59 protein-coding genes, 6 tRNA genes, 1 pseudogene and 1 riboswitch (2 of these 67 only partly in view) are annotated in these 55,228 nt (G+C 67.1%); of the genes and pseudogenes, 26 read left to right on the forward strand and 40 right to left on the reverse strand.

Going from position 1 to position 55,228, the window contains the following annotated elements; translation table 11 throughout:
* From gltB to hisI, 9 genes are all read right to left on the reverse strand, one after another.
* Positions 1-1,296: the 5' portion of a glutamate synthase large subunit gene (gene gltB / locus AC5RTY_RS07150; RefSeq protein ID WP_494139289.1), read on the reverse strand. It extends 3,336 nt beyond the left edge of the window; 1,296 of the gene's 4,632 nt are visible here — the first part of the coding sequence; the start codon lies at positions 1,294-1,296; its stop codon lies beyond the left edge, outside the window.
* A gap of 493 nt (positions 1,297-1,789) precedes the next feature.
* On the reverse strand, positions 1,790-3,058 hold the full coding sequence (gene lgt, locus AC5RTY_RS07155; protein ID WP_494139290.1) for a prolipoprotein diacylglyceryl transferase: 1,269 nt from the start codon (positions 3,056-3,058) through the stop codon (positions 1,790-1,792).
* A gap of 74 nt (positions 3,059-3,132) precedes the next feature.
* Positions 3,133-3,936, reverse strand: a complete 804-nt coding sequence (trpA, locus tag AC5RTY_RS07160; protein WP_494025854.1) for a tryptophan synthase subunit alpha — start codon at positions 3,934-3,936, stop codon at positions 3,133-3,135.
* Positions 3,933-5,261 (reverse strand): tryptophan synthase subunit beta, encoded by a 1,329-nt coding sequence (trpB, locus tag AC5RTY_RS07165; protein WP_494139291.1) that lies wholly within the window; start codon positions 5,259-5,261, stop codon positions 3,933-3,935. Before trpB ends, trpA begins: the two co-directional genes overlap by 4 nt.
* 90 nt (positions 5,262-5,351) lie before the next feature.
* On the reverse strand, positions 5,352-6,170 hold the full coding sequence (gene trpC / locus AC5RTY_RS07170; RefSeq protein ID WP_494139292.1) for an indole-3-glycerol phosphate synthase TrpC: 819 nt from the start codon (positions 6,168-6,170) through the stop codon (positions 5,352-5,354).
* 2 nt (positions 6,171-6,172) lie between these two features.
* Complete coding sequence (locus AC5RTY_RS07175; RefSeq protein ID WP_493999592.1) at positions 6,173-6,454, reverse strand: HGxxPAAW family protein; 282 nt, start codon at positions 6,452-6,454, stop codon at positions 6,173-6,175.
* Positions 6,455-6,573: 119 nt separating this feature from the next.
* Complete coding sequence (locus AC5RTY_RS07180; RefSeq protein ID WP_494139293.1) at positions 6,574-7,218, reverse strand: Trp biosynthesis-associated membrane protein; 645 nt, start codon at positions 7,216-7,218, stop codon at positions 6,574-6,576.
* Complete coding sequence (locus AC5RTY_RS07185) at positions 7,215-8,786, reverse strand: anthranilate synthase component I (RefSeq protein WP_494023172.1); 1,572 nt, start codon at positions 8,784-8,786, stop codon at positions 7,215-7,217. Before AC5RTY_RS07185 ends, AC5RTY_RS07180 begins: the two co-directional genes overlap by 4 nt.
* Positions 8,787-8,839: 53 nt before the next feature.
* A complete protein-coding gene (gene hisI / locus AC5RTY_RS07190) occupies positions 8,840-9,280 on the reverse strand; it encodes a phosphoribosyl-AMP cyclohydrolase (protein ID WP_494139294.1) in 441 nt (146 codons plus the stop codon).
* Positions 9,281-9,387: 107 nt separating this feature from the next.
* Between hisI and AC5RTY_RS07195 the strand changes: the two genes are divergently transcribed.
* Positions 9,388-10,032: a TIGR03085 family metal-binding protein gene (locus tag AC5RTY_RS07195; RefSeq protein ID WP_494023314.1), complete on the forward strand. Its 645-nt coding sequence runs from the start codon at positions 9,388-9,390 to the stop codon at positions 10,030-10,032.
* Positions 10,033-10,052: 20 nt separating this feature from the next.
* On the opposite strand, the gene hisF is transcribed toward AC5RTY_RS07195, so the two are convergent.
* The 15 genes from hisF to AC5RTY_RS07270 all read right to left on the reverse strand — a co-directional run bounded on the left by hisF (position 10,053) and on the right by AC5RTY_RS07270 (position 21,767).
* Positions 10,053-10,823, reverse strand: a complete 771-nt coding sequence (gene hisF / locus AC5RTY_RS07200; RefSeq protein ID WP_493999587.1) for an imidazole glycerol phosphate synthase subunit HisF — start codon at positions 10,821-10,823, stop codon at positions 10,053-10,055.
* Positions 10,824-10,840: 17 nt separating this feature from the next.
* Positions 10,841-11,686, reverse strand: coding sequence for an ATP phosphoribosyltransferase (gene hisG / locus AC5RTY_RS07205; protein WP_493999586.1), 846 nt, complete (start codon positions 11,684-11,686; stop codon positions 10,841-10,843).
* Between the two features lie 98 nt (positions 11,687-11,784).
* On the reverse strand, positions 11,785-12,048 hold the full coding sequence (locus AC5RTY_RS07210) for a phosphoribosyl-ATP diphosphatase (protein WP_493977843.1): 264 nt from the start codon (positions 12,046-12,048) through the stop codon (positions 11,785-11,787).
* 147 nt (positions 12,049-12,195) lie between these two features.
* Entirely contained in the window at positions 12,196-12,681 is a 486-nt protein-coding gene (ribH, locus tag AC5RTY_RS07215; RefSeq protein ID WP_493999585.1) for a 6,7-dimethyl-8-ribityllumazine synthase, read from the reverse strand.
* Between the two features lie 61 nt (positions 12,682-12,742).
* Positions 12,743-13,393 (reverse strand): GTP cyclohydrolase II, encoded by a 651-nt coding sequence (ribA, locus tag AC5RTY_RS07220; protein WP_493999584.1) that lies wholly within the window; start codon positions 13,391-13,393, stop codon positions 12,743-12,745.
* Positions 13,383-14,057 carry a 3,4-dihydroxy-2-butanone-4-phosphate synthase gene (gene ribB, locus AC5RTY_RS07225; RefSeq protein ID WP_493999583.1) on the reverse strand — a complete coding sequence of 225 codons (675 nt, stop codon included), beginning with the start codon at positions 14,055-14,057 and terminating at the stop codon, positions 13,383-13,385. The genes ribA and ribB overlap by 11 nt, the downstream gene beginning before the upstream one ends.
* A complete protein-coding gene (locus AC5RTY_RS07230; protein WP_493999582.1) occupies positions 14,054-14,680 on the reverse strand; it encodes a riboflavin synthase in 627 nt (208 codons plus the stop codon). The genes ribB and AC5RTY_RS07230 overlap by 4 nt, the downstream gene beginning before the upstream one ends.
* Positions 14,681-15,769 (reverse strand): bifunctional diaminohydroxyphosphoribosylaminopyrimidine deaminase/5-amino-6-(5-phosphoribosylamino)uracil reductase RibD, encoded by a 1,089-nt coding sequence (ribD, locus tag AC5RTY_RS07235; RefSeq protein WP_494013879.1) that lies wholly within the window; start codon positions 15,767-15,769, stop codon positions 14,681-14,683.
* Positions 15,769-16,479 (reverse strand): nicotinamide riboside transporter PnuC, encoded by a 711-nt coding sequence (gene pnuC, locus AC5RTY_RS07240; protein ID WP_494013878.1) that lies wholly within the window; start codon positions 16,477-16,479, stop codon positions 15,769-15,771. The genes ribD and pnuC overlap by 1 nt, the downstream gene beginning before the upstream one ends.
* Before the next feature lie 107 nt (positions 16,480-16,586).
* A riboswitch (FMN riboswitch) is annotated at positions 16,587-16,733 on the reverse strand.
* An 82-nt stretch (positions 16,734-16,815) separates the two neighbouring features.
* Positions 16,816-17,484, reverse strand: a complete 669-nt coding sequence (rpe, locus tag AC5RTY_RS07245) for a ribulose-phosphate 3-epimerase (RefSeq protein ID WP_494013877.1) — start codon at positions 17,482-17,484, stop codon at positions 16,816-16,818.
* 53 nt (positions 17,485-17,537) lie between these two features.
* Positions 17,538-19,088 (reverse strand): RsmB/NOP family class I SAM-dependent RNA methyltransferase, encoded by a 1,551-nt coding sequence (locus AC5RTY_RS07250; RefSeq protein WP_494013876.1) that lies wholly within the window; start codon positions 19,086-19,088, stop codon positions 17,538-17,540.
* The gene (locus tag AC5RTY_RS07255; RefSeq protein WP_494139349.1) at positions 19,085-20,014 is read right to left on the reverse strand and encodes a methionyl-tRNA formyltransferase; all 930 of its coding nucleotides are present in this window, start codon (positions 20,012-20,014) and stop codon (positions 19,085-19,087) included. Before AC5RTY_RS07255 ends, AC5RTY_RS07250 begins: the two co-directional genes overlap by 4 nt.
* Before the next feature lie 17 nt (positions 20,015-20,031).
* Positions 20,032-20,628 (reverse strand): peptide deformylase, encoded by a 597-nt coding sequence (gene def, locus AC5RTY_RS07260; protein ID WP_494013875.1) that lies wholly within the window; start codon positions 20,626-20,628, stop codon positions 20,032-20,034.
* Positions 20,629-20,685: 57 nt separating this feature from the next.
* Positions 20,686-21,558 (reverse strand): cytochrome, encoded by an 873-nt coding sequence (locus AC5RTY_RS07265; RefSeq protein ID WP_494013874.1) that lies wholly within the window; start codon positions 21,556-21,558, stop codon positions 20,686-20,688.
* A 134-nt stretch (positions 21,559-21,692) separates the two neighbouring features.
* Positions 21,693-21,767, reverse strand: a tRNA-Val gene (locus tag AC5RTY_RS07270).
* A gap of 342 nt (positions 21,768-22,109) precedes the next feature.
* Here AC5RTY_RS07270 and AC5RTY_RS07275 point away from each other — a divergent pair.
* The 6 genes from AC5RTY_RS07275 to AC5RTY_RS07300 all read left to right on the forward strand — a co-directional run bounded on the left by AC5RTY_RS07275 (position 22,110) and on the right by AC5RTY_RS07300 (position 23,029).
* Positions 22,110-22,183, forward strand: a tRNA-Gly gene (locus tag AC5RTY_RS07275).
* Positions 22,184-22,244: 61 nt separating this feature from the next.
* Positions 22,245-22,315 (forward strand) — tRNA-Cys (locus tag AC5RTY_RS07280).
* Between the two features lie 39 nt (positions 22,316-22,354).
* Positions 22,355-22,426, forward strand: a tRNA-Val gene (locus AC5RTY_RS07285).
* Positions 22,427-22,464: 38 nt separating this feature from the next.
* A tRNA-Gly gene (locus tag AC5RTY_RS07290) sits at positions 22,465-22,538 on the forward strand.
* A gap of 44 nt (positions 22,539-22,582) precedes the next feature.
* Positions 22,583-22,657 (forward strand) — tRNA-Val (locus AC5RTY_RS07295).
* Between the two features lie 123 nt (positions 22,658-22,780).
* Complete coding sequence (locus AC5RTY_RS07300) at positions 22,781-23,029, forward strand: antitoxin (protein WP_494013873.1); 249 nt, start codon at positions 22,781-22,783, stop codon at positions 23,027-23,029.
* 148 nt (positions 23,030-23,177) lie between these two features.
* Here the strand turns inward: AC5RTY_RS07300 and AC5RTY_RS07305 are convergent, their stop codons facing one another.
* Positions 23,178-23,795, reverse strand: a complete 618-nt coding sequence (locus tag AC5RTY_RS07305; RefSeq protein WP_494013872.1) for a hypothetical protein — start codon at positions 23,793-23,795, stop codon at positions 23,178-23,180.
* A gap of 286 nt (positions 23,796-24,081) precedes the next feature.
* On the opposite strand from AC5RTY_RS07305, the gene AC5RTY_RS07310 reads away from it, so the two are divergent.
* Positions 24,082-24,573, forward strand: coding sequence for a hypothetical protein (locus tag AC5RTY_RS07310; RefSeq protein WP_494013871.1), 492 nt, complete (start codon positions 24,082-24,084; stop codon positions 24,571-24,573).
* Positions 24,574-24,712: 139 nt separating this feature from the next.
* Here AC5RTY_RS07310 and zapE read toward each other — a convergent pair whose 3' ends face one another.
* Positions 24,713-25,750, reverse strand: a complete 1,038-nt coding sequence (zapE, locus tag AC5RTY_RS07315; RefSeq protein ID WP_493999572.1) for a cell division protein ZapE — start codon at positions 25,748-25,750, stop codon at positions 24,713-24,715.
* A 324-nt stretch (positions 25,751-26,074) separates the two neighbouring features.
* Between zapE and AC5RTY_RS07320 the strand changes: the two genes are divergently transcribed.
* From AC5RTY_RS07320 to ybaK, 3 genes are all read left to right on the forward strand, one after another.
* Positions 26,075-26,980 (forward strand): sulfurtransferase, encoded by a 906-nt coding sequence (locus AC5RTY_RS07320; protein WP_494139295.1) that lies wholly within the window; start codon positions 26,075-26,077, stop codon positions 26,978-26,980.
* A gap of 64 nt (positions 26,981-27,044) precedes the next feature.
* Positions 27,045-27,512 (forward strand): SufE family protein, encoded by a 468-nt coding sequence (locus AC5RTY_RS07325; RefSeq protein WP_494075090.1) that lies wholly within the window; start codon positions 27,045-27,047, stop codon positions 27,510-27,512.
* 2 nt (positions 27,513-27,514) lie between these two features.
* Positions 27,515-28,051, forward strand: a complete 537-nt coding sequence (gene ybaK / locus AC5RTY_RS07330) for a Cys-tRNA(Pro) deacylase (RefSeq protein WP_494139296.1) — start codon at positions 27,515-27,517, stop codon at positions 28,049-28,051.
* On the opposite strand, the gene AC5RTY_RS07335 is transcribed toward ybaK, so the two are convergent.
* Positions 28,011-29,249, reverse strand: coding sequence for an alpha/beta hydrolase family protein (locus AC5RTY_RS07335; RefSeq protein WP_494139297.1), 1,239 nt, complete (start codon positions 29,247-29,249; stop codon positions 28,011-28,013). The two genes, ybaK and AC5RTY_RS07335, sit on opposite strands and share 41 nt — an antisense overlap.
* A gap of 100 nt (positions 29,250-29,349) precedes the next feature.
* Between AC5RTY_RS07335 and AC5RTY_RS07340 the strand changes: the two genes are divergently transcribed.
* The 6 genes from AC5RTY_RS07340 (at position 29,350) to AC5RTY_RS07365 (ending at position 34,525) form a co-directional block, all read left to right on the forward strand.
* On the forward strand, positions 29,350-29,853 hold the full coding sequence (locus tag AC5RTY_RS07340) for a hypothetical protein (RefSeq protein ID WP_494013866.1): 504 nt from the start codon (positions 29,350-29,352) through the stop codon (positions 29,851-29,853).
* A 14-nt stretch (positions 29,854-29,867) separates the two neighbouring features.
* Positions 29,868-30,290, forward strand: coding sequence for a peptide-methionine (R)-S-oxide reductase MsrB (gene msrB / locus AC5RTY_RS07345; protein WP_493999566.1), 423 nt, complete (start codon positions 29,868-29,870; stop codon positions 30,288-30,290).
* Positions 30,291-30,519: 229 nt separating this feature from the next.
* Positions 30,520-31,899 (forward strand): DUF6421 family protein, encoded by a 1,380-nt coding sequence (locus AC5RTY_RS07350; protein WP_494139298.1) that lies wholly within the window; start codon positions 30,520-30,522, stop codon positions 31,897-31,899.
* Between the two features lies 1 nt (position 31,900).
* A complete protein-coding gene (locus tag AC5RTY_RS07355) occupies positions 31,901-32,704 on the forward strand; it encodes an SDR family NAD(P)-dependent oxidoreductase (protein ID WP_494139299.1) in 804 nt (267 codons plus the stop codon).
* A 49-nt stretch (positions 32,705-32,753) separates the two neighbouring features.
* Entirely contained in the window at positions 32,754-33,821 is a 1,068-nt protein-coding gene (locus AC5RTY_RS07360) for a threonine aldolase family protein (protein WP_494139300.1), read from the forward strand.
* A gap of 113 nt (positions 33,822-33,934) precedes the next feature.
* Positions 33,935-34,525: a DUF3000 domain-containing protein gene (locus AC5RTY_RS07365; protein WP_494093273.1), complete on the forward strand. Its 591-nt coding sequence runs from the start codon at positions 33,935-33,937 to the stop codon at positions 34,523-34,525.
* Between the two features lie 208 nt (positions 34,526-34,733).
* On the opposite strand, the gene AC5RTY_RS07370 is transcribed toward AC5RTY_RS07365, so the two are convergent.
* From AC5RTY_RS07370 to AC5RTY_RS07385, 4 genes are all read right to left on the reverse strand, one after another.
* Positions 34,734-35,255, reverse strand: a complete 522-nt coding sequence (locus tag AC5RTY_RS07370) for a class I SAM-dependent methyltransferase (RefSeq protein ID WP_493999562.1) — start codon at positions 35,253-35,255, stop codon at positions 34,734-34,736.
* 263 nt (positions 35,256-35,518) lie between these two features.
* Positions 35,519-35,962, reverse strand: coding sequence for an AAA family ATPase (locus AC5RTY_RS07375; RefSeq protein ID WP_494025833.1), 444 nt, complete (start codon positions 35,960-35,962; stop codon positions 35,519-35,521).
* A gap of 107 nt (positions 35,963-36,069) precedes the next feature.
* A complete protein-coding gene (locus AC5RTY_RS07380) occupies positions 36,070-36,726 on the reverse strand; it encodes a response regulator (protein ID WP_493999560.1) in 657 nt (218 codons plus the stop codon).
* 19 nt (positions 36,727-36,745) lie between these two features.
* Positions 36,746-38,173 (reverse strand): sensor histidine kinase, encoded by a 1,428-nt coding sequence (locus AC5RTY_RS07385; protein WP_494025832.1) that lies wholly within the window; start codon positions 38,171-38,173, stop codon positions 36,746-36,748.
* A 360-nt stretch (positions 38,174-38,533) separates the two neighbouring features.
* On the opposite strand from AC5RTY_RS07385, the gene AC5RTY_RS07390 reads away from it, so the two are divergent.
* The 3 genes from AC5RTY_RS07390 to AC5RTY_RS07400 all read left to right on the forward strand — a co-directional run bounded on the left by AC5RTY_RS07390 (position 38,534) and on the right by AC5RTY_RS07400 (position 41,452).
* Entirely contained in the window at positions 38,534-38,989 is a 456-nt protein-coding gene (locus AC5RTY_RS07390) for a hypothetical protein (protein ID WP_493999558.1), read from the forward strand.
* A gap of 272 nt (positions 38,990-39,261) precedes the next feature.
* Positions 39,262-39,615, forward strand: coding sequence for a hypothetical protein (locus AC5RTY_RS07395; protein ID WP_493999557.1), 354 nt, complete (start codon positions 39,262-39,264; stop codon positions 39,613-39,615).
* Positions 39,616-39,997: 382 nt separating this feature from the next.
* Entirely contained in the window at positions 39,998-41,452 is a 1,455-nt protein-coding gene (locus AC5RTY_RS07400; protein ID WP_494013861.1) for an HRDC domain-containing protein, read from the forward strand.
* Here the strand turns inward: AC5RTY_RS07400 and AC5RTY_RS07405 are convergent.
* A complete protein-coding gene (locus tag AC5RTY_RS07405; protein ID WP_494013860.1) occupies positions 41,390-42,418 on the reverse strand; it encodes a DMT family transporter in 1,029 nt (342 codons plus the stop codon). The genes AC5RTY_RS07400 and AC5RTY_RS07405 overlap by 63 nt on opposite strands.
* A gap of 151 nt (positions 42,419-42,569) precedes the next feature.
* Between AC5RTY_RS07405 and AC5RTY_RS07410 the strand changes: the two genes are divergently transcribed.
* Together AC5RTY_RS07410 and AC5RTY_RS07415 are read left to right on the forward strand one after the other, a co-directional pair.
* Complete coding sequence (locus tag AC5RTY_RS07410) at positions 42,570-43,865, forward strand: thiolase family protein (protein WP_494013859.1); 1,296 nt, start codon at positions 42,570-42,572, stop codon at positions 43,863-43,865.
* Complete coding sequence (locus tag AC5RTY_RS07415) at positions 43,862-45,985, forward strand: 3-hydroxyacyl-CoA dehydrogenase NAD-binding domain-containing protein (RefSeq protein ID WP_494023185.1); 2,124 nt, start codon at positions 43,862-43,864, stop codon at positions 45,983-45,985. Before AC5RTY_RS07410 ends, AC5RTY_RS07415 begins: the two co-directional genes overlap by 4 nt.
* A gap of 116 nt (positions 45,986-46,101) precedes the next feature.
* Here AC5RTY_RS07415 and AC5RTY_RS07420 read toward each other — a convergent pair whose 3' ends face one another.
* Complete coding sequence (locus AC5RTY_RS07420; protein WP_494023186.1) at positions 46,102-46,572, reverse strand: DUF2975 domain-containing protein; 471 nt, start codon at positions 46,570-46,572, stop codon at positions 46,102-46,104.
* Positions 46,573-46,644: 72 nt separating this feature from the next.
* Here AC5RTY_RS07420 and AC5RTY_RS07425 point away from each other — a divergent pair, with 72 nt between their 5' ends.
* The gene (locus AC5RTY_RS07425) at positions 46,645-46,911 is read left to right on the forward strand and encodes a hypothetical protein (protein WP_494013856.1); all 267 of its coding nucleotides are present in this window, start codon (positions 46,645-46,647) and stop codon (positions 46,909-46,911) included.
* 155 nt (positions 46,912-47,066) lie between these two features.
* Here AC5RTY_RS07425 and AC5RTY_RS07430 read toward each other — a convergent pair whose 3' ends face one another.
* The 3 genes and pseudogenes from AC5RTY_RS07430 to AC5RTY_RS07440 form a co-directional block, all read right to left on the reverse strand.
* Positions 47,067-47,534, reverse strand: a complete 468-nt coding sequence (locus AC5RTY_RS07430; RefSeq protein ID WP_494013855.1) for a DUF2867 domain-containing protein — start codon at positions 47,532-47,534, stop codon at positions 47,067-47,069.
* 300 nt (positions 47,535-47,834) lie between these two features.
* A pseudogene (locus AC5RTY_RS07435) lies at positions 47,835-48,300 on the reverse strand (ASCH domain-containing protein).
* Between the two features lie 481 nt (positions 48,301-48,781).
* Positions 48,782-50,014, reverse strand: a complete 1,233-nt coding sequence (locus tag AC5RTY_RS07440) for a saccharopine dehydrogenase family protein (protein ID WP_494023189.1) — start codon at positions 50,012-50,014, stop codon at positions 48,782-48,784.
* A gap of 215 nt (positions 50,015-50,229) precedes the next feature.
* Between AC5RTY_RS07440 and AC5RTY_RS07445 the strand changes: the two genes are divergently transcribed.
* Positions 50,230-50,880, forward strand: a complete 651-nt coding sequence (locus tag AC5RTY_RS07445) for a hypothetical protein (RefSeq protein ID WP_493999549.1) — start codon at positions 50,230-50,232, stop codon at positions 50,878-50,880.
* Positions 50,881-51,093: 213 nt separating this feature from the next.
* Here the strand turns inward: AC5RTY_RS07445 and AC5RTY_RS07450 are convergent, their stop codons facing one another.
* Positions 51,094-51,375 (reverse strand): hypothetical protein, encoded by a 282-nt coding sequence (locus tag AC5RTY_RS07450; protein ID WP_494013853.1) that lies wholly within the window; start codon positions 51,373-51,375, stop codon positions 51,094-51,096.
* A gap of 157 nt (positions 51,376-51,532) precedes the next feature.
* Positions 51,533-52,285, reverse strand: coding sequence for an MBL fold metallo-hydrolase (locus tag AC5RTY_RS07455; protein WP_494013852.1), 753 nt, complete (start codon positions 52,283-52,285; stop codon positions 51,533-51,535).
* Between the two features lie 215 nt (positions 52,286-52,500).
* Between AC5RTY_RS07455 and AC5RTY_RS07460 the strand changes: the two genes are divergently transcribed.
* Entirely contained in the window at positions 52,501-53,031 is a 531-nt protein-coding gene (locus AC5RTY_RS07460; RefSeq protein WP_494013851.1) for a TetR/AcrR family transcriptional regulator, read from the forward strand.
* Positions 53,032-53,229: 198 nt separating this feature from the next.
* Positions 53,230-53,406 (forward strand): VOC family protein, encoded by a 177-nt coding sequence (locus tag AC5RTY_RS07465; protein WP_494013850.1) that lies wholly within the window; start codon positions 53,230-53,232, stop codon positions 53,404-53,406.
* Between the two features lie 206 nt (positions 53,407-53,612).
* Here AC5RTY_RS07465 and AC5RTY_RS07470 read toward each other — a convergent pair whose 3' ends face one another.
* Positions 53,613-54,299, reverse strand: coding sequence for a response regulator (locus AC5RTY_RS07470; RefSeq protein WP_493999544.1), 687 nt, complete (start codon positions 54,297-54,299; stop codon positions 53,613-53,615).
* Between the two features lie 371 nt (positions 54,300-54,670).
* A protein-coding gene (locus tag AC5RTY_RS07475; RefSeq protein ID WP_494013849.1) for an ATP-binding protein crosses the window boundary here: on the reverse strand, positions 54,671-55,228 show its final stretch. Its footprint extends 1,941 nt past the window's final position; 558 of the gene's 2,499 nt are visible here — the last part of the coding sequence; its start codon lies off the right edge, out of view; its stop codon occupies positions 54,671-54,673.

Genomic DNA, 55,228 nt, shown 5'->3' on the forward strand with positions numbered 1-55,228 from the left:
CATCTTCCCCGGTGAGACCCGGCCCTTCCTGACCACCGTGGCGGGATCGATGTTGACGACCCCGACCTCCGAGGCCAGCACGACCAACCCGTCGTCGGTAACCCAGTAGCGGGCCGGGCGCAGGCCGTTGCGGTCGAGCACGGCTCCAACGAGCCGGCCGTCGGTGAAGGAAACGGCCGCGGGGCCGTCCCACGGCTCCATCAGCATCGAGTGGTACTGGTAGAAGGCACGGCGCTCAGGGTCCATCGTGGCGTGGTTCTCCCACGCCTCCGGAATCATCATCATGATCGCCTGCGTAATCGGGCGGCCCGCGAGCATCAGCAATTCGGCGACTTCGTCAAAGGAGGCGGAGTCGGAGGCGCCGGGCGTGCAAATGGGGAACAGCTCTTCCGGCGTGTCGCCCAGCAGGGGGCCCTTCAGCTGCGACTGGCGGGCCCGCATCCAGTTGCGGTTGCCCTTGACCGTATTGATCTCGCCGTTGTGCGCGATGGTGCGGAACGGCTGGGCCAGCGGCCACGAGGGGAACGTGTTGGTGGAGAAGCGGGAGTGGACGATACCCAGTTTCGTCTTGAAGCGAGGGTCGGAGAGGTCCGGGTAGAAGGGTTCCAGTTGCGCGGTGGTCAGCATTCCCTTGTAGACGATGGTCTTGGACGACAGCGACGGGAAATACACGCCGAACTTGTTTTGGGCGCGCTTGCGGACGCGGAAAACGCGGGCATCCACATCGCTGCTGCCGGCAGCGGCCGGGTCGAGGCCCAGGAACACCTGGGCAAAGTGGGGCATGCAGGACCGCGCCATGGCGCCGACCAGTTCGGCCACCACCGGGACGTCGCGCCAGCCGAGGACTGTGAGGCCTTCGGAGGCGGCGATGGCCTCCACGCCGTCCCGCGCTACCGCCGCCTCAGACTCGTCGCTGGGCAGGAACGCGGTTCCGGCGGCATACCGGCCCGCCGCCGGCAGTTCGAAGCCCACCACCGCGCGGAAGAATTCATCGGGGATCTGGGTGAGCAACCCGGCGCCGTCGCCGGTTCCTTCGTCGGCGCCGACCGCGCCGCGGTGTTCCAGATTGCGCAGCGCCGTCAGCGCCGCGTCGACGATGTGGTGGCCCGGCCCGCCCCGCAGGGTGGCAATCACCGCCAGGCCGCAGGCGTCCTTTTCGTGGGCGGGGTCGTACAGCCCGGTTTTTTCCGGGTAGGCGGCGAAACGACTGAACGGCGAGGGCACCGTGGTGTGCCGGCGTTCGTGTCCGCCGCCGAGGCTGCGCGGGGTACTCGACCCCTTGAACGGAGGAGTCATCTGAACTTCCTTCTCCTGGATGTAGGTGAGAAGGGGACGGCGCTGGCCCCGCCCGGGCCCGCTCGAGCAAGCAGGCCCGTGATCCATGGATTCTGTGGCCAGCTCACCCCGCACAGCGCATTCGGTGTCCAGGGGTCGGATGGGGGCCGCCAGGATGAACTGTGCGGTCGATCGGCCACGGCCGCCGGGACCGCACTGGGTGGTGCGCCTGTCCGGCGGAGAATCCACGTCAGTGTGGTCGGTACGCCGCATGCCTGCGCCCGGTTGGTGGTCCGGGAGGTGCGTACTGATGGTTCGGACCGACGGTGAGGGCGGACCGGCCGCGGAGCGAGTCTGTTCTGCGGTAGAGCGACGATAGCACGGCGGGGACCCCGCAACACAGGCTTTTCCGGTTTTTTACCGACCGCTTTTCGGATTGCCGGCGGCAGTCCGGAGCGCACGAAGCCGCCGGAACGTCAGATTGCTGCGTTCCGGCGGCTGCGCGGGGAAGAAACTAGTTCTGGCTGCGGTTGTTGTCCGCCCTGAGCGGGTCGTTCCCGGCCGCGGCATCGGCGGCTTTGGGGGCATTGGCCGCATCGGCGGGCTTGGCAGCATCCGCGGGGTTGGCAGCATCCGCGGGGTTGGCAGCATTCGCGGGCTTGGCGGCGGTCTCGGCTGCGGGCTTGGCCGCATCCGCGGGCTTGACGGCGGCCTCGGCTGAAGGACCTTCGTCCGCGGCAGGCTCCCCGGCCTTCGCGTCGGGCCTCCCGGCAGCGGTTTCGGCCTTCTCCCCCGCGATCACGGAGGATCCTGCCCCGCCGGCGCGGGGTCCGCCGTCGTGCTTGGCTGCGTTCTCCTGCCGAGCCGCGGCCTGCCCGGATTCGGCCCCTTCCGCGACTGCCGAGGGCTCGCGGCCCGGCAGGTACAGGGAGTCGGTCTCCGCGGTCCGCGGACGGCGCGCCAGCACGATGAAGATCACGACGGCGGCGACCAGCAGCAGCAGCGACGTCCAGACGTTCAGCCGCTGGGTGATGCCGAAGATCGTGATCATTTCGGCATCGTCGATGCGCAGCATTTCGATCCAGACCCGACCGAGGGTATAGAACGCGACGTACAGCCAGAACAGCATTCCGCGGCGGAACTTGAAGCGCCGGTCCAGGAGCAGCAGCAGCGCCACGCCCGCCAGGTTCCACAGGGACTCATAGAGGAAGGTGGGGTGGAACAGCGTGCCCGGTTCCGCGTCGGCCGGGAAGTTGGGGTTGTCGGCGTCGATCTCCAGGCCCCAGGGCAGCGTGGTGGGGGCGCCGAAGAGTTCCTGGTTAAACCAGTTGCCCCAGCGGCCGATCGCCTGTGCCAGCAGCACGCCGGGTGCGGCGGCGTCCATGAAGGCCGGCAGCTTGAAGCCGGCCCGGCGACACCCGATCCAGGCACCGACCAGGCCCAGTGCCACCGCTCCCCAGATTCCGAGCCCGCCGCGCCAAATCTGCGGGATCAGGCCGAGGTCGCCGTTCGGCCCGAAGTAGGCGTCGGGCGAGGAGAACACGTGGTAGAGACGGCCGCCGACAATGCCGAACGGGATGGCCCAGATGGCCACGTCCCAGATGAATTCTTCCGGCCCGCCGCGGGCCTTCCAGCGGCGGTGGGTGAGCCAGATGGCCGCGACGATGCCCAGCAGGATGCACAGCGCGTACGCGTGGATGGTGAGCGGGCCGATGCTGAATCCGGACCAGCCGGGGCTGGGGATGGAGGCCGGTACGGCCGTTGCAATAGTCGTGCTGTACACCAGGTGAGTCCTCTTGGCCGAAAGTTGCGGGTCGGGCGCGGCCCGCGGCAAACCGCTGGCCACCGGTTATTCTGTCAGGCCCGGGCTGTGCCTTCGCTTAGCCGCGCCGCGAGCTTGCCCAGTGCCGGCACGCCGGCGTTGCCGAGTTCGGCCACCAGCGCGGTGCCCACGATGGCGCCTTCGGCATACGCGCCGATCTCGCGTACGTGCTCGGGACTGGAGACGCCCAGGCCAACGCAGACCCGTTCGGCTCCGGCCTCATGCGCCGACCGCACCACGCGCTCGGCGGCGCCGGAAACGCTCTCGCGGGCGCCGGTGACGCCCATGATCGACACCGCGTAGACAAACCCGCGGCTGGCCTTGACCGTCATCGCCATCCGCTCCGGGGAGGACGACGGGGCGACCAGGAACACGCGGTCCAGCCCGTACTTGTCCGAAGCCTCGAACCATTCGGCCGCCTCGTCCGGAATCAGGTCCGGGGTGATCAGCCCGGCGCCGCCGGCCTCGGCCAGCCGGCGGGAGAACTCGTCGACGCCCATCCGCAGGACCGGATTCCAGTACGTCATCACCAGCACGGCGGCGTCGCAGCGGGCGGTGATGCCGGCGACGATGTCGAACACCTGGCTGACCCGGAAGCCGTCCTTCAGCGCCTGCACGGTGGCGGCCTGGATGACGGCGCCGTCCATCACCGGGTCGGAGTACGGGATGCCGATCTCAATGACGTCGACGCCGTTCTCCGCCAGCGCGACGGCGGCGTCGATGGTGGTCTGGACGTCGGGGTAGCCGGCGGGCAGATAGCCGATCAGGGCGGTCCGGCCGTCGGCCAGGGCACGGTCGATGGCCGCGGCGGATTTGCTGGCGGTGGCGGTATTGTTCACAGCTGCTCTCCTTCGGAGCCGATTTCGGCCTCGGGCGATTCGTCCGGCAGCAGGCCGAACCATTCCGCCGCGGTGGCGACGTCCTTGTCGCCCCGGCCGGAAAGATTCACGACGATGATGACGTCCTGCGGATGATCCTTGCCCTCGGTCAGGCGCTTGCCCACCCGCAGCGCCCCGGCCAGGGCGTGCGACGACTCGATGGCCGGGATGATGCCCTCGGTGCGGCAGAGCAGCCGGAAAGCGTCCATCGCCTCGCTGTCGGTGACCGGCTCGTAGCTGGCCCGGCCGATGTCCGACAGGTAGGAGTGCTCGGGCCCGACACCGGGATAGTCCAGCCCGGCCGAGATCGAATGCGACTCTATGGTCTGGCCGTCTTCATCCTGCATGAGGTAGGAGCGCGCGCCGTGCAGCACGCCGGGCCGGCCCAGCGTGATGGTTGCGGCATGGCGGCCGGTGTCGACGCCGTCGCCGCCGGCCTCAAAGCCGTACAGCGCGACGTTCCGGTCGTCGAGGAAGCCGTGGAAGATGCCGATGGCGTTCGAACCGCCCCCGATGCAGGCGCAGACGGCGTCCGGCAGCCGGCCGGTCTGGTCCAAAATCTGCGCCCGGGCTTCCTCGCCGATGACTTCGTGGAAATAGCGGACGAGCGCCGGGAAGGGGTGGGCGCCGGCGGCGGTGCCCAGCAGGTAGTGGGTGTCGTGCACATTGGCCACCCAGTCGCGCAGGGCCTCGTTGATGGCGTCCTTGAGCGTCTGCGACCCGGCGGTGACGGGCACGACGGTGGCTCCGAGGAGCTCCATCCGGGCCACGTTCAGGGCCTGCCGGCGCGTGTCCTCGGCGCCCATGTAGACCACGCACTCCAGGCCGAGCAGCGCGGCGGCGGTGGCGCTGGCGACGCCGTGCTGGCCGGCACCGGTCTCCGCAATAATCCGGGTCTTGCCCATCCGCTGGGCCAGCAGGGCCTGGCCCAGCACGTTGTTGATCTTGTGGGAGCCGGTATGGTTCAGGTCCTCGCGCTTGAGGAAGATCCGGGCGCCGCCGGCATGCCGGGAAAAGCGCTTGGCTTCGGTCAGCAGCGATGGCCGGCCCGAATAGTTCTTGTTCAGCTCGGCGACCTGGGCGATGAACTCCGGGTCCGCCTTGGCCTTGTCGAACGTGTCTTCCAGTTCGTCCAGCGCAGCAATCAGGGATTCCGGCATCCAGCGCCCGCCGAAGGCACCGAAATACGGGCCGGGGGCATGGCGGAGGCTGCCGCCGGCCAGGAAGGCATCGGCCGGTTCCTGGGAGTTTCCGGGCTCCGCCGGGGTATCGGGGCTCTGCGTCATGGCCGTCCTGTCTGTTACTGGAGGCAGGACGGCCAGCCGCAACCGGCCCTGCCTGCCCCTGGGGATTCTTAAGTTGTGTGGCGCGTTGGTTCAGCCGCGCGCGGCAATGGCCTCGGCGCCCGCCGCTCCGAATTCGGCCACGGCGGCTTCCGGGTCGCCCGTGATGACCAGCGCCTCGCCCACCAGGACGGCGTCGGCGCCCTGCGTGGCGTAGTCGCGCACGTCGTCCACTCCGCGGACTCCGGATTCGGCCACCACCACGGCGCCGGCGGGGATCCGGCCCGCCAATCCGGCGAACACCGAGCGGTCCACGTCCAGGGTCTTCAGGTTGCGGACGTTCACGCCGATGATGCGTGCGTCCACGGCGACGGCGCGGTCGATTTCTTCGGCGGTATGCGTCTCGACCAAGGCCTCCATGCCCAGTTCGTGCGTCAGCCCCAGCAAGGCCTTCAGCCGCTCGTCGTCCAGTGCGGCGACGATCAGCAGCACCAGGTCGGCGCCGTGGGCGCGTGCCTCGAAGATCTGGTATTCGTCGACGTTGAAGTCCTTGCGCAGCAGCGGAACGTCCACCGCGGCGCGCACCGCGTCGAAGTCGGCGAGCGAGCCGTTGAACCGGCGCTGCTCCGTCAACACGCTGATCACGGCGGCACCGCCGCGTTCGTAACCGGCGGCCAGTTCGGCGGGATCGGCGATGGACGCCAGGTCGCCTTTGGAGGGGCTCTTGCGCTTGACCTCGGCGATCACCTTGAGAGCGGTTCGCGGCGAATCGTTGCCGCCCAGAGCCGCGTAAGCATCACGCGGAGCCGGCGCGGCCGCGGCCAGCCGCTGGATCTGCGCCAACGGAACCTGGGCGCGCCGGGACTCGAGGTCTTCGCGGACTCCAACGATGATGTCGTCGAGAACGGTCACGTTCAGTGTCCGCTGCCCTGGATCTTGCTGCCGTCCACGCCGTAGCCGACCTTCTTCATGATCCAGCCGACGATCAGGCCAATGAACATGATTGCCACGCCGGCCCAGAAGACCGGGGACGAGGCCATGGCGAAGCCGATGCCTCCCACGATGGAGCCCAAGATCATGATGAGCACGCAGGTCCAGGCGGCGGGGCTGTTGCCGTGGCCGATGACCTCGTCGTGGATGCTGCCTGCCGGATCCGTCTTCATCGCGGTTTCGGTGGCGGTGGCCTGGTTGCCCATGGTGTATCTCCCTCTAAAAACGGTTCTGCTACTTCATTCTGCCATTGTTTGCGGGCCCGGCAGGCCAGTGTGACACGGCCGCCGGCGGCCCCGCTGCCCGGTGCCGGGCGGCCGGCGGTTCAGTCGGTCGGGTCGTTGCCCCGGCTGAGCTGGTCCCAGCTGTCGATTTCATCCACGCTGCCGGCCCGGTCGGACGGCATGCCGTCGGCCTGCCGCTCGGTTGCCGGCACGTACTTCTTCGACGCGGCCCAGGAACGCCCGGCCGCCAGCAGCCAGACGGCCGTCAGCAACAGCAGGACACCGGCGGCGGCGCCCAGGTACGGGAAGACCGTAATGCCGACGGCGGCCTCTCCCCCGATCTGCCCGGTCGCCTCCCCGATGGCCGCCGAAGCGGCCCCGGCCGGGTTGGCGATCACCGTAAGACTGGCGGCCGAGATGCCGATGCCGGCCGCGGCCAGCAGCACGGCGATCACGATGCGGGCGATCCGGCCGGCGATGGAAGCGGCCAAGGCGGCGGCCAGTGCCACCAGCGCAAGGGCCGTCACCGCGGTAGCGGCGTCGCTGCCGGGCACGCTCACGTCGGGGGTCTGCACCCGGGTCCCCGGGAACCGGGCCGTGAGCCAGGTTTGCGTCGTGGTGCCAAAGGCGGCCAGCGACATCACGACGGCGGCGAGCACCACGGTGCCCTTGCGCCGCCAACGCGCGGCGGCAGGCCGTGGCGCCGGTGCCGCGTCCGGGGCCGGGGAGGTGTTCTCTTCGCTCATTGCTGCCCCTTGACCGGTACGTGTGCCGGGTTGGCCGGGTGGAGCCGCGATGCCAGGGTCACTGCCCGCAGCGGCGCCGCCGCCTTGTTCACGGTCTCCAGCGCCTCGGCCTCCGGCTGGGAGTCGGCCACGATCCCGCCGCCGGACTGGACGTAGGCGACGCCGCCGCGCAGCAGCGCCGAGCGGATGGCGATGGCCATGTCCATGTCCCCGGCAAAGTCCAGGTAGCCCACAACGCCGCCGTAGATGCCGCGGCGGTGCGGTTCCAGTTCGTCCAACAGCCTCAGGGCGCGGGGTTTGGGCGCACCGGAGAGCGTGCCCGCCGGGAACGTCGCGGCCAGCACGTCGTAGGCGCTCTTGTCCGGCGACAGACGGCCGACCACGGTGGAGACCAGATGCATGATGTGGCTGAATTTCTCCACCTCCATGAACTGCGTGACGTCGACGCTGCCGGGCGTGCAGACCTTGGAGATGTCGTTGCGGGCCAGGTCCACGAGCATCAGGTGCTCCGCGCGTTCCTTTTGGTCGGCCAGCAGTTCCTCGGCCAGTTCCTTGTCATGCTCCACGCTGTGCCCGCGTGGCCTGGATCCGGCGATCGGGTGGGTGATGACCTCGTCGCCGGTCAGGGTGACCAGTGCCTCCGGGGAGGACCCCACGATCGAGTAGCCCACGCCGTCGGCGTCTTCCAGGCTGAACAGGTACATGTAGGGGCTGGGGTTCAGGTTCCGCAACACGCGGTAGACGTCGAGGGCCTCGGCCGAACATTCGGCCTCGAACCGGCGGGAGATCACCACCTGGAACACTTCGCCGTCGACGATTGCTTCCTTGCCGCGGTCCACGGCCGCCAAATACTTCTCCCGGGCCCAGCGGTGGGTCACGCTGTTCATCAGGTCGGCGGTTTCCAGGGCGGCGTCTTCCAGCACCGACACCTGCTGCGCGAGCGGTTCAGCGAGCTGCGCCAGCAGGTGTTTGGCGCGTTTCACGGCGTCCAGCCATGCCTCGTCGACGCGCTCGTCGCGGTTGTCGAAGTTGATGGCGTTGGCGATCAGCGTGACCGTGCCTTCGGCGTTGTCGTGCACGGCGAGGTCGGTAACAAGGTTCATGGCCAGTTCCGGCAGGTTCAGGTCGTCTTCCGGCGGGGACGTCAGCTTCTCCCAGTGCCGCACGGCCTCCCAGCCGACGAATCCCACCAGCCCGGACGTCAGCGGCGGGAGCGAGTCGAACCGTTCGGTCCGCAGCGCCTCCACCGTGCCGCGCAGGGCCTCCACCGGGTTGCCGGTGCGCGGCACGCCCACCGGCGGCTCCCCCAGCCAGTGCGCCTGCCCGTCCCTGGTCGTGAGCGTGGCCCGCGAGTTGGCACCGATGAAGGAATAGCGGGACCAGACTCCGCCGACGGCGGCCGACTCCAACAGGAAGGTTCCCGGCCGGGAATCGGCCAGCCTGCGGTAGATGGAAATGGGAGTCTGGTCATCGGCGAGCACCTTGATGGAGACCGGGATGACCCTGCGGTCGCGGGCCAGCGCGCGGAATTCCTCCAGGCTGGGGCTGATGACGCCAAGGTCCTGCATGCGTTATCTGTCTTTCGCTTCAGTGGCTGATACTGCGGTGGTCAGAGGCCCGTTCAGGCGCCGGATGCTCCTTGGTTGCCGTCCGGTTCGGCGCTGTGGCCGGCGACGGCGTCGAGGCCCCGGCCGTCAAAGCAGGTGCGGGTGCCGGTGTGGCAGGCGGCGCCGACCTGGTCTACCCGGACCAACAGGGCGTCGCCGTCGCAGTCCAGGGCCACCGACTTGACGAACTGCACGTGGCCGGAGGTGTCGCCCTTGCGCCAGTACTCCCGGCGCGAGCGCGAGTAGAAGGTCACGCGGCCGCTGGTCAAGGTGCGGTGCAGCGCCTCGTCATCCATCCAGCCCAGCATCAGCACCTCACCGGAATCGAACTGCTGGACGATCGCGGCGACCAGGCCGGCGGAATCGCGCTTGAGCCGGCCGGCGACGGCTGGGTCGAGGGCCGTTGCGCCGGCCCCGGACGGCACTGTTGTGGGGAAATCAGACTCGGAAGGCATCCCTACAAGTCTAGTGCCAAGTCCCGGAGGCTCCCGCCCGCGCCGGCACGGGCGCACGTACACATTTATCGGCCCGCAAGCGCCCCCTTCGTGCTAGGTTCAGAGTGATGCATTACGTAAATCCGTCCCGTGAAGTCCTGGCCGAGACCTTGCTGGCTGCCGGGCCGGATTCACCCACCCTGTGCGAGGGGTGGAAGACCGCAGAACTGGCCGCCCATCTGTACATCCGTGAACACCGTGTGGGTGCCGCCCTCGGCCTGGCCTTTAAGCCGCTGGCCAGGGTTTCGGACGACGCCACCCGCAAGGTGGCGGACACTGCCCGGGAACCGGCCGGCTACGCCAAGCTGGTGGAAGCCTTCCGCGCGGGCCCGCCGGCCTGGTCCCCGTTCAGGGTGCGGGCCGTGGACACGGTGGCCAACCTGGTGGAATTCTTCGTCCACACCGAAGACATCCGCCGGGCCACCGACCGCTGGGCGCCGCGGGCGCTGGACGAGGACTATTCGGCGGCACTGTGGGACGAACTGGTTAAGCGGGCGGCCTTGCTGTACCGGGGAGTGGACCTGGGCATCGTGCTCGTGCGTCCGGACGGCCCGCGGCACGTGGCCAAGCGGGCACCCGTCTCGGTGGCCATCGGCGGAGAACCGGGCGAACTGCTGATGCATGCGTCCGGCCGGACCAGGCATGCGCTGGTCACCTTCGAGGGCCAGGCCGATGCCGTGGCCCTGCTGGACAGCGCCGAAATCGGCCTCTGACCCTTCCCCGGCTCCGGGACTCACCGGACCGGGTAGCCCGCGTCCCGGATCGCCTGCTTGACCTGCGCGATGGCGTCGTCGGGCCCGAAATGGAAGACCGAGGCTGCCAGCACCGCGTCCGCCCCGGCGGCGACGGCCGGCGGGAAATGCGCGGGCTTGCCGGCGCCGCCGGAAGCAATCAGCGGGACCTTCACCGCCGCCCGTACCGCCCGGATCATCTCCAGGTCGAACCCGTCCTTCGTTCCGTCGGCATCGATGGAGTTGAGCAACAACTCCCCCACTCCCCGGTCGGCCGCCTCGCGGGCCCACTGCACCGCGTCGATCCCCGTGCCCTTGCGGCCGCCGTGCGTGGTGACTTCGAATCCGGAGGCCACCGAGGGGTCATCGGTCCGGCGGGCATCCAGCGAGAGCACCAGCACCTGGGAACCGAAATGGCGGGTGATTTCGTCGATCACATCGGGCCGGGCGACCGCGGCGGTGTTGATGGCGGCCTTGTCCGCCCCGAAGCGCAGCAGTTTGTCGACGTCGGCGACCTCGCGCACGCCGCCGCCCACGGTCAGCGGGATGAAGACTTCCTCCGCGGTGCGGGCCACGACGTCGAACGTCGTCTCGCGGTTGCCGGAGGAGGCGGTGACGTCCAGAAAGGTCAACTCGTCGGCTCCGGCACGGTCGTACCGGTGCGCCAGTTCCACCGGGTCACCGGCGTCGCGCAGGCCTTCGAAATTAATTCCCTTGACCACGCGTCCGGCGTCGACGTCCAGGCAGGGGATCACACGGATGGCAACAGTCATGGCTTACTCCGGGGCAGTCAGATGCGGCAGGCGTGGATGGTGCTGACCAGGATGGCCCGGGCACCGAGATCGTAGAGCTCGTCCATGATGCGGTTGGTCTGGGTGCGACGGACCATCGAGCGCACGGCCACCCAGCCGGTATCGCGCAGCGGCGAGATGGTCGGTGACTCCAGCCCCGGGGTCAGCGCCGCGGCGGCGTCCACGAGGTCCTTGCGGATGTCGTAGTCCATCATGACGTACTCGCGGGCAACAATCACGCCGCGCAGCCGGCGCATCAGCACGTCCAGCCCGTTGGCCGGGGTCTCCCCCGCGCGGCCGATCAGCACGGCCTCGGACTTCAGGATGGGGTCCCCGAAGATTTCCATCCCGGCGGCCCGGAGCGTGTTGCCGGTCTCCACGACGTCTGCAATCGCGTCGGCAACGCCGAGGCGCACGGAGGACTCCACCGCGCCGTCCAGCCGGACGACGGAGGCGTCGATCCCGTGCTCGGCCAGGTAGCTGCGCAGCAGCCCGTCATAGCTGGTGGCCAGGCGCTTGCCGTTCAGTTGCGCGGCACTGGTGAACTCGCCGAGCGGACCGGCGAACCGGAACGTGGACGCCGCGAAGCCGAGGTTCATCAGCTCGACGGCGTCCACCTGTGCGTCCAAAAACAGGTCACGTCCGGTGATCCCGACGTCAAGGGTGCCGGAGCCTACGTAGACGGCGATGTCGCGCGGGCGGAGGAAGAAAAACTCAATGTCGTTGTCGGCATCGGTCATGACCAGTTCGCGGCTGTCGCGGCGCTGGAGGTAGCCGGCCTCGCCCAGCATGGCGGAGGCGGCTTCGGACAGGGAACCTTTGTTGGGAACAGCTACACGCAGCATGTGGGGGTCTTTCTGGGATCGTCTCGGCCGCAGCAGGGCCTCGCAAGTGTGGAATAGGCCTGGGTCTGGGCGGGGCGCCGCGCAGGGGCGGCGTCCCGCTACAGATGCTTGTAGACGTCTTCCAGCCGCAGGCCCTTGGCGATCATCAGGACCTGCAGGTGGTAGAGGAGCTGGGAGATTTCCTCGGCGGCGGCTTCGTCGGATTCGTGTTCGGCTGCCATCCAGACTTCGGCGGCCTCTTCGACGACCTTCTTCCCGATTCCGTGGATGCCGGAATCCAGCTCGGCTACCGTACGGGAGCCCTCCGGGCGCTGCTGCGCCTTTTCGCTCAGTTCCGCAAACAGGGATTCGAAGGATTTCACGCCCTTTAGACTACGTCAGGAGCGCGTGGGGGCGGCAAACCGCCGTTCCCATTGTGACGAATGCCTCCGGCGCCGCGCGGCGATCCGTTTCAGATGCGGCGCCGCGCGACGGTCCGCTTCGGACGCCGCGCCGCGCCGCGGCCCGCCTTAGACGCCGAGGCCTCGGAGCGTGGCCGCGGTCGCCAGTGCGGCGGTCACCGCTTCGTGGCCCTTGTCCTCGCTGGAGCCCGCCAGGCCGGCGCGGTCCAGGCCTTGCTGCTCGGTGTCGCAGGTAAGCACCCCGAATCCCACCGGGGTGCCGGTCTGCACGCTGACGCTGGTCAGGCCCTCGGTGGCGGCCTGGCAGACGTACTCGAAGTGCGGCGTCCCGCCGCGAATCACGACGCCGAGCGCCACCACGGCGTCATAGTGGGGCGCCAGCCGGGCGGCGGCGACGGGCAGCTCGAAAGCCCCGGGCACCCGGACCAGGGCCGGTTCCCCGATGCCCGCCTCGGTTGCCGCCCGCAGCGCGCCGTCGACCAGCCCGTCCATGATCTCGGTGTGCCAACTGGCGGCGACTATGGCGAGCTTTAGCGCGCCGGTCTCCGCCTGCAGGCCGGTGATGTCGATGGTGGGTGCTCCGTGTCCGCTCATGTTCTTCCTTCGTGAAACTCTCGTCGGTGGTTAACTGTGGTTGCCGTGCCGGGCGCAGGCGTCAGCTCTGCTGCACGGGCGTTGTCTGCAGGACGGCCAGCCGGTGGTCCATCCGGTCCCGCTTGGTCTCCAGGTAGCGGCGGTTCTGCTCCCGGAAGGGAACCTCCGCGGCCACCATCTCGACCACATCGATGCCCAGCGCCGCCAGCATGCTGCTCTTGGCAGGATTGTTGCTCAGCAGCCGGATGGCGCCGATGCCCATCGCCCGCAGGATGGCGGCGGCGGCGGAGTAGTCCCGCGCGTCCACGGGCAGGCCCAGCTGCTCGTTGGCCTCCACCGTATCGGCGCCGGCTTCCTGCAGCGCGTAGGCCCGCATCTTGTTGGCCAGCCCGATGCCGCGCCCCTCCTGCCCGCGCAGGTACAGGACCGTCCCGCCGTGCTCTCCGATCATGGCCAGCGCCTGCTCCAATTGCTCGCCGCAGTCGCAGCGGTAGGAGGCGAACACGTCGCCGGTCAGGCATTCGGAGTGCAGCCGGACCAGAGGTTCGGCCGCCGGACTGACCTGCGAGGTGATGCTCAGGTGCTCCACGCCGGTGGCGGCATCGGTCCACGCCTGGGCGGTGAAGCTGCCGAAGGCCGTGGGCAGCTGAACCGCGGGCCCGCCCTCGACCGTGGCGGCCGGAGTCTTTTCGCGGATGTCCTTACCGTCCATGGTTCGCCGCCTTCGGCAGGCCGGCGGTGTCCGCGTTCCCGGCCAGGTGGTTCGCGAGGTCCTCGATCGAAACCAGCGGGCAGCCGTGCTCGTCGGCAAAGGCGCGCAGCGCCGGCAGGCGCATCATGTCCCCTTCATCGTGCACCAGTTCCGCGATGACGCCCACCGGCGCACGCCCGCCCAGCCGGCACAGGTCCACGGCGGCTTCGGTGTGTCCGCGCCGCGCGAGCACGCCGCCGTCGACCGCCCGCAGCGGGAAGACATGCCCGGGCCGGGTCAGGTCGGCGGCAGTGCTGTCCGCCGCCGCCAGCACCACGGCGGTGCGCGCACGGTCGGCGGAACTGATGCCAGTGGTCACGCCGTCGGCCGCGTCGCAGGAAACCGTGTAGGCCGTTCCCTTGGCATCCTGGTTGACTTCGACCATGGGCGGCAGCCCCAGTTCGTCGGCCCGCGCCGCCGGCAGTGGCACGCAGATGACGCCCGAGGTATAGCGGATGGTCCAGCCCATCAGTTCGGGGGTCGCGGCGTCGGCGGCAAAGATGATGTCGCCTTCGTTTTCCCGGTCCTCGTCATCAACGACGACGACGGGGCGGCCGGCGGCGACCGCCGCCACAGCGGCTTCGATCGTGTCGAGCGCGATCCGCGGCTCCACCGCGGCGCTCATGCCCTGGCTCCGGTGGTGAAGGCCAGGAGCCGTTCGGCGTACTTGGCGAGGACGTCCACTTCCAGGTTGACGCTGTCGCCGGGCTGTTTCGCGCCCAGGCCGGTGTCGGCCAGCGTGGTGGGAATCAGGCCGACTTCGAAGAACTGCGTCGCGGCACCGGCATCGCTGACGTTCGTGACCGTCAGCGAGACGCCGTCGACGGCGATGGAGCCCTTCTCCGCGATGTAACGGGCCAGCTCCACGGGAACGGTGAAGCGCAGCCGCTCCCAGTCGCCCAAGTCCTCGCGTTCAGCCAGCGTGCCGACACCGTCCACGTGCCCCTGAACCACATGTCCGTCCAGCCGTCCGCCGGCCGGGACGCAGCGTTCCAGGTTGACCGGCTGCCCCGGACGGAGCGAACCGGTGGTGGTGCGTGTGAGGGTCTCCCCCATCACGTCCACGCTGACCCGGCTGCCGTCCAGCGCGACTGCGGTCAGGCACACGCCGTTGACGGCGATCGATCCGCCGAGCCCGAGCCCGGCAGCCGTTTCGGGTGCGGTGAAGGTCAGCACTGCGCTGTCAGTGGCCGGACTCAGGTCCAGCGATTCAACGCGCCCTTGTTCCGCGATGATTCCGGTAAACATTCATTTGCCTTTCTGAGTGCCGTGGGACGGCAGGGGTTCCAGGTGCAGGCGCAGGTCCGCGCCCAGGATTCGGGTGCTGCCGCCGGCCGTGTCCCAACGCCAGCGGCCGGCCTCGGACAGCGTCCCGATGCCGAGGTCGGCCACCGCACGGGTGCCGGCGCCGAGCATCAGGGGTGCCAGGTAGAGCACGAGTTCGTCGACCAGGTCGGCGCGAAGGAAAGCCGAGGCGACGGTAGCTCCGCCCTCGATCATCGCGTGGCCGATGCCGCGCCGTGCCAGTTCGGCCAGGACTTCGGCCGGGTCGTGGGTCGCCAGTTGCAGGAAGCGGCCATCGGTGCCGCGGACCGCGGCGTCTGCCGCGACCTTTCGGCGCCCCATCACCACGCGCAGCGGCTGGCCCGGAGTTTCGTGTCCGGCCCGGTCGCGGGCGGTGAGCCTCGGGTTGTCGGCCGCGATGGTTCCGTTGCCGGCGATGATGGCGTCCGCGCGGGCGCGGATGCCGTGGCTGTCCGCCCGCGCCTCTTCCCCGGTGATCCATTGGCTGGTGCCGTCTGCCGCGGCAATCAGGCCGTCCACGGTCTGCGCGACGTGCAGAGTGGTGAACGGCCGCGCTTCCCGCCGGGCCTCGAACCAGCGATGGTTCAGGTCCAGCGCCTGCTCCCGCAGCAGTCCCGTGCGCACGGCGACGCCGGACTCGGCCAGCCGCTGCGCCCCGCCGGCGGCCGCCTCGGTGGGGTCGGCCGTGGCGTAGACCAGCGAGCCGATGCCCGCGTCCAGGATGGCGCCGGAACAGGGGCCGGTGCGGCCGCGGTGGTTGCACGGCTCCAGGGTCACCAGCATGGTGCAGTCCGCCAGGTCCGCGGCGCGCTCCGGGGACACGTTCGCCAGCGCATCGACTTCGGCGTGGGGTGTGCCGGCGCCCCGGTGGTAACCGATGCTGACCACCTCGCCCCGCGGGTCGATGATGGCGGCGCCCACGAGGGGGTTTGCTCCGCGCACGCCCTGCCGCGCGGTATCCAGCGCAAGCTCCATGGCGCGCTGCTCGGCCGGCGCGAAATCCCTGGCCGTGCCGACTGCCGCCTGGCCCATCACGCCTGCACCTGCTCGCCGGCCGGGCGCCCGATGCGCGGATCGGGATGCAGGGTTTCGACGCCGGGCTTGGCCTGCGCGTTGGCCCGCCACCAGACGAAGAATCCAACCAGCGTGAAGCCTCCGTAGAAGAGGTACATAAAGGCGCTGGCGTAGTAGCCGGCGCTAAACAGCAGCGGCACGCCCACAATGTCGACGGCCACCCAGATCAGCCAGAATTCGACCCAGCCGCGTGCCATGCCGTAGGTGGCCAGCAATGAACCGACGAAGGTCCAGGCATCGGCCCAGACCGGCTCGTAGGAGCCGAGGGCCGCGAAGACCGGGGTCAGGGCGACGGTGCCCAGGAGCAAGGCGGCGACCAGGCCCAGGCGCGCCTTGCCGCCGGCCCACTGCGGGGTGATGGCGTGGCCCTCGCCGCTGCGTGCGGAGCGCCAACGCCTCCAGCCGTAGACGGCCACGGCGATGAACATGACCTGCCGGCCGGCCTGGCCCAGGAGGTTGGCGGTATTGGCGGAGCCGAAGAGCGACCCGAGGAATACGGTCAGCAGCAGCACGTTGCCGATGATGCCGACGGGCCAGGCCCACACCTTCCGGCGCATTCCGCCGAGCGCGCTGAGCAGGCCGAAGACGTTGCCCAGAACTTCGCGCAGCAGCAGAGCGCTGCCGGCTACGGGAATCTGGGCTTCAAAGAGCCACCGCAGAAAATCCATGCCGTTCCTTTCGAGCCGCGGCGGCTCCGGGGAACGACAGAGCGGAAGCTTCGGGGTCTCCGGGTCGCGGTCATCGACCGTACCCGGTGGCCCCATGGCTGCCACCTGTACGTGCTTCTCCCATCCAGACTTTAACTGTCGGTACCGGAATTTCACCGGTTCAACCGCTGCGTCAAGTTCCGGGCGGAACTCTCGGCAGCGGGTCGCGGACTATAACCGCCGGTTCGGACTTACACCGACCCCGGAGCACGTTTGTGTTTGCGTAACTATGCTCTCACAACTGCCTTGTGGCACGTTCCATTCCCGTCACAACCTGTAACACCGGTCACAGGAGCCTCAGGAATGGGGTTGCCGGCCGGCCGCGGCCCGCAGCGAGGCGATGGCCTGCTCCGGATCGTCCTTGCCGTACACGGCGGATCCGGCCACGAAGACGGTGGCGCCGGCCTCGGCGGCCCGCACGATGGTCTCTTCGGTGACGCCCCCGTCCACCTGGATCGCAACCGGGAGCCCCGAACCTGCCACGGCGCGCGCGGCCTTGCGGATCTTGGGCAGGGTCACGTCCAGGAAAGACTGCCCGCCGAAGCCCGGCTCGACCGTCATGATCAGCAGGAGGTCCATCTCCGGGAGCAAATCCAGATAAGGCTCGACGGCGGTGGCCGGCTTCAGCGCCATGCCCGCCTTGGCCCCGCGGGACCTCAGCTCCCTGGCCAGCCGGACCGGGGCCGCCGCCGCTTCCACATGGAAGGTCACGGATTCGATCCCCGCCTCGGCATACGCCGGCGCCCAGCGGTCCGGGTCGGCGATCATCAGGTGCGCGTCCAGGGGCAGGGTGCTGACTTCCCGGATCCGCTGCACCACCGGCAGCCCGATGGTCAGGTTCGGCACGAAATGGTTGTCCATCACGTCCACGTGCACGGCATCGGCGGTACTGATGCGCCGCAGTTCGGCTTCGAGGTTGACGAAATCGGCCGAGAGGATGCTGGGGTTGATGCAGCACTGTGCCATCGGTTGCTTGCCTGCCTGTCTGTGTGTCGAGGGATGTCGGAACCGGTGTTGGCCTAGTTGGTTCGGCGGAGCAGCGCCATGAACATGGCATCGGTGCCGTGCCGGTGCGGCCACAGCTGCGCCGTCGTCCCGCCGGCCCGGCCCACGGCGTCGCCGCCGGGTTGTCCTGCTTCCAAATGCCCGGGGAGGCTGACCCCGTCGAGGACGGAGGAGGTGTCCAGCAGTTCCAGCCCGGGATTCCGGCGCAGCAGGTCGGCGACCACCGCCGTCGTCTCCGCCGGGTGCGGGGAGCACGTCACGTAGGCGATCAGGCCCCCCGGCTTTGCGGCGGCCACGGCCGCGCCGAGCAGTTCGCGCTGCAGCGGCCCCAACTGGGCCACGTCGGAGGGCTTCCGGCGCCACCGCGACTCCGGGCGGCGGCGCAGGGCCCCCAACCCGGTGCAGGGCGCGTCCACCATGATCCGGTCGAACTGTCCGGCATACAGCTCGCCCACGTCGCGGCCGTCGCCGGTGCGGATCTCCCACACCCCGGCCGGTACCGGCGCCAGGGCCTTCCGGACCAGCTCGGCACGGTGTTCGGCCACCTCGTTTGCCAGCAGCGTGGCGCCCCGCTCGGCGGCCAGCGCGCCCAGCAGGGCGGCCTTGCCGCCGGGACCGGCGCACAGATCCAGCCAGCGCTCGCCCGGCGTCACCGGCGCGGCGGCGGCCAAGGCCAGCGCCACGAGTTGGGAGCCGGCGTCCTGGACGCGGGTGGTTCCGGCCCGCACGCTGGCCAGCCGGCCGAGGTCTCCCCCCGCATACAAGGCGGAGCCCGCGACCAGTTCCCCGGGCTCCGCGCCGGCGTCGATCGCCTCGTCCAGCGAGCCCAGCCCGGGCAGCGCCACCAGGTTCACGACCGGCGCGGCGTTGTCGGCCGCCAGCAGGTCTTCCAATTCGTCCACGCGGCGTCCGTGCCCCGCCAGGGATTGCCGCAGTGCCCGCACCACCCATTCCGGATGGCTGTGTTCCAGAGCCGCCGCCTTGACCGGGTCGGTCTCACCGGCGGTCAGCTCGGCGGTCCAGCCGTGCAGGTCACGGGCGGTGACCTTGCGCAGGACGGCGTTGATCAGCGAGCCGGGGCCAGCGCCGATCACGGCGCGGGCCAGGCCGACGGTCTGGTCCAGGGCGGCATGGGCCGGCACCCGCATGGCCAGCAGCTGGTGGGCACCGAGCCGGAGCGCATCGAGGATCGCGGGGTCCAGCTGGTCAAGCGGCCGGTCCACGCAGCGGGCGAGGATGGCATCGTATGTGCCCAAACCGCGGAGGGCGCCGTAGGCCAGCTCCGTGGCGAAACCGGCGTCGCGCTTGTCCAGCCGGTGTTTGCGGATGCTCGCCGGCAGCACCAGGTTCGCGTACGCGTCGTCCCGTTCCACGGCGCGGAGCACCTCGAAGGCCGCCAGCCGGGCCGGGTCGGCCGCCCGCGTCCGCTGCGACGGAGCCGACCGGGAGTACTGCCTGGCGCCGCCGCGGTTGCGCTCCCGCCCCGCAGCATCACGGCGGCCGGCCCCCTGGCCGCCGCCGCCTTGGCGTCCGCTGTTCCGGCTGCCTTCATTCCGGCCGCTCATTCGAAGTGCACGTCCTCACGCTGTCCGAGCCCGCGGGCCCAATCTGCTGCATCCATCATTTTCTTGCCCGCCGGCTGGACCCTGTCCAGCTCCACGGCATGGGAACCGGTGCCCACGAGCGCCGAGGCCGCCGAGCCGCCGGACAGCCTCACGGCCCCGGGCGGCAGCCCGCGGTGCTCCGGCCGCAGGCGTACCGGGCCCAGCTTGAAGCGCTGGCCGTCGAGCATGGTCCAGGCACCGGGCTCGGGGGTGACGCCGTTAATGCGGCGGCGGATGGCCAGCGCCGGCTGCCGCCAATCAATGTGACCGTCCGCCAGGGACAGCTTGGGCGCGAGGCTGACATCGCCGGACTGCGCCACCGCCACCGCTGTGCCCGCGCCAACGGCCGCCAGGGTTTGCGACAGCAGCACGGCGCCGCTGTGGGAGAGCCGCTCCAGCACCTCGCCGCTGGTGTCCGCGGGGCGCAACGCCTCGGTCAGGGTGCCGTACACCGGGCCCGTATCCAGCCCCTTCTCCAGTTGGAAGGTGGAGGCGCCGACGACGTCGTCGCCGTTGATGATGGCGTGCTGCACCGGCGCGGCGCCGCGCCACGCGGGCAGGAGTGAGAAGTGCAGGTTGATCCAGCCGTGTTCGGGTATGCCGAGCGCGGCTTCCGGGACGAGGCCGCCGTAGGCCACGATGGCCGCCACATCCGGGGCGGCTGCCCGGATGGCATCGGCCGCGGCCGGCCCGATCCGGTTGGCCCGGATCACCGGCACGCCGAGCTCCGCGGCGCGGGCCGCCACCGGCGAGGCGGTCAGGACGCGTTTACGCCCTATCGGCGCGTCCTCCCGGGTGAGCACGGCCACAATCTCGAAGCCGTCCTCGACGAGCTGGTCGAGGGAGGGCACGGCCACGCCGGGAGTGCCGGCGAAGAGGACCCGCAAGCGCCTGCCGCCGTCCGTCATGCCAGCGGCTGCCCGAAGGAACCGGTGCCCGCCGCGGCCGGCCCGCGGCTGAAGCCGGAGCCGACGTGCGCCGCGCGCTGGGCCTGGGTTTCGCCGGCCACACCGTTGTATCCGGCGTTGCGGATGGAGCGCAGCGCGTTCTTCCGGTTCTCGCCGGTGAGGTGGTCGATGTAGAGGATTCCGTCCAGGTGGTCGGCCTCATGCTGGAAACAGCGGGCCAGCATCCCTTCGCCCTCGTACTCCACCGGGTTGCCGTGCATGTCCTGGCCGGTCACCCGCGTCCAGCGGCGCCGGCGCACCGGGTAGCCCAGCGCGGGTATGGACAGGCACCCTTCGGCGACGTCGTCCTGGAAGTCGTCGCTGAGCTCGAGCACCGGGTTGACCACGTGGCCGCGCCGGCCGTCCACGCGGAAGGTGAAGACGCGCAGGCTCACGCCCACCTGCGGGGCGGCCAGCCCGGCGCCGTCGACGTCCTCCATGGTTTCGTCCATATCCGCCACCAGCTTGGCCAGCTCCGGCCCGAACACGGTGACCGTTTCCGCCTTGGTCCGCAGCACGGGGTCGCCGATAATCCGGATGCTCAGGATCGCCATGTAGTTCTTGTCCTCACTGTTGCCGCTTCAGTACGCTGCCGTTGGTTCCGGTCCAGTTTAGTGGGCCTGCTGGACCGCCTGCAGGGCCGCCGCAGGGGGCGGCGCGATCGGCAGCAGCGCCCGGCCCGCCTCGGCTACCTGCAGATGCGTCTCCCACGCCCGGCGCAGCGAGCAGAAGCGGTACCAGTGCCATCGAAGCACCTCGGGGTTGGCGCGCATCGGCCGGACTTCCGTCTCACCGATCGCCACGCCCAGCAGCAGCGGATCGTCCCCGTGGGCCCACGGCTCCCAGCGCCCCGTCGCGGCGTCGACCAGCGACTCCTGTGCCTTCATGCCGGCCACCAACTGCATGACCACCTTGTCATTGAGCGCCTTGACCTGACCGTTGCGGTCCGTGCCCTTGGTCTTGAAGTCGATCAGGCAGGTGCGCCCCGCAATCCGGGCCACGAGATCCAGCGTGCCGGCGTATCCGACTTCCTGGTTCCAGACAGTGATCTCCGGGGCTATCGGCTCCACCCCGTAGAGCTGCCACCATTCGTCGAACCTGGCGGCGAAAGCCTCTTCGCCGTTGGCCTTGAGCGCCTCCCGGGCACCCGCAACGTCGTGCTCCCTGTCCAGCGCCCGCAGTGCCACCTGTTCGCAGTAAGCGTGGACGCGGTCCCCGCGCAGCGCGGCGGCATCCCGGTAGCGGTCGGCAGCCAGGGTCGCTTCCTTCGCCAGCGACCGCAGCCGCCCCGGGTCTCCGGCGGCCTCGGCCAGCCTGGCATCGGAGGCCAGGGAGGTGGCTGCCATGTGGGCGAACCAACCGTCCAGCGTGGTCGGCTCCTGCGCGATCACGGTGGTGATGGAGGGAACCGACGGCGGCTCCGAGGTGGAGCGCGCGTACATGCGGCCGTTGGCGGTGGCATGCGCAAGAAGTGGTGCAGTCATAAGGAAATCTTCTCAGGTTCCACTGACCGTTCCGGTCCGCAAGGCACAGCGCGGGCGCAACGGCGGTCGGCCTCCGCGCCGTTAACGAAAACATCCCCGGCCAGGCGATGCTGCCTGGCCGGGGATGTTTTCCGTGGTGGGCGATACTGGGTTCGAACCAGTGACCTCTTCGGTGTGAACGAAGCGCGCTACCACTGCGCCAATCGCCCCGGGTTTGCTGCGGATGCGCGGGCGCTTCCTGCAACGTCTAGAAATGCTAGCCCACCGAGGCGCTGAAACAAAAATCGCCCGGCTACGGCGCCTGGCCACTTGTTACGGGTGTGGTCTTTGGGGCGGGCGAGGAACGGGACCGCGGGTGGGCCACGGAACGGGTCGCCGGGCCAGCCGCCGCGTTCACCGCCTCCGGGCCGAACGGCCCGCGTCGTTTCACCCGCCGCAGCGTCGATTGGACGAAGCGGGAATCGTCCTATAGAGTTTTTACTCGTTGGAAATCACAGCGACGCCGCGAGCCGTTTGATGAAGGATCGCGGAAAAAGTGATGGAAAACTTTTGCGGACGTAGCTCAGCTGGCTAGAGCACCACCTTGCCAAGGTGGATGTCGCGGGTTCGAATCCCGTCGTCCGCTCGCAAGTCACTGTAACGTGCCAGCGTCGCTGGCCGGTCCTAGCGCAACTGCGAATAGGCACGGTGGGGTGGCCGAGAGGCGAGGCAGCGGCCTGCAAAGCCGTATACGCGGGTTCGAATCCCGTCCCCACCTCGTTTGCGGCGACACAGCAAACATCTCGTGAGAGATCACGGGCGATTGGCGCAGCGGTAGCGCGCTTCCCTGACACGGAAGAGGTCACTGGTTCGATCCCAGTATCGCCCACTGGAACGCAGTCCGGAGTGATTCGGAAACCGTTTCGCGCGGACGTAGCTCAGCTGGCTAGAGCACCACCTTGCCAAGGTGGATGTCGCGGGTTCGAATCCCGTCGTCCGCTCTCTTTTTCAGCGTTTTCTCCAGCGGCCCGCCTCGGGCACACCGGGGCGATTGGCGCAGCGGTAGCGCGCTTCCCTGACACGGAAGAGGTCACTGGTTCGATCCCAGTATCGCCCACCACTCCACGGCTCCCCCGGCGGGAGCCCTCCTTGTTTAAGCCGTCTACTCCGTTGAGCGCCCGCGGCGCGGTGCCTACGATGGATGTGCAGGGGCGAAAGGCCCCCCGTCGGAAAGGAGGTGGCTGTGTCTGTATTTGACGAGCTCAAGGGCAAGGCCGGAGGACTCAAGGACAAGGCAGCCGGTCTCGTGGGAGAACACTCTGGCAAGATCAAGGGTGCCGTCGGCAGCACCGGTGACTACATCGACGCCAAGACCGGCGGTAAGTATTCCAAGCAGGTAGGCGGCCTGCAGGCCAAGGCATCCCGTTTCGTCGACACGTTCGGTGACAGGGATGGCCAGGCACCGTCCGACGGGAACACTCCGTCCGCCTAGTCCTGGGCACGCCAAGGAGGGTGCCGGACCGCCGGGAGGCGAGCCGGCACCCTTTGTCGTGAGGCCGCTTATTCGCCCGTGCGTGCCTTGCGGTCCGGCGGACCCGTCAGCCCGTCCCATTCCTGCGCCGCTGCTCGGCAACTGATAGCTAACCGGGTGGGAGCCTGGAGGCCAAGGCGCGAGTGTAGCTCTCGGGATCGTCATGGGTCTGCGCCGAGACGACGAGATGCCTTGGGCTGATGCGCTTGGCGTAGTCCCCCTGATAAGGCATGACCAGGACGGTGTCCAAGCCTGTTTTCCAAGCGGCAATCAGAGCCGGCAGACAGCGGCGCTCGGGGTGTAGTTCAAGAGGGAGCATGTGGTTGGGCTGCAGCTGGATTTGCCAATGGTTGAAGCCGTCGATGTCCACGCCATCCCAGCCGTATTCGGTTGTCCAGCCCGGCGGGAAGGCCACGTGCCTCTCCTGATCGGAGCGGATTTCCGGCGTTGGATGCTGGTTCTTCTGGTCCCCCGTGTCGTACCAGGCCCAAGCTCGTTCCCAAGCCTGCTGCCAACGGGCGCCCCACTCAGTCCTGTCTGCAGTGGCAGGCAGTCGCGAGGCACCGGGCTTCGGTGCCGGATTCAACTCGGGAATGTTGACATCCGGGGCAATGTTCCAAGCGCTACGGATGAAGAGCAGGAGCGATAGGTGGTTCGGCGCGACTTTCACAGAGATGACCATGTCCTGCGGCCAGGGGTTATCTGGCAGGGGCTGATTGGATCTCATGAATTCCCTTTCGAGATTTTGATTCCTCGTCCGCTCCAGCTCGGTCAGGTAAGTGTCCCACCATAGGACCGGCACAGAACCGCACAGAGCCTCCTGCACCTACTTCTCAGCAAGCTCCAGATCCTCCACATCCTCTGTCCCCAAGAAATCCACTGCCTCGGCCCAGGCCCTGGTCATCTGGCCGCATCAACAAGAAGTTATGCTTCGCAGCGTCCCACCCTTCCTCTCCATGCTGTTCCGCCGCTACCGTGACGCAGACCGTTGTACATCACAACAAGGGGCGGTCATGCATGCGATAGCCAAACTGACGACTGGGGTTGTCGTACTGCTGGCGTTGTCCGGCTGTGGAAGTTCAACATCCGGAGGAACCGCCGTCCAAGAACCAGCCGGCACGGCAGGGGTGAACGATCCAGACGCGCAGATGCATCCCGAACTGCTCGAAGTCTCGCCGTCTCCTACTAAACCGGGGCAGACCATCAAGGTCCGATTCCCCGAGGAAACTTCCCGGGGAATCCCCTGGGTTCTGGAAGAACAGGACGGCAACAGCTGGCTTGTCCGCTACTACCTCATTGCCACGACCGATGACGACGGCGGCTCTGGTTCCCCAACATGGTGGCCTGCGAACGACCCCAAGGGCCAAACCTGGAAGGATATTGGCGTCGAGGGATCTGGCCCAGACACCCTCATCATTCCGGACAGCATTCGCCCCGGAACGTACCGGCTGTGCACGGCCAACAGCATGCCGAACATCTGCACCATGCTCGGCATCACGGAGTAGGGGCGCCCGGTCTCGGCCATTCGGCGGGGTCGCGTAGTTGAACACCGCGTCGGTCGCGTCGGTTGCCCGGTCGTATCGTCATCAGGCGCAGGGCATTACTCCTGCACAGTGGCGGCATGTGCGCGCCCGGCTGCGGGAGCTAGGCCGCTGGTTCGCCGGCCTGGCCCTCGCGGGCCAGCGCGGTCAGGCGTGATACCGCCCGGAAATACTTCTTCATGTAGCCGCCGGACATCATTTCCGGAGTGAAAAGCTCATCGAACGGCACGCCGCTGGCGATGATCGGCACGTCCTTGTCGTAGAGCCGGTCGGCCAGCACCACGAACCGCAGGGCCACGGCCTGCTCGGTGATCGTGTGCACGTTATGCCAGGCCACCGCGTCCACGCCGTCGAGAAACTGCTTGTACCGGCTGGGATGCACCCCGGCCAGGTGGTTGACGAGATCGGAGAATTCGTCGGCGGCCACCACCTTGCCATCGAAGTCATGCAGCCGCCGCTTAAGTTCGTGGTCGCTGAGCGGCTCGGGGGCGGCCGGAAGCCCCCGGTGCCGGTAATCCTCGCCGTCCACCCGGATGACCTCGAACTGGTCGGACAGCACCTGGATTTCCCGTTGGAAATCGACGGCGGCAAAGCGTCCCTCCCCCAGCGAACCTGGCAGGGTGTTGGAGGTTGCCGCAAGCTTGACCCCGGCGTCGGCGAGCTCGCGCATCAGCCGCGACATCAGCACGGTGTCACCGGGATCATCCAGTTCAAACTCGTCGATGCACACGAGGCGGTAGCTGCTGAGCGCTTCCACGGTTTTGCGGAACGACAACGCGCCGACCAGGTTGGTGTACTCCACAAAGGTGCCGAAGGCCTTCGGGCCGTCGACGGCGTGCCACAGCGAGGCGAGCAGGTGGGTCTTGCCCACGCCGAACCCGCCGTCAAGGTAAATGCCGGAGTGGCCCTCCGGCTTGCCGCCGCCAAACAGCTTCTTCAAGCCCTTGGGCTTGGGCCGGTCGACCACAACCGCAAAACGCTGCAGCGCAGTCACGGCCTCGCTCTGGGACGGCTGGGCCGGGTCCGGGCGGTAGCTGGCGAAGGATACTTCGCCGAAGCGCGGCGACGGGTGCAGGCCCGCCAGCAGTTCGTCCACGGACACCTTCGGCGTCCGGCGTGAAAGCTGTTCAATCTGGGGCACGTAGGCTAACCGCTGCCTTCCTGACATGGGCTCGGAGAATGCACAGCGGCCGGAATGCCGCCAGCAAAACGATACGCTACCCCGCCCGCCGGCGGCAGCCGGTGTAAGCCAGGCCACAGCGGGGCCGGCGGGCCACGGTGCTCCGGCCGGCGCACCCAGGCGCTCCTCCCTGCGGGCCCAGGCGCTCCGCCCGGCCACGATGTGACGCGGGGTGAGGCCCCGGAAGCTTTTGCCTGCTCCGGTGGTTAGGCTAAACAGAAGTCCCCCGGCCGTTTTGCACGGCCGTCTGCACGCTAAAAGCTGCACGTCAAGGAAAGGTTTGCCATGCCCATTGCCGCCGAGCACAACGAGAAGTTTGCCGCCTATGCCAACCCCGACCGCCTGGTCTCCACGCAGTGGCTGGCTGAGAACCTGGGCGCGGACGGGCTGGTGGTCGTGGAGTCCGACGAAGACATCCTGCTATACGAGACCGGCCACATTCCGGGCGCGGTGAAGATCGACTGGCACACCGACCTGAATGATCCGGACACCCGCGACTACGTGGACGGCGAGGGCTTCGCCGCGCTGCTCGGTTCCAAGGGCATCAGCCGGGACACCACCGTGGTGCTCTACGGGGACAAGAGCAACTGGTGGGCGGCCTACGCGCTCTGGGTCTTTACCCTGTTTGGCCACGAAGACGTGCGGTTGTTGGACGGCGGCCGTGACAAGTGGATCGCGGAGGGCAGGGAACTGACCATCGAGGTGCCGCGGCCCGAGGCGGTTGACTACCCCGTCGTCGAGCGCAACGACGCGCCCATCCGAGCCTTCCTCACCGACGTGCTGGACCACTTCGGCAAGCCGCTGGTGGACGTCCGCTCTCCGGAGGAATACACCGGCGTGCGCACCACCATGCCCGCCTACCCCGAGGAAGGGGCCCTGCGCGGGGGCCACATTCCGACGGCGGCGTCCGTGCCGTGGGCGCGGGCGGCGGCCGAGGACGGGACGTTCCGATCGCGCGAAGAGCTTGAGGCCATCTACCTGGACGAGGCCGGGCTGAAGCCGGGCGACGACGTGGTGGCATACTGCCGCATCGGCGAACGGTCCAGCCACACGTGGTTCGTGCTCAAGTACCTGCTGGGCTTCGACACGGTCCGCAACTACGACGGCTCGTGGACGGAATGGGGCAATGCCGTGCGCGTGCCGATCGTCAGGGGCGCCGAGCCCGGCGGGATCCCCGCCTCGGCCCGCTAAGGAATAGCCGGCGGGCACGCAACGTTGACGTAACGAGCCCGAAACTGCAAGAGAGAGCGCAAGTATGACCGTGACCGAGCAGACGATTCCCGAACCGCTGGCAGAAATCATCGACGACTTCCAGGCGGTCAGCGAGGCCGAGCGGCTGCAGCTGCTCCTGGAGTTCTCCCGGGAGCTGCCCGAGCTGCCGGAACGCTTCGCCGGGCATCCGGAACTGCTGGAGCAGGTGGTGGAATGCCAGTCTCCGCTCTTCCTGACCCTGGAGCTGGGCGATGACCCGGATCAGGACGTGCAGATCTACTTTTCGGCTCCGCCGGAAGCCCCCACCACGCGCGGCTTTGCCTCCGTGCTGCACGAGGGGCTCAACGGGCTGCCGGCAGAGCAGATCCTGGCCGTTCCCGACGATATCGCCGAGCACCTGGGCCTGACCCGTGCCATCACCCCGCTGCGGATCCGCGGCATGTCCGCCATGCTGTACCGCATTAAGCGCCTGATCACCGAGGCACGGCAACTGCGCGCCGCCTCGGCCTGACGGTGGCCAGGCACAAACCATCCGCCGGAACCCCCGCCACCACGCTGCTGCAGCGGGCGGGGGTTCCGCACGTGCTGCACACCTATGCCCACGACCCCGCGGCGCCCAGCTTCGGCCTTGAGGCCGCGGAGGCGCTGGGGATGGATCCCGCCCGCGTGTTCAAGACCCTGATGGCCGTCGTGGACGAATCGCTGGCGGTCGCCGTCGTGCCCGTCAGTTCCAGCCTGGACCTGAAGAAACTGGCCGCGGCCTTGGGCGGGAAGCGCGCGGCCATGGCAGACCCGCAGGTAGCCCGGCGGCGCACCGGGTATGTGCTGGGCGGGATATCGCCGCTGGGGCAGAAACACGCCAGCCGCACGGTGCTGGATTCCACCGCCCGGGACTTCGGCGCCATCCTGGTCTCGGGCGGCCGCCGCGGGCTGGATATCGAGATCGCCCCGGCGGACCTGGCCGCGCTGACGGGCGCGTCCTTCGCCCCGCTGAAGGCGGGTGAGGGCCCTAGCCGACCGGACGGAGCACCCGGGTCAACCAGGACGTGACGACGCGCTCCCAGCGTTCCGGGTCCACGTTCCATTCGCGGGTGTGACCGGCCCCGCTGAAGGGCTCGAACGTGACCAGCGGGTTCTTCTCGGCCAGCGCCGCGGACGGGCCGTGCGGCACGAAGTCGTCGTCCTCGCTGTGCACGATCAGCGTCGGCACCTGCAGCTCGTCGGCCCGGGCCACCCAGTTCATCATCTTCAGGTCCAGCGGGGCGGCGAGGCCGGTCAGCAGCCGTCCGGCCTTGTTCGAGATCAGCCACTGCGAGAACTGCCCCACGGCATCCGGTATCCGGTTCAGCTTCGCCTGGTGGGCCAGCACGTCGGTCCAGTCAATCACCGGGGCGTCCAGCACCAACGCACGGATCCGGCTCCGGTAGCGGGACTGGTCGGCTGCCTGCAGGCTGATCGCCCCGCCCATCGACCAGCCGAACAGCACCACATCCTCCGCCCCGTTCGCCAGGGCGAACCCGATCGCCGCCTCGACGTCGCGCCATTCGGTCATGCCCAGCCCGTAGCGGCGGTCCGGGGCTGAGGGGGCTTCGCCGTCGTTCCGGTAGGAGATCAGCAGCGACGCCATGCCCAGCCCGCGGACCGACCGGACGGCGCGGATGCCCTCGGCCCGGGACGCACCCCGGCCGTGCACCATGATGGCCCAGGTTTTCGCCTCCGCCTCGGCGCGGACCAGCCAGGCCGGCGCAATGCCGCCTTCCACCTCGATGTCGACTTCCTCATTGGCCAGCCCGACGGCGGCCGGGTCCGGGTAGGCCGCACCGCCCCACCAGCCGCGCGTGGCGGCGCCGAGGTCGCCGGCATACACCTGCTCGACCCTGCGCTGGACCGTGCCTTCCCGCGGCGAGTAGGACGTCACCTCGCCGACCCGCGCCACGGATCGTCCGCCGTCGTAATAGACGCTGTAGACGCCCGGCGCCGTGGTGTCCGGGGTGGCCGGCAGGATGATTTCCTGCTGCGGGCCGGTTCCGACGACGGCCAGGATTTCCAGGTCCTGGACGTGCTCGCGGACCGGGGTGAGCACCTGGCGGGCGAAATAGGAGGCCAGTCCCGACGTCGCTCCGGCCAGGACTGATCCGGCTCCGGCTCCCGCCAAGGCACCGAGCAGCAGCCAGCGGGCACGGGGCAGCTGGCCGTCGCCGGCGGAGGTGTTCCGGCCGGACCGGTCTGAGCGTTCGAACACAGCCATGGGTCCATTCTTGCCGGTGCCGGTGCCGACCGCTAACCGGCGCCGCCGTCGGCGCGCCGCGTTGTTGTCCCCCGCTTGTGCTGCTGATTAGGCTGGGCGCATGACCGAAACCATCGTCGTGCTGACCGAGGAACCGCTCAACGACGCCGACCTGCAGAATTTCGGCTGGCTGGCCGGCGAGCAGACCGCCGCCGGGCAGACCACCTTCCGGGTGCTGATTCCGGAGGACACCAAGCGGAACCTGCTGCTCGATTTCGTCGAGCGGCTGAGCCTGCTGGAGGTTGGCACCGCATTCCGCGAGCTGGCGCACGGCCAGCCGACTCCGGAAGAGGCCCGGCACGAGGCCGACGAAGCCAGGCGCATCTCCGCCAGGCTGCTGGCGGAAGCGGGCTTCAACGCCACCGTGGACATCGTCGAGGACGACGGCGTGTCCGCCCTGGTCAAGTACGTCGCGGAACATCCCGCCGACCGGGCCGTTGTCATCACCCGGCCGCATTCCATTTCCGATACCTTCCATACCGACTGGGCCAACCGGGCACAGGACAAGCTGGGCATTCCGGTCCTGCACCTGTACTCGGGCTCGGGATACATTGGCGACTCGTGAACGTTGGAGAGACTATGAGCAACACAGAGGCCGGACAGTTCCCGGTGACCAAGACCGACGATGAATGGCGGCAGGAGCTGAGCCCGGAGGAATACCACGTGCTCCGCGAGGCCGGCACGGAGCGGCCCTACACCGGCGAATACTGGGATACCCATACCGAGGGGGTCTACAGCTGCCGCGCCTGCGGAGCCGAATTGTTTACCAGCAAGGAGAAGTTCGATTCCCACTGCGGCTGGCCGTCCTTCTGGGCGCCGCTGGCCGAGGGCACCGTGCGCTACCTGCGCGATTCGACGCTGGGCATGGAGCGGATCGAAGTCCGCTGCGCCAGCTGCGACTCGCACCTCGGGCACGTGTTCGAGGGCGAGGGCTACGGGACCCCCACGGACCAGCGCTACTGCATCAACTCGGTGTCACTGACGCTGAAGGACACGCAGTAGCTTTTCGTACCGCGCCTCCCCTCACCCCTTCGGCGCTTCCACGTTTCATCTGATTCAAGCCCGGCCAGCACGAGCCGGGCTTAATCATTCCCGCCCGCCGAGGGGCTGAGCATTACAGTTCCTTACTTAGGGCCGCTTTTGACATAAGTAGTGCTGGTGCCTTGCTACGCTCGCTGCATATTCCACGTGAGGCGCCGGGAGACCCGGCCCGACGGAAAGCGAGGCGACGATGACCATCACCCCCACCCGCAGCAACTCCAGTGCCGCCGTGCACGGCAACCCGGCGCAGCACCCGGCATGGCTGCGCCTGAAAGAGGCGGCCACCGCGCTGCGCGGACTCCAGGTCCACGACGGCTCAGTACCGGACGACGGCAACAAACCCGCTGCCGCCGGGCACACGGACGTGATCATCGACGCCATCGGCCAGCTGGCCCCGCTGTTCGAACACGACGCCGACTACCTGGAGAAACTGGTGGTGGACTTCCGCCGCTGGCGCGACGGCGGATTCGGCGTCCCGGACTTCCTGGACTCGCTGCTGGCCTTCCAGCCGCAGCAGCACCGGATCAACGGCCTGCGGCACCTGGTGGTCTTCCCGATGTACACGCAGAACGGCAGCAGCGACCGGTTGGTCGAAGCCGTGCTGATCGAGGTCATCTGGCCGGACTTCATCGGCGAACTGGAATCGGGCTCCTACTCCAACAAGCTGTTCGTGCCCATCCGCTTCCTGGACTTCACGGCCGGCTACGACACCAACTCGGCCGTGCTCTTCCCGGAGACCGTGGCCGTGCGGGAAACCCCCGCCTTCACCTGGGGCGCCATCTTCGCCGACCGCGAGGCGGCCCGGTTCCGCACGGTGGTCCGCGCCGCGGCCGACATCACCTCGCTGGACCTGCCGGAGGAAGCTGCGGCCCTGCTCGATGACCAGCAGTTGACGCAGGAAACTTTTGTCATGTGGGACCTGATCCACGACCGCACGCACATGCGCGGCGACCTGCCCTTCGACCCGTTCATGATCAAGCAGCGGATGCCGTACTTCCTGTACTCGCTGGAGGAACTGCGCTGTGATCTGACCGCCTTCCGCGAGTCGGTGCGCCTGGCCCAGGACGCCACCGCGTCCGATCAGGTCCGCAGGCACGCCCGGCTGGTGCAGTACGCGGTGATCTTCGACCGGATCTTCCGCTTCGCCATTACCGGCAACCGGGTGCGCAACTACGACGGCCTGGGCGGCCAGCTGCTGTTCGCCTGGCTGCACCAGCACCGGGTGCTGCACTGGACGGACGGCAAGCTCTCCATCGACTGGGACCACGTGGCGGACGCCGTCGTCGCCCTGGGCGGGGAAATCGAGGAGCTGTACTGGCGCTCCATCGACCGGCCCAAGGTGGCCCACTGGCTGGCCGCCTACGAGATGCTGACCAAGACGCTGACCCCGCACCCGGCCTCGGTCTGGGCCAAGGGTCCCGATGCGCTGCCGCTGACGGGGCTGCCGCGCGAGGTCACCGACCAGGTCATGGACGACGAGTTCCCGCTGTCGATGTTCTACGAGGCCCTCTCGCGGAAGATGAAGCCGGTGATCGAATCCACCTCGGGGATCACCGGAGAGTCGGCCTGACATGGCCGCCGCCGAACACCAGCGCAACGGCGACGGGCCGCCCGATGCCGAACGGCTGCTGGCCGCCGCGCCCGGCCCCGGCCGCCTCGCCGGCCTCACGGTGGTCGTCGCCGGCGCATCCGGCGCCTCCGGCCAGGCCGTCACCGCTGCCCTGACCGGCGCGGGTGCCACCGTGCTGGCGGTCGGCAGCAGCAAGGACCGGCTCGACGCCGCCTACGCGGAGAACGACGCCGTGGCCCCCTACCAATGCGACCTCGCCGACCGGCGGGCCGTGGAAGAGCTGGCCGGCGCCGTTGCCGCCGAGCACGGCGGGGCCGACGGCCTGATCCACCTGGTGGGCGGCTGGCGCGGCGGCCAGGGCCTGACGGGGCAGTCGGACGAGGACTGGGACTTCCTGCACCGGCAGCTGATCAGCACGCTGCGCAACACCACCCGCGCCTTCTATTCCCAGCTGGAGGCCTCCCCGTCCGGCCGGGCGGTCATCGTCTCGAGCACGGCAACGGATTCCCCCACCGCATCCGGCGCCAACTACGCTGCCGCCAAAGCCGCCGCCGAGAGCTGGATGTTCTCGGTGGCCGATGCCTTCCGCCGGGCCCAGTCCGGACGCAAGGAGAATCCCGCCCCCCAGCGCTCCGCCGCCGTCGTCCTGGCCGTCAAGGCCCTGCTGGACGACGCCATGCGCCGGGCCGATCCGGAAAAGGCATTTGCCGGTTTTACCGACGTGGCCGACCTGGGCCGCGCCGCCGCCTCCCTGTTCACGCTGGACGCCGCCCGCCTCAACGGGGAACGCATCCGGCTGGCCTGACCCGGGTCCGGCTGTGACGGCACCCACTCATTAAGGAATACTGAAACACGTGACTGACTCCCCCCTGCTTTCCGGTTCCCTGCACGACACCGACCTGCGCGGCTTCGCCTCGGACAATTACTCCGGCGTCCATCCGGAGGTCCTGACCGCGCTGGCCCACGCCAACACCGGGCACCAGGTTGCCTACGGCGAGGACGCCTACACGGCGCGGCTGCAACAGGTGATCGCCGGACACTTCGGCGACGCCGCCCAGGCTTTCCCGGTGTTCAACGGGACCGGCGCCAACGTGCTGTCGCTGCAGTCGCTGTTGCCGCGGTGGGGCGCCGTTATCTGCACCTCCTCCGCGCACATCAACGTGGACGAGAACGGCGCGCCCGAGCGCGTGGGCGGGATTAAACTCCTGGCGGTGCCGGCCGACGACGGCAAGCTCACCCCGGAGCTGATCGACCGCGAGGCGTGGGGCTGGGGCGACGAACACCGCGCGCAGCCGCTGGCCGTGTCCATCACGCAAAGCACCGAGCTGGGCACGCTGTACAGCATTGAGGAAATCCGCGCCATCGCCGACCACGTGCACGAGCGCGGCATGAAGCTGCACATGGACGGGGCACGGCTGTCCAACGCGGCCTCCTCCCTGGGCACCGACCTGCGCAGCTTCACCACCGACGCCGGGGTGGACATCCTCTCGCTCGGCGGCACCAAGAACGGCCTGCTCTACGGCGAATGCGTGGTGGTGCTGAACCCGGATGCGGCCCACGGGCTGCAGTACCTGCGCAAGATGAACATGCAGCTGGCCTCGAAGATGCGGTTCATCTCCGCCCAGCTCATCGCCCTGTACGACGGCGACCTGTGGCTGCGCTCCGCCTCGCACGCCAATGCGATGGCCGCCCGGCTGCGCGCCGCCGTCGAGGGCGTCGAGGGGCTGTCCCTGACCCAGCCGACCCAGTCCAACGCCGTCTTCGCCGCGCTGCCGCCCGGAGTGGCGGACCGGCTGCGGCAAAAATTCCGCTTCTACGACTGGGATTCGTCGCGCGGGGAGGTCCGCTGGATGTGCTCCTTCGACACCACCGAAGACGACATCGACGCCTTCGCGGCGGCCATCCGCAGCGAACTCTCCTAGTCCGCGCCGGGATGCCCTCCGCTCCACGGCGCGCCTGCCTGACGTCTCAGGGCACCAGGGCATAATCTGGCTGTGTGAGTGCGATTGATCTCTCAGCAGTGCCGCCTGAGTTCATGCGCGCGCTGTCGGCCCTGCGCCAGGCGCAGTGCCGGAATGAACTGCGTCTGGAGGAAATTCCCGCGCCCTCCCGGCTGGCCCCCTTCGCGGTGGCCCTCGGCGCGGAAGTCATCGCCGAACCGGGCCCCCGGCCGCTCCACGGCCCGGTGGTCACGGCGCTGCAGACCGCCGACGGCCCGGAACTGGCCACCGGCCGCTTCATCCTGCTGCACGACCCGGAAGGTTCGGCGGTCTGGGACGGAACCTTCCGAATCGTCACCTACATCCGCGCCGAGCTCGACGCCGACATGGGCAACGACACCATGCTCGGCTCCGTCGCGTGGGACTGGCTGGTGGAAGCCTTGGAGAACCACGGCGCCCCTTACCGCAACGCCGGGGGCACCGCGACCCGCATCCTGTCCGAAAGCTACGGCACGCTGAGCGGGCGGCAGGACTCGATCGACATCGAACTTCGCGCGTCCTGGACGCCTGCCTCCGCCGACATCCGCTCCCACCTGGAGGCGTGGAGCGACATGGTGTGCACCTATGCCGGGTTGCCGCCACTGCCGGAAGGTGTTGCCGCCCTGCCGCACCGCCGCCGCAACTGACCAGCCGACGCCCGCCTGCAGGGCAGCCCGTGTGCCGGCGCGTCCCGCCATTCGACCGGGCACGAGCCACACGTTACGGACCGGCACCGGGCCGTGGCGAGTTCCCGGGTCAGCGCGGCAACGTGCGCGGCGTAGGGGTAGACCTGCCCAGGCGGCGGTCTCGTAGGAGTACACGATGAGGTAGCTGACAGTGGCCTGCTCATTCTTTTTACCGGACGGAAGCCGTTATGGCGGCATGGGCTCGCTTCCCGGGGTCTTGGCGCGTCTCGACGTCGAGCACATCGAAACCTGCTTCGCTGAGCAAGTGCCCCATCTGCTCGATGGAGCAGTAGTACGCCGTTGTAACAGCGTGTGGGAAAGGCTTGCCCGAAAAACCCTCGAAGAATCCGACGAGTAGTTGCCCGCCCTGGGCAAGGGCACGAGCGATCTCCTTGAGCACGAAGGACAACTCGTCTGGTGGCATGTGGATGAGGGAGTACCAGGCCAGCACACCATCCAGTGATCCATCTGGTACGTCTAGATTACGTAAGGAGGCAACGCGAAAAGGCACATCGGGAAAGCGTACGCGGGCACTTTCAATGAATTCGGGAACAAGGTCGATCCCTTGCACATTGGCACCGCATTGGTAGAGGAAGTCGGTCCAATGGCCGGGTCCACACCCGGCATCAATCACGCAGCCGTCAATACTTGTCGCCCAACGTCCGATGCGTTGCCGATCCAGCTCGTGCATGTCCTCAACGGAACCAAGAATGCGCGTGTACTCGGCGGCACGTGCCCTATATGCGACTCGGATAGATTCACTCCCCATGCTGACGAGCGTAGCGGTCAGGGAACAGCACCGAACGATACATGGGCCTGCGCCTCTATGCCGCTCTTTAACCGGGCACTTCGCCAGCATGGCGGCTAGCGTCAAGGACGCCGTGCCGGGCCCCTTACTCTTTGCGTCCCGCCACAAGACTCCCAGGTGCCTGCTAGCCGTTCGTTTATCGGGCGTCAGGCCTCATCACACGTCGAGATGAGACGCTCAACCTCATCCGCCAGTTCCGGAACCGGTCGACGACCATCCAGTTCGTGGGACGCCCCTTTCCGAAGCAACGGTTCGACGTCGAGAACGTATTGGCGGATCACGGACTGGTCTGCCTCTGAGCTGCCGTAGGGATTGTTCTTACGAACCGAGACTCGCTCGATGAGGACTTCTACGGGTGCGCTCAGGAGAACAACAGCGGCGAAACGGTCATAGAAGCGACCTTGATTCTCGACAGTCCCCGAGACAACCAGAGACGAATGAGATGCCAGAAGTGCCGTCATCCGCGGTTCATCCCACGTTCCGTCAGGAAGCACCCAGGCGTCGTAGTCGGTGTCGATCGTTCGGTAGCCCCGCCGGGACAACTCGTGCAGCACCGTTGTCTTTCCCACGCCTGGCATGCCGGTGATCAAAACTCGAGACATGACAGCCGGCGTAAACGGTGCGCGAGAGTGCCCGGTAACCGAGATGCACGCACCAAATCAGCGCCCGCAACAGTTATCGAGCAACTGTCGCCTGTTCAGGTGCCCAGTAGGCGGCGTTCGTGGGCGAAGGCGACCAACTGGAGGCGGGTGCGCAGTTCGAGCTTGTCCAGCACGCTGCGCAGGTGGGTTTTGATGGTGGCTTCAGAAACGAACAGACTCTCCGCCATTTCACCGTTGCTCAGGCCTTTTGCCGCGAGCAGGAAGACGTCCCGCTCCCGCACCGACAACACATTAAGTACGGACAAGTCCGGGCCGATAGCGGGAACGGTGCGGGCTGCATGCTCGAAGAGAGAGTGAATGGATCCCGGGGCGATGACGGAGTAGCCGGAATGAACGGTCCGGATCGCCGCCAGTAGAAATTCCGGTTCCGCGCTCTTGAGCAGATACCCGCTCGCCCCGGCCTGCACAACCTGAACCACTGCCTGATCCCTGTTGAACGTGGTCAACGCAATGATCTTCGGCTTATCGATGCCGGCCGCCGCGGCGTGCTGCACGATCCGCCGGGTGGCTTCGACGCCATCCATTACCGGCATACGCAGGTCCATCAGCATCACGTCCGGACGCCGTTCGATTGCAAGGGCCACCGATGCTTCCCCGTCACCGGCCTCTCCCAAGAATTCCAGATCCTCCTGGCTCTCTATCAGCATGCGGATACCCGCCCGGAACAAGGGCTGGTCGTCCACCAGGGCCACGGTGATACGTGTCCCCTCCTCAACCACGGTGGTCCGCTTCCCGTGCGGCCCCTGCCTGCCCGGGAAGGCCCGCTGCGGCGAGAGCCGGCTGGACTTCCGCACTCGAAACGTCACCGAAGGTGTCCCTGGCTTCGGCGCCGACTGCATCGTCCCCCGTCGTCGCTTCCATGGTTCCGTAGGGGATAAAGGCCGTCACCCGGAAGTGTTCGCCGTCCGGCCCGGCCGTCAGCCAGCCACCGGCCAGATGGGCGCGTTCGCGCATACCGGGAAGTCCCCTCCCCACCCGGGACGTGGCCGGATTCGCGGCATCTTCTTGGCCGGTTGCGGCGCCGGACGAGGCCACGTGCAGAGTCAGGCCCGGCCCGCTCCAGTCAAAGTGGAGCTGCACATCGGTGCCGCGCCCGCCATGTTTGAGGGCGTTGGTCAGGCACTCCTGAACGATTCGGAAGACGGCCATCTCCTGCCCGGCAGACAGTTCCACCGGTGTCCCAGACTCGGTCGGGTGAATCTTCAAACTTCCGCGCTGCATGCCTTCGATGAGTTCCGGGATGTCACTCAGCAGCGGCTGGGGCGCCACCATACCGTTATCGTGGACGCCCTCGATCACGCGTTGCGCATCCACCAAGGCGCTCCGGGCGGATCGGGCGATCGTGTCCAGGGCGCTTAGGACGGCTTGGGGCTGGTCCTTGCTCAGGTAGCGGGTTCCATCGGCCTGCGCGGCGACGACTGCCAGCGAATGAGCGAGGACGTCGTGCAAATCCCTGGCGATGCGTGTCCGTTCCTGCTCCACGATCAGGTCGATCTCGGTCTCCTGCAGACTGTTTTGCGCCAGTTCGCGGGCCCGGAACAAACCTCCCCGTTCCTGATACAGCGCCGCCAGTCCGCCGACGGCGGCGCACGCCCCGGCTATCAACAGGAGGAGCGCGAACAACTGCCAGCCATAGTCCTGCAGCATCCACCGGTCGCCGGCCTGCGCCGGGGGGAACCAGCCGACACCGTCGCCGTATCGCCACGAAAGCATCAGGAACGCCATGACGGCAGCGGCGGCCACGTTCACGCCCACAGCCATGTACCGCTGCCGGGCCGGGGCAATCCACACGATAAAGCCCAGAGCGACAAACGAGCCAAGGTAAATGGCCCAGTGATTGGCTTCCATCGGCGGCAAAATATGACTTATCTGTCCGGTAAGAAGTGCAACCGTGAACCCAAGAGAGACCAAAGGCTTCCAAGCGGCAGTGGCAACCGCCAGTGTCATCAGCACCAGCGGCCAGTTCCCTGGCCATGACTGCCAGGATCCTCCCATCCTTCCTGCCTCCGCAATACACCACAGTGTAAAGAAAAGGACGGCCGCCACAGGGGCGCCCCAATTCCGCACAAATTTCAAAACCGGTTCCATGCCAGTCACCATATCCACGGCAATCACACAGATCCCGCCGAAATGCTGCAAATCAACCTATTAGCCAAATGAATCATTCTTTGAGCCAGATTTGGTCCGCACCGCACTTCTGGTCTGGTCAGACCCCCCCGATCGACCCGCACAGCCCGATGATGATCCTTGGTCTGCACAGAAAGCATGCAAACGCTTCCCGGAGCGTAGAGCCAGCATAAGGGAACCCTTTATGTACAGAAGTCTGGTGGCCGTAGTGTTTCGAGGAACAGATGGACGGAGCCATTGGCGTGCTCGCACAAAGTGGGTTCAGTCTCAGGTAAAGAAGTAGGTTTCCAAACCGTGCAATCATCCGCAGCAGATATTTTAAGGGGCAACTCTCCCTGGTGGTCATCCATCTGGGCGAGAACGCTAATCGGCTTGGCCCTGCCTCCCGCGTATGTGCACATCCTGCATCATTTTGTCTACCTCTCCTCGGACGCTGTCCAGACCCCCTCCCAAGAAATTGGGGCCGAGGTGGGTGACGCTGTTCTATGGGGCGCGGTTGCATTGGCAGGTTTCGGATTGCTCGGGATCCTCGTCACGATCTACTTCCCCAACAAACGTCTCGTCGTCCCTGCCTGGTCACTCGGAATCTTGGTGCTGATTATGCTGGCTGACATTTGGCTCGTGACGCTCCTGGGCATAGGAGTTTTCAACGTGCCTCACATGTACGCCCCGGTGACACTTATCGTCACTTGCACTGCACTGGCACAACGGATGACAGCCGAACCTGAACACGGACGATGGCCGTGGATCGGGTTTACACTCGGCGCGGCCCCCTTCTTTGCGGCCACCCTGCTACTAGTAACCGAAATCATTTCCGGTTCCAGATGAGGCAACGACAGGCTCGGAGTGGTCCACCCTCCGGCCCGCGCCAGCGGAGCCGGTAGGGCTTAGCCGCTTGTCTTGCGCACTCTTTGGAAGCTTTTCCTAGCCAAACTTCCCCGCCATTACTTTGATGCAAGGCTAATGGCTGGGGAACCTTACTACTGGGGCACACCGCTCCTAGGCCAAGTGTCCGGCAACACCGTCCGCACCGGGTAGGCTGGGCGAAAAATCGATTCGTCCCCGCTCGCACAAACCGGGGTTGATGCGAGGGGGAACAAATGGCTAAGAAACCGTCCATCCTGTTGACTACAGTCTTCTTTCTGACTGCCGGCCTAATCCTTGGCATCAGCACCCTTCCCAGCCAGAGCCCTGCAATTGACACGCCGGATGCCCACCAGCCCTTCGTCGAATGCTCAGCTGACTACGCGGACGGTGCAGGCGCAGAACTGGACCGGAAGAATATGATCGGCGCGGAGAACAGTGTCATCATTTCCCCCGAAGAAATGAAGGTTCTGGGTTTCTCCGAAGCCCAGATCCAAGCCCAGACAGCGAAATGGAACGAGCTTTCCCCGGAAGAACGTGAAGAGCAGTTGTGCCGTGCAGCGCAACAGAACCCGGCCAGCACTCAATAACGCAGAGCGGGCCCTTTCAACCGAAAGTAACCGTTCCTGCGCCGGGCTGAACATAGCCTGACCGAAAGTCCATCGGGCCGGCAAGGATGCAACAAGTACCAAGATCCCTGCGACGACGCCGCTGGAGGCGCTGGCCGAGAAATGTGCGAACACATCCGGCCCGCCGTCGTCCTGGCGCAACCCAGATGAGGGCTCATCCGCAGGAACCCATCCGCTAGCGAAGTCAATTGCAAGTTTGTAATCACCCGGGAGCTGCGGATGCATCAGAAATGGCTGTGGGCTGCCAGGAAGTCGGCGTGCGGCGCTTCATCGCCTCCGATTACGGCATGGCGCGTCCCCCCATTCGGCCGGGCGCATGCTGCTGGCCTAAACTGAACGGATCATGAGCTCCTTGACTTCGGACACGTCCGGGCAGAACAGCCCTGACCAGAGCACTTCCAACGACGCCGCAGAACACCGGGAGCAGACCCCCCAGCTGATCCACCTCGACGCGCCTCGCGACGGCGTTCCGCTGGTCGTCGCCAGCGAGTCGGGGTTGCAGCGGGCCGCCGCTGCGCTGGCGGCCGGCACCGGTCCGGTCGCCATCGACGCCGAGCGGGCCTCGGGCTTCCGCTACGGGCAGCGCGCCTTCCTGGTCCAGTTGCGGCGCGAGGGTGCCGGCACCTGGCTGATCGACCCCGAGCCGTTTGAGGACCTGAAGCTGCTCAATGACTCCCTGCGCGGCGTCGAGTGGATCCTGCACGCCGCCAGCCAGGATTTGCCCTGCCTGTCCGAGCTGGGCATGTGGCCCGACAAATTGTTCGACACCGAACTCGCGGCCCGGCTGGCCGGCCTGCCCCGGGTGGGCCTGGCCGCCGTGATCGAATCCCTGCTCGGCTTCACGTTGGCCAAGGAGCACTCCGCGGCGGACTGGTCCACGCGTCCCCTGCCCGAGCCGTGGCTGCGCTACGCCGCACTGGACGTCGAGGTGCTCATCGAGCTCCGCGAGGCCCTGATCGACAGGCTGCGCGACGCGGGCAAGCTCGAGTACGCGCTGGAGGAATTCGAGGCGGTGCGCGCCGCCCCGCCTTCGCCGCCGCGCATCGACCCCTGGCGCCGCACCTCCGGACTGCACCAGATCCGCGACCGGCGGCAGCTGGCCGCCGTGCGCGAACTCTGGAACGAACGCGAAGCCCTGGCCGCCAAGCGCGATGTTGCACCGGGCCGGCTGATCCCGGACTCGGCCATCGTCGCCGCGGCCAAGGCAATGCCCGCCACCGTCCCGCAACTGCTGGAGACGCACGGGTTCCACGGCCGGGCCGCGCAGCGTGAAGCACCGCGCTGGCTGCGTTGTGTCGCCACGGCCCGGGGCGAGACGGACCTGCCTCCCCTGCACCTGCCCACCAACGCTCCCCCGCCGCCGCGCTCCTGGGCCGACAAGGACCCGGCCGCCGCGGCCCGGCTGCAGACCGCACGCCCCCGGCTGGCAACCCTCGCCGAGCAGTTGGACATGCCGGTGGAGAACCTGCTCACCCCCGACTACCTGCGCCGCACCGCATGGCGTCCGCCGGAACCCGCCACGGAACAGTCGGTAGACGCCGCCCTGGCCGAACTCGGCGCCCGCCCCTGGCAGCGGAAACTGACGGCCGGGCTGCTTGCCGAAGCGTACGCCAACCCGGAGCCGCTGGCACTCAAGGAGAACCCTGAGCCCGAGGCCGCCACCGGCGGCGGCGCCGTCGGCACCTCCGCGCGCCGGCGGACTTCCACGGCAACTGTTGCAGGGCCCGCCGATTCTTCAGCGGGGGCGGTGTCCGGCTCCATCCGGCGGCGCCGGCGTGAACGGCATTCCCCTGCCTGACCGCCCTTGCCGCGCCGGCGTGGGAGCCGGGCGGCGGCCGGGCACCGTCAGGACGGCGAGGCTCGCGATGACCAGGGCGACGCCGATCCAGCCCGCGGGCGGCAGCCGCTCGCCCACCACCAGCACGGCCAGCACGGCGGCCACGACAGGCTCCGCCAGCGAAAGCGTTGTGGCCGTGCTCGCGCGGACCCGCGCGAGGCCGAGGCCGAACAACACGTAGCCGGCGAACATCGGGACCAGTGCCATGTAGGCCCCCACGACCGCGTTGCCCCACGAGGCCAGCAGCGGAGCGCCCGTGGCCAGCAGCACCGGCATCAGCAACAGTCCGCCCAGGCCGAACATGGCGCCCATGGCGGCGCGGGCGGACACACCGCCGCCGATGATCCGATGCGCTGCCCAGGAGTAGAGGGCGTAGGTCAGTCCCGCCAGCAGGCCCAGGGCAATGCCCGCAATCGTGCCGCCCGCACCCCCGGCAGCGTCGCCGTCCGCGGCACCGTTGCCGCCGCCGCCCGCGGCCGCGAAACACAGCAGTGCGGTTCCGGAGAGCCCCAGCACGGCGGCGCCGGCCCAGCGGGCCCCCAGGATGTGCCGGTCGGCAGCCCGTTCGATGAGCGCGGAGGCCAAGGGAGCGGAGCCGATGCTCACCACCGTGCCGACGGCAACGCCGGCCAGGCGCATGGAACTGTAAAAGGCCAACGGGTACACGGCAACGGCCCCCGCCCCCAGAAGTACCAGCTTCCACTGCACCCGCAGTTGCGGCCGGGCACGATTCATCGGCCACAGCGCGGTCAGCGCCTGAAAAAGCCCGCCCACTCCCATGGCCACCGCGCCGATGGCAAGCGGTCCGACGCCGGGCGCGAAGGTGGCGGCCGTTCCGGTGGTTCCCCACAGCACCGACGCCGCCAGCACCAGAAAGGCGCCGGCAGGGGCCTCCGCCGGACGATACCGCTGTTCTTCCGCTTTCATGTCTCCTCGCCGCTTGCCTGCCGCCCAGCGTAGCCGCCGGACCGCACCCGCTGCATTGTTCCGGGGCACCACTACGGCGTGCTTGCTGCTTAAGTTACCGGCGGGTAACATCATGGTCAGCACTGTGTTCCGCATCTCATGGAGGTATCAGGTGAGCCCCACGTCCCCGCCCCGCGCCCTGCGCGATGTCGTCTTCGTCGACGGCGTGCGCACCCCGTTCGGGAAGGCGGGTGAGAAGGGGATCCACGCCGGCACCCGGGCCGACGACCTGGTGGTCAAGTGCATCCGGGAACTCCTGCGCCGCAATCCGACGCTGCCGCCCGGCCGCATCGACGACGTGGCCATTGCCGCCACCACGCAAACCGGCGACCAGGGCATGACCATCGGCCGCACCGCCGCGCTTCTTGCCGGCTTGCCCCGTTCCGTCCCCGGCTTCGCCATTGACCGGATGTGCGCCGGCGCCATGACCGCCGTGACGACGACGGCCGGCGGCATCGCCTTCGGCGCGTACGACGTGGTGGTGGCCGGCGGCGTGGAACACATGGGCAACCACCCGATGGGCCAGGGTGCGGATCCGAATCCGCGGTTCGCCAGCGAGCGCCTGGTGGACCCTGCGGCGCTGAACATGGGCAACACCGCCGAAAACCTGCATGACCGCTTCCCCGCAATCACCAGGGAACGCGCGGACGCCTATGCCGCGGCCAGCCAGGCCAAGCTAGCCGCGGCCTACCGGAACGGCAGCATCCAGCCCGACCTGGTGCCGGTGGCCGGCCGCAAACCGGGCGAAGGCTGGTCGCTGTACAGTGCGGACGAACCCCCGCGGCCGGACACCACCGTGGAAGACCTGGCCGGGCTGCGGACCCCGTTCCGCCCGCACGGCCGGGTCACCGCCGGCAATGCCGCCGGCCTCAACGACGGCGCCACGGTCTCGCTGCTGGCCTCTGCGGAGGCAGCCGGCGAGCTTGGCCTGCCGGTGAAGATGCGCCTGGTCTCCTACGCCTTCGCCGGAGTCGAGCCCGAGGTCATGGGCATCGGGCCCGTCCCTGCCACCGAAAAGGCCCTGAAGATGGCGGGCCTGGACATCGCGGACATCGGCTTGTTCGAGATCAACGAGGCCTTCGCCGTGCAGGTGCTGTCCTTCCTGGACTACTACGGGATCGCCGATGACGATCCCCGCGTCAACCGCTACGGCGGGGCCATCGCCGTCGGCCATCCCCTGGCCGCCTCCGGCGTGCGCCTCATGACCCAACTGGCCCGCCAATTCGAAGACGACCCGTCGGTCCGCTACGGACTGACCACGATGTGCATCGGGCTGGGCATGGGAGGAACGGTGATCTGGGAGAATCCGCACCATGCAGATTATTCGGGCGGCACCGCCGATACGGCCGCCGCAATTGTCGGAACCGCCGCCCCCGCGGCAGCACAGGCACGAGAGGACCACGCATGAACGCCGAGTACACGGCCCTGGCCGCGAAGTTCCCGGACGAGACCGTCACCCATTCCTACGTGCAGGATGTGGAACTGCCCGGTGCCGGCACCCTGGCGCTGCTGACCCTGGACAACGACCTGGACCACCGTAAGCCGACCACCCTGGGCCCCAACAGCCTGCTGGAACTCGGCACGGCACTCGAAGGGCTCAAGGCGCGGGCCGCGGCGGGCAGGATCTCCGCCGTCGCCATCACCGGCAAGCCGTACTACCTGGTGGCCGGGGCCGACTTGAGCGCCGTGGGCAGGCTCACCGGCCCCGAAGACGGACGGGCCATGGCCAGGCTGGGCCACGATGCCTATGCCACGCTCGCCTCCCTGGGCGTCCCGACGTTCGCCTTCATCAACGGAGCAGCGATGGGCGGCGGGCTGGAGATCGCGCTCGCCGCCGACTACCGCACCATCTCCACCGGCGCCGGCGCCATCTCGCTGCCGGAAGCCTTCTTGGGCCTGATCCCCGGCTGGGGCGGGGTCTACCGGCTCCCGCGGCTGATCGGCCCGGCGAATGCCGTCAAGGTCATGGTCGAGAATCCGCTGAGCAACAACAAGGCGCTCGACGGCGCGGCCGCCTACCGGCTGGGCATCGCCGACGTCCTCTTCGAACCGGCCGATTTCCTGGAGCAGTCGCTGGCCTGGGCCACGCGGATCCTCACCGACGACGACGCCCGCCGGCTGGTCGCGGACCGCCGCGCCGAGACCTCCGCGGCCACCGACGCGGACTGGGACAAGGCCATCGCGGCCGGTCGGAAGTTCGTGGAGGCCAAGACGTCCAACGCCGCGCCGGCACCGGCCAAGGTGCTGGACGTCCTGGACGCCGGCCGGGGCAAGAGCCAGCAGGAATCAGCCGACCTTGAAGTCGAGGCGCTGGCGGAATTGATACAGACCCCGCATTTCCGCGACACGGTATACGCCTTCCTGGAGCTGGTGCAGAAGCGTTCCAAGCGGCCGGCCGGCGCACCGGACCCCAAGCTCGCCCGACCTGTCACCAAGGTGGGCGTGGTCGGCGCCGGCCTGATGGCCAGCCAACTGGCCTTGCTGTTCGCCCGCCAGCTGAAGGTTCCGGTGGTCATGACGGACATCGACCAGGCCCGGGTGGACAAGGGCGTGGGGTACGTCCACGCCGAAGTGGACAAACTGCTGGCCAAGCAGCGCATTTCGGCCGACGCTGCCAACCGCACCAAGGCCCTGGTCACCGGCTCGGCCTCCAAGGAAGCGTTCTCGGACGCCGACTTTGTGATTGAGGCCGTGTTCGAAGAACTGGCCGTCAAGAAGCAGGTCTTCGCCGAGGTCGAGGCGGTGGTCTCCGAGGACTGCATCCTCGCCACCAACACCTCATCGCTGTCGGTCACGGAGATGGCAGCGGACCTGCTGCATCCCGAACGCGTGGTCGGCTTTCACTTCTTCAACCCCGTGGCCGTCATGCCCCTGCTGGAAATCGTCCGGGCGCCGAAGACCAGCGACGAAGTGCTCTCCACCGCCTTTGTCCTGGGCAAGGCCCTCAAGAAGACCACCGTGCTGGTCCAGGACGCCGCCGCCTTCGTCGTGAACCGCGTGCTGCTGCGGCTGATGGGGGAAGTGTCCAACGCCTTCGACGAGGGCACGCCCGCCGACATCGCCGACAACGCGCTCAAACCCATGGGCCTGCCGATGACCCCGTTCACCCTGCTGGCCATGGTCGGCATCCCGGTAGCCCAACATGTCACCGAGTCGCTGAATGCGGCCTTCGGCGACCGCTTCCGGGTCTCCGCCAACCAGCAGCGTCTCATCGACAACGGCATCACCTCCCTCTGGATCACCGACGACGACGGCCGGCAGGTTATTCCCGAGTCGACCCTGGCGCTGCTGGAGTTCGGAGACTCCCCCAGCAGCTCCGAGCAGCTGCTGCGGCGCACCCAGGACGCACTGGCCGAGGAGATCGGACTCATGCTGGAAGAGGGCGTGGTGGCCGCGCCGGAAGACATCGACCTGTGCATGATCATGGGTGCGGGGTGGCCGCTGCATTTGGGCGGCATCACCCCGTACCTGGACCGGGTCGGCGCCTCCGAACGGGTCAACGGCCGAAAGTTCCACCCGGAGCGGTAACGGCAGTCGCCGAAGCCGCGCACCGCCGTCGTACCGCGCCTTCAGGACGACGGCGGTGCCGGCTCACCGGAGGAAAAGACGTCGTTACCCGGGAGCGCAGGCCCGGGGCATTCCAGTCACGCGACAGCACGTTCGTGGACGTCGTTTCCCATTAGAAACCCCAGTGCCTTGGCTCTCACACTGAACGCAACGGGCACAAGGGCGAGAGAGACCAGCAGTCCGAACAACATCGGTGGTCCGCCGACGTTTGCGACGCTTCCAGCGTGGACAAAAACGCCTGCAAAGATCAGCGACATGAAGCATAGCGAAGCCGCCATGACGGTGGCCCATCGCTTTGACCGACTGGTCGACACGTTGCCCGCCACCGCGGCCGAAAGCAGCTGCCAGGACGCCAGCAAGGCCACCTCGAAACCGCCGATGGCAATCACGATTGCCGTGACGTACGGGGGCGCCAGGTACGCAACCTCGGGGTAGGCGCCGGCGTACTCTGCGGCGACCTGCGGAACAATCAGCAGCTGAGCCAGCAGTGCCCCAACAGCAAGGGCTCCGAGGATGATGCGGAAGGGTGTGGCTCGCTGGCTGATCATAGGGCAATCATCACCGACGTGGACTGAATGGCGGAAGCGCTAGGCGCAAGTGAACAGGCATAATGCCAGTAAATGAAAGGTGAGGCCATGGCGGCAGTCGTTACCCCAGAGCGGCGACCTACTGCCGGACCAATAGCGGCGACGGTTGTGCTTTTGGTTTCGCTGGTCCTCTTTTTCGTAACCGACAACGCGCTGGTGGTTGTCGCCGTAGCCGGTGCCGTGGTGTTCTCACTATTCGGACTACAGATGTCCAAGTGGTACTGGATCCCGTCTACCCTCGGCGCATTGCTGCTGCTCTTGCTGCTTGCGCTCATGATTCCCCTGTGGACTGGAGGCTAAATGGTCGAGGTTGGGAACCCCAAACAGGGTTTACAACCCCACGTCCCTGCCTCCGCGAACGCCGATAGCAGAACAATTGCCTAAATGCAGTTGTGCGCTCGTGAATGTTCCGGTTGAGAATTCTGTATCGATACACCTGCCTGGCATTTAGACGGTCATCGGCTTGGGAAGTTCTTCAGAAAACCCGGGGGATGCACCAGTGCTGCAGTGATCATGCGGCGCATGATGAACTTGTGAAAAGGCCAAATCAAGTTGAAGTAGAGCCGCCCCGTCCAACGGCGGTAATGGACGACGGTAGTGATCTGAAAATTGTTCTTGGGTTCGGTTCCGGTCGGCTCGACCTCGACGATGAGGTGCGCGATTAGATGAGTGTCCTCGGCGGTGAGCACCAGGTAGGTGTCTTCCTTGCTTGCGGAAACCGTGAAGAAGGCGAGTCTGCCACCGGGGCGGAGGCTAATCTCTGCCGGGCGAGGTGCGCGGTTCGTACGGCCGGATGGGTGTTCGAGCCGCATGAGGCGGGCCAGCACACCACGAGCCACGAACAGCGCCTTTAGCCAGATCGGTTGCCACGACAGGATGTTGCTGATGCCCTCACGTAAAGACAGCGATGTTTTGGCGCTCACCCTGCCTAGGTGGTCTGCTGACCTCGAGTAGCGTTGAAGTTCCGGGTGCATGAGTTCGCCTTTCTTCGGGGCCGCCGCTGCGCGTACTGCCAGGCAAAGTACCAGATCTGCCTCGGGGAAGGCGGCAGGTAGAACGCCAACCGGATGTTATGACGTCGGATACTCATGACGAAGCTTCTGGATCTCGCGTCTGGCAAAGAAGCCGAAAAAGACAGCTGAAACGCCGGCCGCGATCCCGTTCTATCAGGGCTCATTACTGTCCCATTTGGGGAATCCCCTACGAGCCAACGTGCGGCTGACTTATTGTGCCGAATCTGCATATTGAGGTGGCCAAACCACCTTGAATCGTTCGAAGACGATCTCGTCGGTTTCTGCCCATTGACGCCCTTGGGCTGCTGATACGCGAGTCCAGTAGCGGCGGTGCTCACGCTGCCAACTGTCTAGGCTCAAATCGTCCTCGCCTTCGTCGCGGGCGAAAGCAGCATCAGCACTTTTGAAAGAACGAATGCGCAGTTCAATAGTGCGAATGATGATGCTCGGAGTGCCGTTCCCATCACAGGCAATCCAGTGTGACCCCGATCCGGGGCACCTGGTCACCTCGCGCTATGAAGTCCGCAACGGGCTCCGCCGTCGCGCGTTTGTTTCCGCTGAGGACATGAGCGAGAAGTTCATCAGCTAACCGCTGCGTATCACCGAAGTGTTCAATTGTGTATTCCGGGGCCGCAGCTACCGTCTCCGGGTGAGCAGCACAGTATGCCTGCCACATCCGAATGCCTGCGTCATGGTCGGCTGGGCCAACAGGGTCGAGTTTCACCACATCATAATGTCAGAAGCAGACGCCCGAAGCCGGTCCCCCACCGCGACAAAGATGAGCGAGGGTTTATGCAATGGTCTGAATAACGCCGGTGCGTCGTGTTCGGGCTACATCCGGGTTCATTACTTTCTCTTCTGAGCTTCTGCATTGAGACGCATGTCTGGACATACTCACCGTTATCGGCCTTAAAAACGGGCAGAGGGAGTGGCTGCTCAAGGGCTCCACGACCTGGAGCAGAGTGCTGGTCTGGACTCAGCGCGTGAAGGTGCGCGCCGGGGCGGCCCAGGGTAGTTGAAAGCCGATTTGGAAGCATCGCTGGTCGCGATCTTTAGATGACCCTGGCATACTCCCTCGGCGAAATCCCATCGCGCCGCTAGTCGGACTGGTCCAGTCAATGATTGCCCCGTTATCAGGGGACCTGCAGGATCTGGGTTCAGGCGAGTTTGGTTACCTGGTAAGTGTGGCCGGCCGCACGGAGTCGCTGCATGAGCACGTTGCCGAGTGCTGTGGCCGGTGTTAGCGACCCTTTCGCAGTCGGCAGCCGGTCACCGTCGAGGGCAAGAGCGAGTGCAGTCTCCCCTGCCATCACGGCCGTGGCGGCATAGCCGGGATCGCCGGGGCCAGCGGCAATCGCCTGGTATCGGTGCCCGTTCTCGGTGCGGGCGGTTACCTGGGAGTGGAACCAGCCCGCGCGCTGCGTGCGGGTGCTCGGACCCGAACCTGGTGCCGGAAGACAGCGGTCGAGCACTCCCCGGGTCGGCGGAAACGCCATCGCGCCCGTGAATGCCCGGAGCCCGAGTGCCATTGCCCTGGCGATGACCGCCCCTGCCGGTCCGCGGGCTACCCCCATCACCTCGCCGTACTGAAGGGAGCGGCCGTAGGCCCAACCCTGCAATGCGTTGCTGCGGCGCACTATCCGAGTGTTGACCGCGGCCATGATGAAAGGCGCGGTCCAGGTGCCGTCATCGGAACGGCGAACAGGACCGGCGTCAGGAGGCTGTTGTGTCGTCGGCTCCCCTGTGCGGTCGGGGCTCAGAGCGTAGGGGTCCGCGGCTAATGACCGCAGGGCGGTGCTCGATCGCATCGTGTCGAGCTGCCCGCGCATCGACTCGAGCGTGCCTCCGCTGATGCCACCCTTGGCCGTAGCGACGAGTTGAACCTCGGCCAAACCGCCAGCGCCATCAGCTTCTGCTGCCTGATGAAGCAGCAATACAGCGAGGTCGGACGGCACGGAGTCGTAGCCGCAGGAGTGCACGATCCGGGCCCCGCTCGTCATGGCCAGAGCGTCGTAGCGATCGATCGCCTCCCGGACGAAGGACACCTCACCCGCGAGGTCGGCGTAGTGGGTACCGGCCCCTGCGCAGGCGTCGACGACAGGTAATCCGTGTTTCGTGTATGGACCGACGGTTGTGAGGAGCACGCGCGTGCCCGCGGCCAGGGCAGCGATCGAGTCCGCGTCCTCCGAGTCGGCTTCGATGAGGGCCCATCCGTGCGCCGCGACCGGCAACTGCGACCGAACCGCCTCGAGTTTGGACCTCGACCGGCCCGCGAGTCCGACTCGCATGCCGGCCGGTGCATGCTCCGCGACGTAGCCGGCGATCAGTCGGCCAACGAAACCCGTCGCTCCGTAGAGAACGAGGTCATGTTCCCGGGATGAGTTGTCCATAACTGCAGCCTTTCACAGCGGCAACTCCAAGCTGACACACGGCTCCTTGCTTTGGACCTCGGGTATCGTGAGTGGTCCTGATTGGGAGACTGGCTCGCGTTCCGCGTGTTTGCCAGTTAGGGTACACCCAACCTGACGTCAGGTGAGTGCCGGTGGCGACGTCGATTTTACGCAACGGCGTGCGGCGGGGCCGGCCGGAGCCGTACGGTAGCCGGATGGAACGCTTTACAGGGTTCATCGCGGGTCTGGGCACCAGCGCGGGACGCCGGCTGGTGGTCGGGCACTGGATGGACTCGCCGCTCGGCGCCTTCACGGACGTCATGACCGAGGACCGCGACGGGCTGCGGACGCTGCTGGCCCCCAACCGGGCGGTCGCCGACTATGTGTCCGCGACCTACCGCTTCGATGAGGTGGTGGTGGCGCCGCTGGACGCCAGCCTGAGCCCCGCCGGGGAGCGGAGCGCGGAACCGGGGAACGAACCCGGGACCGCCGTACTGGTCCTCCGCGTTTCCGGCGGCCCGCTGGAACTGCGCGCCGACCTGGGCCCCGTGACAGCGCTGGGCTGGATGCTGCAACTGGTCCCCGTCCGAATCGCCGTCCACCCGGCGTGGCTGACAGCCGTGAACCGCGCCGCGGGGATCCTGCTCCCGGGGGTGGCCACCGCCGGCTCCGCCGGAGGCGGACGTCGGGAGTACTATGGCGTGCGCTCCATCCGTAGCGTTGAGCGCGCCGTGGCGAGCTGGAACGGGGCCGGCCTCGGGCCCCTCGCGCCGGTGGATCCGCCCGTGCGCTTCGGATTCAGTCCCTTCCCCCGCACCCCGCAGGCCGTGGCCGTCACGACGACGGTCCTCCCCACCCGCCGCTGAGGCGGGGCCGTTGGCTTAACGGGGTTAGTGGCGTTCGTTCCGGAGGCAACAAGACCTTCGCTTCTCAAGGTCGGGAGTTGCCCGCCCGCCAGTCGCATCAGCCGGTCACCCATTGCAACAAAAATGAGCTAGAGCTTATGCACGCGCGTGATGAGTCAGAAGCGATTATTTAGGCTCCACTCGGAGTAACGGGGGCCTCGTGGCTGAGTTCGGCTAGCGGTCTTTCCCCAGTGACTTCGTCCGCGCCCTCAGCATCAACCAAATTGCAGCACTCATGGCAAGAAAGAAGACGGCAAGCGGAACCACAACTGCCGTCACGTAGAAACCGCCGAGCAGTGCGGAGATGACAGCTTGCAGGCTGAAAAGCGCGGCTCCTATTGCCGAAGCGATCATGATCCGTTTCCATTTTCCGGCATCGCGGTTGCTGAGCTGGGAAGCCTTGAAATCTTGGCTTGCCGCAGACTCGAATAACTGCGCTATTGACAGGCCCGGCACGCCGTCGTTTGAAGGTTTTCAGAGGCTTCCTGCATCTTGACTCCCTATGTCGCCGCCCAAAGTTGGCGGAGTCAAGATCGCAGTGCTTCATTCCAGCGACTTGGAGTTCACCGGTGGCTATAGTCTCTGTGAGGCCGGAAGGGGCTGCCTCGCGGAATCAGACCTCAAGGATCCGTGGCACCCCGGGGGTGAGCCATTCAAGGCGGTCAGTCAGGCCTGCTTCCGCAAATGAAGCCGCGATCTCATCTTCCGTTTCAGTGAAGTGTTCCCAAGAGGAGAAATGGATCGGCACTACGGCGTCGGCGGCGAGGACGGCAGTAAACTTGGCTGCGCTCGAACTGTCCATACTGACCATCTGGTCCCCAAGTATGGCGAACTTCGCCGCGCCAAGGTGCAGCACTGCTACTCCGATCGAGAATAGGTCGCCGATTTGGTCAAGGTCGCTTTCATAGGTGGTATCGCCGGAGATGTAAAGGACCTTTTCTTCCCCCGGAACCCGGAGGATGAATCCAATGACGTCACCAACGGGGCCATGATGGGCAGGCGTCGCTGTAATGATCACGGATTTCTCTCCCACGGCGACCGTGTGACTGGCCCAAGGCGCCACACCAACTGCTTGGCCACCCAGCCGTCCCGCCCCGCTCTGGGTGGTCAAGACGGGTTTCCCCTCCAACAACCTCCTGCCGGCGTCATCTAGATTGTCCGGGTGTTCGTCGTGACTGAGCAGCACGGCATCAATTGGTGGAAGTTCGCTAGCGGACATGGCCGGTTTGTTAGTGCTCCGCAGGACCAGGGGCCCGAACTTGTACTCAGTAGGGGCGGGGTTGAACACCGGATCTGTGAGGAACGTGAGGCCGCCGAATTCGACAAGCATCGTTGCGGTGCCGATATGCGTCAGGGTTGTCTGCATGGGGTCGTCCTTCGAATCTTGAGTATCAACGGGCCGACTTTTGGCAGCCCCGCGCAGGTCTACCAATGGCGGAAATCCGGGGGGCTATACGCGAGCCGGTAACAATACGAACGATCGTACACTATGATTTTCTTGGGAGAAGAGAGGTAAATATGGATGGCAGAGCGGCCAGAGGTCTGAAATCGCGACAAACTGTTTTAGAGGAAGCTGTGAACATGGCCTCGGTTGAGGGGCTTGCGGGCCTTTCGATCGGCGGCCTGGCATCTCGTTCGACTCTGAGCAAGAGTGGAGTAGCTGCCCTCTTCGGTTCTAAAGAGCAGCTGCAAATCGCGACGGTTGAGGCAGCGAGACAAGTTTTCATCGCGGCGGTCGTAGCTCCCGCCCTCAACGCCGCACCCGGGCTCGAAAGACTTCGCGCCCTTCTTGACGCTTGGCTTTCCTACAGCCGCAATAGGGTCTTTGTCGGCGGATGTTTCTTTGCGGCCGCCAGCACGGAGTTCGATTCCAAATCTGGTCCGGTGAGGGAAGCGGTGGCGGAGGCGGTTCGTGAATGGCGCTCCTTGCTGGCCTCGGAAATCCAGGCTGCGGCCGACATCGGGGAACTCCTTGAAGTAGACGTGAATCAACTGGTGTTCGAGACGACGGCATTTCTTGAGGCGGCCAATGCGCGTTCGCTCCTCACCGGTTCGGCTGAGCCGTACACCGCGGCAAAACGTGCGCTGATCCGGATCTATGGGGAATGGTAATCACCGCCGCGACCCGTCCGCCCCAGCCCGAGGATGGCCGGCGGCGTGCCCTTGGGCACGAAGACATTGAGAACCCCGGAAGCCATTTCGGAAGTCTGGCGAACTGCACTGGGCTACAAGATGCAGGAAGACGGAACCCTGACCGATCCCTATGGCAGGGGTCCGGCCATCTGGTTTCAGGAATCCTAGAGCCCGAATGTGAATCGTTTTCACCTGGACATCACTGTCCCCTTCAGCGAAAGCGCCTCGAATCTGGATGCTCTGGTATCCGTTGGTGCAACACTCGATGATGAACATGCGCCCGTGTGGGTAGTGGCCACTGATGCCCAAGGGAACCGGCTGTGCATCAGTACCGAAGCCGGACGCGGCGACTAGCCGGGACAAAATTTCGCTCAACGCCACTCTGGTTGCGGCTCGGTCGGAGTGGCCGCACCGCTGAGTATAAAACAGGGTTGAGCGCGGGTTCCGGCGGCATCCTTCACGTTCACGGTTCGACAAATAGGGCTGCCCGATCAGGGGGCAAAGGGCCTCTGGTCATAAAACCTAAGAGGGGCGGACGGTCTCGAGACGGCACAGCCGTTTCAAGGGGGCGCCCCTGGTTCAAAGCGGTAGCCCATCCCTGCTTCGGTGAGGAGATAGCGCGGTCTGGACGCGTCAGGTTCAAGCTTGCGTCTGAGCTGAGCGATGTAGACGCGCAGATACTGGGTTTCCTTTAGATAAGCGGGCCCCCACACGTGGGTCAGGATCTGCTGCTGCGATACGAGCCGGCCGGGGTTTCTGGCCAAAATTTCCAGGATGTTCCACTCGTTCGGGGTCAGCCGGACCGCCTGTCCGTCCCGAACAACCCGCTTGTCGCTAAGGTTGATCTCAAAGTCAGCGGTGCCAATCGACGCGCCTTGGAGACTGCTGTCGTTCCGCCGGTCTGCGGCACGAAGCCGGGCTAAGAGTTCATTCAGGTCGAAGGGCTTGGTGACGTAGTCGTCAGCACCCGCATCCAGGGCCTCAACCTTGTCGTCTGAGGCATGCCGGGCGGACAGCACGATGATGGGTATATCCGTCCACCCGCGTAGGCCGCGGATCACGTCCACCCCATCCATGTCAGGCAACCCCAGATCCAGGATCACCAAGTCGATAGGCTCTTTGGCTGCTTCCGTCAGCGCTTCGCTTCCGGTAGCTGCAATGTAGGTACGGTAGCCTCTCGCCCGGAGGTTAATCTGCATCGCACGCAGGATCTGTGGCTCGTCGTCGACGATCAAGACGTTGGTCATGCCTGTCCCGTCTCCTCCTCGCACGCCACCGGAAGCCGACCGTCGCCCGTCGGTTGAGCTCTATTGTGTCTCCTGGGTCCGCGGACAGGCACCTCCTCACCACCAATTGCTGCCCTTCTTCATGCGCACCAGAGAACGGATCAGCAGCACCAGCACGGTGCCGCCGGCGGCCAGAACCGGCAGAATCTCCCACCAAAGGTCCGCGTCCATGCGTATTCCAACTTTCGGTGTAGAAGGCCCGGCTGGCCCTCCCAACGCCCAGCAAAACCCAAGACCGGACCCCGGGCGCCGTTCTTAACGGTTTCTTCACGCGGACGGCCCAAATCTTAACGCGTCTCCTACGCCGGACAGCGGCCTTCCGCGAATGTACTTCAGGCCCGCGCTGAGCGCGGCATCGTGATGACGATGGTCAGCCCTCCACCTGGGGTTTCCTCGGCGTCCAGATGCCCGTCCATAACTTCGGTAAAGCCCTTCGCGACAGCCAGTCCCAAGCCGACCCCGGTCCCCGCCGGCGTGTCGTCGAGGCGCTGGAATGGCTGGAACATATTGATCAGCTCAGTGGCCGGGATGCCGCGGCCATGGTCGATGATGCGCAGTTGGCCGGCAGGTTTCCCGTTCACCGAGGTTTTGCCCGTACCGGTGACCGCAGTGATGAAGATATCGGACCCGCCGGCGTACTTCACGGCGTTTTCAACGACATTGGCAATCACGCGTTCCAGCATGCCCGGATCAGCGTTAACCGGGGGCAGGCTGTCCGGCAAGTCCACCCGCACGGCTTCCTCGGGAATTCCGCGTAGGGCGTCTGCGACGGCGTCGGCCCAGTAGACGGGCCGGATCAAAGGCGTGACCGAGTCCGCCGTCAGTCTCGACATGTCCAATAAATTTCCTACCAGCAGGCCCAGGCGGTCGGCGTAGTCCTCGATGGTAGC

It is taken from the genome of Arthrobacter sp. Y3224055 (genome assembly GCF_059090825.1).

Coding starts and splice junctions, on each gene's coding strand:
- AC5RTY_RS07425 (WP_494013856.1), top strand. CDS start 46,645: ATGAAAGGTGAGGCCATGGCGGCAGTCGTTACCCCAGAGCGGCGACCT.
- AC5RTY_RS07445 (WP_493999549.1), top strand. CDS start 50,230: ATGGAACGCTTTACAGGGTTCATCGCGGGTCTGGGCACCAGCGCGGGA.
- trpB (WP_494139291.1), bottom strand. CDS start 5,261: ATGACGCAGAGCCCCGATACCCCGGCGGAGCCCGGAAACTCCCAGGAA.
- msrB (WP_493999566.1), top strand. CDS start 29,868: ATGAGCAACACAGAGGCCGGACAGTTCCCGGTGACCAAGACCGACGAT.
- AC5RTY_RS07175 (WP_493999592.1), bottom strand. CDS start 6,454: ATGGGCAACCAGGCCACCGCCACCGAAACCGCGATGAAGACGGATCCG.
- pnuC (WP_494013878.1), bottom strand. CDS start 16,479: ATGGATTTTCTGCGGTGGCTCTTTGAAGCCCAGATTCCCGTAGCCGGC.
- AC5RTY_RS07455 (WP_494013852.1), bottom strand. CDS start 52,285: ATGCAGACAACCCTGACGCATATCGGCACCGCAACGATGCTTGTCGAA.
- ribA (WP_493999584.1), bottom strand. CDS start 13,393: ATGGACGGTAAGGACATCCGCGAAAAGACTCCGGCCGCCACGGTCGAG.
- def (WP_494013875.1), bottom strand. CDS start 20,628: ATGGCGATCCTGAGCATCCGGATTATCGGCGACCCCGTGCTGCGGACC.
- ribD (WP_494013879.1), bottom strand. CDS start 15,769: ATGGGCCAGGCGGCAGTCGGCACGGCCAGGGATTTCGCGCCGGCCGAG.
- AC5RTY_RS07415 (WP_494023185.1), top strand. CDS start 43,862: ATGAACGCCGAGTACACGGCCCTGGCCGCGAAGTTCCCGGACGAGACC.
- AC5RTY_RS07340 (WP_494013866.1), top strand. CDS start 29,350: ATGACCGAAACCATCGTCGTGCTGACCGAGGAACCGCTCAACGACGCC.
- AC5RTY_RS07470 (WP_493999544.1), bottom strand. CDS start 54,299: ATGACCAACGTCTTGATCGTCGACGACGAGCCACAGATCCTGCGTGCG.
- AC5RTY_RS07195 (WP_494023314.1), top strand. CDS start 9,388: ATGCATTACGTAAATCCGTCCCGTGAAGTCCTGGCCGAGACCTTGCTG.
- AC5RTY_RS07265 (WP_494013874.1), bottom strand. CDS start 21,558: ATGACTGCACCACTTCTTGCGCATGCCACCGCCAACGGCCGCATGTAC.
- AC5RTY_RS07350 (WP_494139298.1), top strand. CDS start 30,520: ATGACCATCACCCCCACCCGCAGCAACTCCAGTGCCGCCGTGCACGGC.
- AC5RTY_RS07400 (WP_494013861.1), top strand. CDS start 39,998: ATGAGCTCCTTGACTTCGGACACGTCCGGGCAGAACAGCCCTGACCAG.
- AC5RTY_RS07460 (WP_494013851.1), top strand. CDS start 52,501: ATGGCCTCGGTTGAGGGGCTTGCGGGCCTTTCGATCGGCGGCCTGGCA.
- AC5RTY_RS07405 (WP_494013860.1), bottom strand. CDS start 42,418: ATGAAAGCGGAAGAACAGCGGTATCGTCCGGCGGAGGCCCCTGCCGGC.
- ribH (WP_493999585.1), bottom strand. CDS start 12,681: ATGAGCGGACACGGAGCACCCACCATCGACATCACCGGCCTGCAGGCG.
- hisI (WP_494139294.1), bottom strand. CDS start 9,280: ATGCCTTCCGAGTCTGATTTCCCCACAACAGTGCCGTCCGGGGCCGGC.
- AC5RTY_RS07305 (WP_494013872.1), bottom strand. CDS start 23,795: ATGAGATCCAATCAGCCCCTGCCAGATAACCCCTGGCCGCAGGACATG.
- AC5RTY_RS07420 (WP_494023186.1), bottom strand. CDS start 46,572: ATGATCAGCCAGCGAGCCACACCCTTCCGCATCATCCTCGGAGCCCTT.
- ribB (WP_493999583.1), bottom strand. CDS start 14,057: ATGAGCGCCGCGGTGGAGCCGCGGATCGCGCTCGACACGATCGAAGCC.
- AC5RTY_RS07395 (WP_493999557.1), top strand. CDS start 39,262: ATGGCTAAGAAACCGTCCATCCTGTTGACTACAGTCTTCTTTCTGACT.
- AC5RTY_RS07180 (WP_494139293.1), bottom strand. CDS start 7,218: ATGAGCGAAGAGAACACCTCCCCGGCCCCGGACGCGGCACCGGCGCCA.
- hisF (WP_493999587.1), bottom strand. CDS start 10,823: ATGACTGTTGCCATCCGTGTGATCCCCTGCCTGGACGTCGACGCCGGA.
- AC5RTY_RS07185 (WP_494023172.1), bottom strand. CDS start 8,786: ATGCAGGACCTTGGCGTCATCAGCCCCAGCCTGGAGGAATTCCGCGCG.
- AC5RTY_RS07310 (WP_494013871.1), top strand. CDS start 24,082: ATGCATGCGATAGCCAAACTGACGACTGGGGTTGTCGTACTGCTGGCG.
- rpe (WP_494013877.1), bottom strand. CDS start 17,484: ATGGCACAGTGCTGCATCAACCCCAGCATCCTCTCGGCCGATTTCGTC.
- AC5RTY_RS07230 (WP_493999582.1), bottom strand. CDS start 14,680: ATGTTTACCGGAATCATCGCGGAACAAGGGCGCGTTGAATCGCTGGAC.
- AC5RTY_RS07365 (WP_494093273.1), top strand. CDS start 33,935: ATGCGCGCGCTGTCGGCCCTGCGCCAGGCGCAGTGCCGGAATGAACTG.
- AC5RTY_RS07335 (WP_494139297.1), bottom strand. CDS start 29,249: ATGGCTGTGTTCGAACGCTCAGACCGGTCCGGCCGGAACACCTCCGCC.
- AC5RTY_RS07440 (WP_494023189.1), bottom strand. CDS start 50,014: ATGGACAACTCATCCCGGGAACATGACCTCGTTCTCTACGGAGCGACG.
- hisG (WP_493999586.1), bottom strand. CDS start 11,686: ATGCTGCGTGTAGCTGTTCCCAACAAAGGTTCCCTGTCCGAAGCCGCC.
- AC5RTY_RS07250 (WP_494013876.1), bottom strand. CDS start 19,088: ATGAGCGGCCGGAATGAAGGCAGCCGGAACAGCGGACGCCAAGGCGGC.
- AC5RTY_RS07355 (WP_494139299.1), top strand. CDS start 31,901: ATGGCCGCCGCCGAACACCAGCGCAACGGCGACGGGCCGCCCGATGCC.
- AC5RTY_RS07320 (WP_494139295.1), top strand. CDS start 26,075: ATGCCCATTGCCGCCGAGCACAACGAGAAGTTTGCCGCCTATGCCAAC.
- AC5RTY_RS07370 (WP_493999562.1), bottom strand. CDS start 35,255: ATGCACGAGCTGGATCGGCAACGCATCGGACGTTGGGCGACAAGTATT.
- AC5RTY_RS07325 (WP_494075090.1), top strand. CDS start 27,045: ATGACCGTGACCGAGCAGACGATTCCCGAACCGCTGGCAGAAATCATC.